A 56,225-nucleotide genomic window follows, 5' to 3' on the forward strand; every position below is an offset into this window, starting at 1 on the left:
GCTAGCGAGCGCGCGAAGCGCAGCTCTGCTAGAATCTCGGCTGGCGGGCCCCTTCGCATGGTTCGACGGTGAACCTGGTCAGGTCGGGAACGAAGCAGCCATAGTCGTTTAGGGTCAGTGCCGGAGTAAGGCTCGCCAACCGGATTCTTCAAGGCAGTAGCGTTTGCTACATTGCTTTCATAGGGGACGGGGTTATTTTCCAAGGATTCGTTCCACGGGAATAAGCCCGTCCCCTTTGCATTCCAGCCCGCTCGATCAACGGGTTCAACAATCAGGCTCTACAATCCAGCCATGACTTATCTGGTATTGGCCCGCAAGTGGCGGCCGCGATCGTTCGATACCCTGGTGGGACAGGATCACGTGGTGCGCGCGCTTACCCATGCGCTCGACACACAACGCCTGCATCACGCCTGGCTGTTCACCGGCACCCGAGGCGTCGGCAAGACCACGCTCTCGCGCATCCTGGCCAAATCGCTCAATTGCGAAACCGGCATCACCTCCAAGCCCTGTGGCGTCTGCCGCGCCTGCACCGAGATCGATTCGGGCCGCTTCGTCGACTACCTTGAGCTGGACGCCGCGTCCAACCGTGGCGTCGAGGAAATGACGCAGCTCCTGGAGCAGGCGGTCTACGCGCCGGGCGCGGGACGCTTCAAGGTCTACATGATCGACGAAGTCCACATGCTGACCGGGCACGCGTTCAACGCGATGCTCAAGACGCTGGAAGAGCCGCCGCCGCACGTCAAGTTCATCCTGGCCACCACCGATCCGCAGAAGATACCGGTGACGGTTTTGTCGCGCTGCCTGCAATTCAATCTGAAGCAGATGCCGGCCGACTCCATCGTGGGCCATCTGCAGGCCGTGCTCGGCCAGGAAGACGTGGGCTTTGAAATTCCGGCCTTGCGTTTGATCGGGCAGGCCGCGTCGGGCTCGATGCGCGACGCCTTGTCGCTGACCGACCAAGCCATTGCCTACAGCGCGGGCAACCTCACCGAGGATGCCGTGCGCGGCATGCTCGGCACCATCGACCAACGCCACCTTGTTCGCCTGCTCGATGCCCTGGCTTCGGGCGATGCGAAGGGCGTGCTGGCCGTGGCCGACGAACTCGCCATTCGCGGACTGTCGTATGCCGGTGCGCTGGCCGACCTGGCCGTGCTGCTCTCGCGCGTGGCGATCGAGCAGCGCGTGACGGGCGTCACCGCCGCCGAAGATCCGCTGGCCGCCGACATCGCCCGCCTGGCGCAGGCGCTCCATCCGGACGCCGTGCAGCTGTTCTACTCCGTCGCCGTGCATAGCCGCGGCGAACTGACGCTGGCGCCCGACGAATACGCGGGCTTCATCATGGCGTGCCTGCGCATGCTGGCGCTCAATGGCGATGCCGGCCCGCAGACCGCGCTGGAAGCACCCGCCGCGCCTGCGCGGCAGGCGGCGGAACCCGCAGCCGCCATCGCCGCGCCAGCCGCCGCTGCGACCGCGGCCGCAGCGCCTACGGGCGCGGGACAGCCTGCCGCGTCCGCGCCGGACACCGCCGTGGTCGCTCCCCCAGCGTCCGGCGCATCGGTGAACCCTGCTGAGGCCGTCAATGTTTCGGCGGGCGACGCCGCTGCCGACGGTGCTTCGGTCAACGAGGCGCCGGCATCCGCATCAGCATCCACGTCCCCATCAGCGTCCGCGACCGTTGGCGCTCCGTCGGAATCTTCCGCCGCCTCCGCTGCGCCCGCGCAACCCGCCGCCGTCGCACCGTCGCAATCGCCTGCCGCGCCCGCCTCGCAATCCGCAGACAGCAGCAGCGTCCCGCCTTGGGAAGACCTGCCGCCAGACGCCGCGCATGCAGGCGTGGGCGCAGCGACGTCCGATGCACCGACGAACAACGCGGCGCCACACGCTGTGACGACCGCCACTGCATCGACGGCCGCCGCATCGACCGCCACTGCAGCGACCCCCGCCGCATCGACCCCCGACGCCGCGACGCCACACGCACCGTCCGCCAAACCGCAGGGCTCCGCTGCCCTGGCCGTGACACCGGCCGCCGCAGCGATCGCCCCGGCATTGGAAGACGCTGACGGTCCGCCGTCCTGGGTCGACGAAGAAATCCCCTTTGAAGCCGAAGGCGGATTCATCCCCGACAGCGGCTTCACGTCCGATCCGGACGACGATTTCGAAACCCTGGCCACGTCGCCCTCGACGTCGCCCGCACCCGCTCCGTCCGCCGCCCGCCGCGATGGCCCCGCGCCCGCGCGCAAGCGTCAGTCGCGTGCGCCTCGCCTGACGGACATGGACTCGGCGTCCTGGCCCGAGCTGGCCGCGCGCCTGCCCGTGACGGGCCTGGCCTCGGAACTGGCGCGCCAGAGCGAATGGGCCGGCGTGCAGGGCGATGCCATCATCCTGCGCGTGGCCGTCAAGACGTTGGCCGAAAGCGAAAGCCGCGTGAGGCTGCAGACCGTCCTGTGCGAACATTTCGGACAGGGCATCCGGCTGGACGTGCAGGTTGGCGTCACCGGCGACGCCACGGCGTTTGCCGTGGCCCAGGCCGAAAGCGCGGCGCGCCAGCTTGCGGCCGAAAACGCCGTGGCCGACGATCCCTTTGTACAAGCGCTGTTGGCGGACTTCGGCGGCCATGTCGTCGCTGGCTCGATCCGCCACGTTGATTCAGCGGCCGCCGCCTGACGCAGCGGCCAACCTCATTCCCCTCGATCAAGGAAGCTCCCATCATGATGAAAGGACAACTCGCCGGCCTGATGCGCCAAGCGCAGCAGATGCAGGAAAACATGAAGAAGGCGCAGGATGCGCTGGCCGACATCCAGGTCGATGGCGCCTCGGGCGGCGGCCTGGTGAAGGTCACCATGACCTGCCGCCACGACGTCAAGCGCGTCGAAATCGACCCGTCGCTGCTGGCCGACGACAAGGACATGCTGGAAGACCTGGTCGCCGCCGCGTTCAACGACGCGCTGCGCAAGGCCGAAGCCACGTCCCAGGAAAAGATGGCCTCGGTGACCGCCGGCATGCCGCTGCCCCCGGGCATGAAGCTGCCGTTCTGATTGCCGTTGCCGTAGGCTGCAATGGATCCCTTACTGCCTGAACCCGAGCCGCTGGTCTCGCTGATCGAAGCGCTGCGGCGCCTGCCCGGCGTGGGCGTGCGGTCGGCCAGACGCATGGCATATCACCTGTTGCAGCATGATCCGCAAGGCGCGGACATGCTGGGGCGGGCGCTCGCCGGCGCGGTGCGGGATCTGAAGCACTGCGCGCGCTGCAACAGCTTTTCCGAAGACGAGGTCTGCGCTACCTGCTCCAATGCCAAGCGCGATCCCTCGCTGCTGTGCATCGTCGAAACGCCGGCCGACCAGAACATGATCGAGTCCAGCCACGGCTACCGTGGCCTGTACTACGTGCTCATGGGCCGGGTCGCGCCGCTGGAAGGCATCGGCCCGCGCGAACTGGATTTCGAGCGCGTGATCAAGCGCGCGACCGACGGAGTGGTGCAGGAAGTCATCCTGGCCACCAACTTCACCGCCGAAGGCGAGACCACCGCGCATTTTCTGGGCGAGGCCCTGGGCGAGCGCGGCCTGCGGGTCACGCGTCTGGCGCGTGGCGTGCCCGCCGGCAGCGAGCTTGAATACGTCGACGCCGGCACCATCGCCTGGGCTCTGATGGAGCGCAAGACCACCTGACGCTCGCGGTACCAGAACGCCCGCCGGCAACGCATCGGCCGGGCAACCAATGTGAGGAAGACAACCCATGTCAGCGCTGACCGGACTGAAAGTCCTGGAACTCGGCACGCTCATCGCCGGCCCATTCGCCGCGCGCATCTTCGGCGAATTCGGCGCCGACGTCATCAAGGTGGAGACCCCGCACGGGCCGGACGGCACGGGAGGCGGCGATCCCATCCGCAGCTGGCGCCATCTGCACGAGGGCAATTCCCTGTGGTGGACGGTGCAGGCCCGCAACAAGCAATCCATCGCGCTCAATCTGAAGGACCCGCGCGCGCAAGAGATCGCCCGCAAGCTGGCGCTGGACGCCGATGTGGTGGTCGAGAACTACCGCCCGGGCGTTCTCGAAAAGTGGGGGCTCGGCTACGAACAGCTGCGAGCCATCAATCCCGCGCTCATCATGGTTCGCCTATCCGGCTACGGCCAGACGGGACCTATGAAGGATCAGCCCGGCTTTGGCGCCATCGGCGAATCCATGGGCGGGCTGCGTTACGTGTCGGGCCACCCCGACCGCCCGCCGCTGCGGGTCGGCATCTCCATCGGCGATTCCATCGCGGCGCTGCATGGCGTGATCGGCGCGATGATGGCGCTGCGCCACCGCGACGCCACCGGCGGCCGCTGGAACGGCAAGACGGGCGACGAATGCCAGGCAGGGCAGGGCCAGATGGTTGACGTGGCGCTCTACGAAGCCGTCTTCAACATGATGGAAAGCCTGGTCCCCGAGTATGATGTGGCCGGCGTGGTGCGCGAGCGCACCGGCGGCGCGCTGCCCGGCATCGTGCCCTCCAACACCTACACCACGCGCGATGGCCAGAACATCGTCATCGCCGGCAATGGCGACGCGATCTTTCATCGCCTGATGCGGGCGATCGGCCGCGACGACCTGGCCGAGGATCCGGACCTGGTGCGCAACGATGGCCGCGCGCGGCGCGTCCAAGAGATCGACGGCGCGATCCAGCAATGGTGCGATGGACGCGGCATCGAAGCGGCGCTTGAAGCCCTGAAACGCGCCGACGTGCCGGTCGGCAAGATCTATAGCGTGGCCGACATGTTCAGCGATCCGCAGTTCCTTGCGCGCCGCATGATCGAGCAGCACCGCCTGGCCGACGGCAGTCCCGTGAAGCTGCCCGGCGTGGTGCCCAAACTCTCGGAGACGCCCGGCCAGACGCGCTGGGTGGGCCCGGAATTAGGGGAACATACCGAGGAAGTCCTGAAATCGCTGGGGTATGATTCAGCGGCTATCGACGAGCTGGCGAAGACCGGCGCTATCGGAATATCCGACAACCAGGAGACAAAGCAATGACAGTCACCCGCCGTGAACTGCTCAAGATTGCCGGCGCTGCCGGCGTCATGAGCATGGCCCCTGCCATCGTGCGCGCGCAGAAGCTTGAAAAGACCAAGGTCCAGATCGCAGTCGGCGGCAAGCCGCTGATCTATTACCTCCCGCTGACGATCGCCGAGGTGCGCGGTTACTTCAAGGACGAAGGGCTGGACGTCAGCATCGCGGACTTTGCCGGCGGCTCCAAGGCCCTGCAGGCCGTGGTGGGCGGCAGCGCCGACGTGGTCTCGGGCGCCTTCGAGCACACGCTGTCCATGCACTCGAAGGGTCAGGCCTATCGCGCCTTCGTGCTGCAAGGACGCGCGCCGATGATCGGCGTGGGCGTCTCCAAGAAGAATATTCCGGGCTACAAGGGCCCTGCCGACCTGAAGGGCAAGAAGATCGGCGTGACCGCGCCGGGCTCGTCCACCAACATGGTCGTCAGCTTCTTCCTCGCCAAGCATGGCCTGAAGGCCTCCGACGTGTCCTTCATCGGCGTGGGCGCCGGCGCGGGCGCGGTGACTGCCGTGCGCAGCGGCCAGATCGACGCCATCTCCAACACGGACCCGGTGGTCTCGATGCTGGAATTGCCCGGCGACATCCAGATCATCGTCGACACGCGTACGCTCAAGGACACGCAGGAAATCTTCGGCGGCAACATGCCCGCCGGCTGCCTGTATGCGCCGCAGACGTTCATCGACGCCAATCCCAACACCGTCCAGGCGCTGACCAACGCAATCGTGCGCGCCGACAAGTGGATTCAGAAGGCCGGCCCCGAGGAGATCGCCAAGGTCGTGCCCGAAACCTACCTGCTGGGCGACCCGGCCATCTACAAGGCCGCGCTCGGCAAGAGCATGGAAGGCCTGTCGCCCGACGGCATGATCCCCGAAGACGGCGCGGCCACCGCGCTCAAGGCGCTGGCCGCCTACCAGGCTGACTTCAACGGCTCGAAGGTCGATCCGTCGAAGGTGTGGACCAACGATTTCGCGCGCCGCGCCAACGAGAAGTATGCCAATGGCTGAAGCCGCACTGTCGCTGGAAAACATAAGTTGCACCTTTGTCTCGCGTGACGACCGGTCGCAGCGCTACACCGCGGTCAGCGACACGACCCTGGCCATCGCGCCAGGCGAGTTCGTGTCCGTGGTGGGCCCGACCGGTTGCGGCAAGTCCACGTTGCTCAACGTCAGCGCCGGCCTGTTGGCGCCGTCGTCGGGGCAGGTGAAGGTCTTTGGCCAGCCGCTGGTTGGCATCAACGAACGTGCGGGCTACATGTTCCAGGGCGAGGCGCTCTTGCCCTGGCGCAGCGCCCTCGACAACGTCATCGCCGGCCTGGAATTCGCCAACGTGCCCCGCGCCGAGGCGTTGGACCGCGGACGTGAATGGATGCGCCGCGTCGGCCTGGGCGGTTTCGAGGGCCGCTATCCGCACCAGATGTCGGGCGGCATGCGCAAGCGCGCCATGCTGGCGCAGACGCTGATCCGCGACCCCGACATCATCCTCATGGACGAACCGTTCTCGGCGCTGGACATCCAGACGCGCCAGCTCATGGAGAACGAGGTCCTGGACCTGTGGATGGCCAAGCGCAAGGCGGTGCTGTTCATCACCCATGACCTGGACGAAGCCATCGCCATGAGCGACCGCGTGATCGTGCTGTCCGCCGGTCCTGGCACCCATCCCATCGGAGAATTTGCCATCGATCTGCCACGTCCGCGCGACGTGGCCGAAGTGCGCATCGACCCGCGTTTCGTCGAACTGCACGCCGCCATCTGGGGTGTGCTGCGCGAGGAAGTGCTCAAGGGCTATGCCCAACAGAAGCGAGCCTGAGCCATGGCCAAACTGAACAAATCCGGTTCCGGCAGCCTGCGCATCTGGCAATTGCTGCTTCTCGTCATCATCCTGGCCGTCTGGCATTTTGCGTCGCGCGATCCGAAGGTTGCCTTCTTCTTCGGCGAACCGCTGAAGGTGTGGGGGCGCATCTGGGCGTGGTTCGTCACCAACGCCGACATCTACAACCACTTGGCCGTGACGCTGACCGAAACCGTGCTGGCGTTTTTCATCGGCACGATCGCGGGTCTGGCCTTCGGCTTGTGGCTGGGGCTGTCGCCGCGCGCCAGCGCAATCCTGGATCCCTACATCAAGGCGGCGAATTCAATGCCGCGCGTCATCCTGGCGCCTATTTTCGGCATGTGGTTCGGTCTGGGCATCTGGTCCAAGGTGGCGCTGGCCGTGACGCTGGTGTTCTTCATCGTGTTCTTCAACGTCTACCAGGGCGTGCGAGAAGTCAGCCCCACCTTGCTGGACAATGCCCGCATGCTGGGCGCACGCAAGCGCCAGTTGCTGCGCCATGTGTACCTGCCGTCGGCGACAAGCTGGGTGTTTTCCAGCCTGCACACCTCGGTGGGTCTGGCGTTCGTGGGCGCAGTCGTCGGCGAATACCTGGGCTCGGCAAGCGGTGTCGGCTACCTGATCCTGCAGGCCGAAGGCACGTTCGACGTGAACACCGTGTTTGCTGGCATCATCGTGCTGACGGCCTTTGCGTTGATCCTGGACACGATCGTCGGGGTCGGCGAGAAGCGCCTGATGAAGTGGCAGCCCAAGTCGGGCGAAACCGAGAAACTGTAATCCGCCGTGCGGCGCGCTGCCGGGCTCAGGCCCGCAGCGCGCCCTGACTGCGCAGCCAGCCGGTCAGGCTGTCGAAGGCGTCGCGGGCGCCTTGCAGCGCCTGTTCCTCGCGGCCCAGCGCGCCAGCCTCGCTGTCCAGGTACAGCAGAAACTCCTTCCACAACGGTCCCACCTGTTCGCCATACCCGTGCAAGTAGCGCTGAGGCAGATCGGGCGCCACCGCTTGCAGACGCTTGGCCAGGAACCGGCCGCCCAACTGCGAACCCTCGACAACGTACGCGACGCCCAGTGCATAGGCGTCCGCCGCCGCCACCTGCGGCGAGTGTTCGCAATGAACGATTGATGCGGCATCGCCCGCCGCTTTCAGGTCTTCGTGCAGCCAGACAGTCTTGCCGGCCCGCTCACCAGCACGCAGGGATGCCGGCCAGTCCAGTTGCCAGAGCCGTCGCTCCAACGGTTCCAGCCATCCCAGCAGCGCGCGCAGATAGGCCAGATAGTGGCCGCGGTCGACGTGATCTTCGGCAAGCGCCAGACCTTGGTCCAGCGTTTCGTGACGTTCGCGGGTGCCTTCGCGCAGCACCTGATGGACGGGAGAAATCATGAGGCTCGTGACGTGAAGGGTGGGTGGGGGCGGTTGAACCGGCAAAGTGACAGCGGCAGGGTTGCCGCGCCGGGGTTAGCACGGCAAATGCAGCGACCAGCAACGGTCCTGATGCTCCAGGCGCCAGCCCGCAGCGGCTGCAAGCAACTCGACTTCTTGCGGATCGAAGGCCCCGGGCTGATCCGCGGCCGGCTCGCCCTCGGGCACGCGAGCGCGCCACACGCCGGGCTCGGACGCGTCCATTTCGAGGTGGGCATCCGCGGGCACCAGCGGCAACAGGCACAACAGCCATGCCAGGACCAGATATCGCGTGCTGAACAGGGGCACGTCGGCGTGCGCCACCTGCTCGGGCCAGCGGATGCCGTGGCTCGACAGCAGCAGGTGCGAAAACATCAGCTTGCGGCAGTCGTGCAGCAGGTCGCCGCTGGAAGTCATGGCGCCGCCGTCGCTCAGCCAGCCATCCAGCTCGCGCACCATGCCTACGCTTTCGTCGAGCATGTCGGAAAGATCGCCGGCAAGCCGCTCGCAGCGCTGCTGGATGGCTTCGCCGGTGGCTCCTTCAGGCGCCTGGCGCAGCATGGCGGCAGCGAGCGACGCGCTGGACAGCGGGCCCAGGACTTCGTGGCGCAGCACGGGAAAGATCTGGCTAAGCACCTTGAGCTGCACGCCCTTCACGGCCAGCAGGCCAAGGGTGTTGGAATGAATCATGAAAGAACCGTCAATTGGCCTCGTGCAGAATGGCCAGGAGCGCGTCGGGGTCCGCGGGCTTTTCGATCCATCCGGTGAAGATGCCGTTGATGGCATCGCGTCGTTCGTGCCGTGCCAGGCCGCTCAGCGCATAGATGCGAGGCGGGTTGGCGCGTTCGCGCAGGCGCTTGGCCAGCTCGTAGCCGTCCATGTCGGGCAGCAGGATGTCCAGCAGCACGGCATCCGGCGTGAACGTGTTGACCAGCTCCAGGGCTTCGGCCCCGGTGGCGGCGCACCGCGTTTCCAGGTTGGAAAGCGCGAGGAACTCGGCTAGCAGTTCCGATCCCATTTCGTTGTCGTCCACCAGCAGGACCCGCATGGCGCGCACTTCGTTCAAGTTATGTCTCCCAGATTCAAGAGGGGGTTGTTTCGGGCATGGCGCGGGGCAGCGTGACCGTGAAGATGACGAGCCCGTCGCGGCATTGGACCGCAATGTTGCCGCCGTGGTCGCGCACGACCTGTTCGGCAATGTACAGGCCCAGCCCAAGGCCGGTTCGGTTACGCGACTGGCCCACCGATTCCGGCTTGAAGGGCGAGAACAGGTGCGCAAGCACGTCTTCGGCGATCGGCCCGCCATGATTGGTGACGCTGAGCGTAATGCCGTCGCCGGATGTTGCGGCGGTCACCAGGATGGGCTGTCGCGGCGCGCCGTGCTGGCGCGCGTTGCTCATCAGGTTGGTCACTACCTGCGCGATGCGATCGGTATCGGCCATGAGCGTCAGGCCGTCCGGCACGTCGGGTTCGATGCGCAGGCCGGGGTAGGCCTGGCGCTTTTCCTCGATCAGGCCATTCACCAATGTGGACAGGTCGCACAGCCTTTTTTCGATGCCCAGGCCCAGTCCGCCCTGCAGGCGGGACAGGTCCAGCACTTGCGAGATCAGGCGCTGCATCCGGCCGCTGGAATAGCGGATGCGCTCGCCCATGCGCGCGCCGGTATCGGTGCGCGATAGCAGCGTCGCGGCCATGGAGATGGATTGCAGGGGGTCGCGCAGGTCGTGGCCAAGCATGGCGAGCAGCGCCGAGCGAGCCCGGTCCACGTCGGCGGTGCGGCTGGTCGAAATGTGTGAGAGCTCGTCGCGCAGATTGTCCACGGCCTCAAGCTCGGTGGGCAGCCAGGACAGGCAGACGCCGCGCACGACCTCGCGCCACGCCTCGAACGAGCCGCGCGGCGTCAGCCGCGGACCTAGGGCGCCCACTGCGTACTGCTTTTCCGGTTTGCCGCCCCAGACCAGGGTTTCGATCTGTTCCTTGCGCAGCCAGATCAGCCAGCCATTGTTCATGGGGTCGAACTTGCAGGCGAGCAGGCCCGCGTACGGGACGAGGTCGGTCTGCAGTTCGGGGTAGTCGCGCGCAATGTTGGTGGTGTGCACCACGCGCTGCCCGCTGTGGTCCAGCGCGTGCAGAATGCCGGCCAGTTCACCGCGCGGGGCAATGCCGCCAAAGACGGTGACGCTGTTGCCCCAAAGGCAAAGCGCGGCGTCGTTCGGAACCAGCGCGGCAGGCGTTTCGTCGCCGCGCGACAGCGCCTGGTGCACGTTTTCCGAAGCCGACACCTGCTCGGCAAGCACGCTGACCAGCGCGGCGCTCTTGCGGGATTGCTCTGCCCGCTCATTCGCTTCGATGCCGGACACGGTGGCGGATACGACCTGCGCCATGGCTTCGCACGCCAGGCGGGCGGGGTAGGGAACGGCGCGCGGCGTGTGGTGATGGCAGGCGATCATGCCCCACAGGCGGCCGCCGATCACCAGCGACAGGCTCATCGATGCCCGCACGCCCATGTTCGCCATGTACTCCAGATGGATCGGCGACACGCTGCGCAGGACCGAAAAGCTCATGTCCAGCTCGCGCGGCGCCGGCGACGGCGCGCTCAGCACGCGCACGGGGTGGTAAGTCGCGTCGGCGATCAGCCGCAGCGTGTTCACCGTGTAAAGCCGGCGCGCTTGCGCGGGGATGTCGCCGGCCGGATAGCGGCGGCCCACCCAGTCGTCCAGATCCGCGCGGCGCTGTTCGGCCACGATCTCGCCGCTATCGTCGGGATGGAAGCGATACGCCATCACCCGGTCAAAGCCCGTGGCGCGCTGGATTTCGCGCACCATGCTGTCCAGCAGCGAGGGAATGTCGCGCTGCCGGCGCACGCGTTCGATGCTGCGGTAGATACGCTCGGGCGAGGCAATGCCGACGCAGTCGGCGCGGCGTTCGAGCTCGACAATGGTCAGCCCGTCGATGTTGCGATGGCCGATCACGTCACACATGGCGCGATCCAGCGTGATGGTCAGCGGATCAAAAATGGGGTCGGAGTTGCCCAGCCAGTTGGACAGGCAGTAGGCAAGGCCCGGCGGCAGCGCCTCGGGCTTGCAGGGCTGGTCCAGCGTCAGGCATGTGTCCAGAATCTGGGCGGCGTTTTCGCTGGCGTAGCGCAGCACGCCGTCCGCGTCGAACGCGAGCAAGGCCCCAAGCGGCTGGATGGCGCCCGGTATGTGTATCGGTTCGCTGTCGCAGTTGGCGAGAGTGAATTGGGGGTAGGATTCTGTCGGCGCATTCATTCGTGCGGGGTACCGTAGACGCGCAGGTGTGGTGCCATTATGTCAAAGATATTGTGAGAATGTGTGCATTTGCTGCCCTCTATCCCTTTGGAGTTCGCATGGCCCGCTTGCCCTACGCTGATCTGACTCATCCCGAAGCACGGCCCCTGGTGGACCGCATCGTCGCCGAACGCGGAAGCGTGCTGCACCTGTATCAGATGCTGCTGCACAGCCCGGCCGTGGCCGGCGGCTGGTTGAATTACCTGACTTCCATCCGTCAGCTCAGTTCCTTGCCGGGCGATCTGCGCGAGCTCGTGATCATGCGGGTTGCCGCGATCAACGGAGCGCCTTACGAGGCCGACCAGCATGCGCCGATCGCCCTGAAGGAAGGCGTGTCCCAGGCGCAACTCGATGCGCTGGACGCCTGGGAAGATTCCGACCTGTTCAGCCAGCGTGAACGGGCAGTGCTGGCCTACACCGACGCCATGACCCGGCAAGTCCAGGTGCCCGAGCCGGTGTTTCAGGCTGCGCGGGCGGCCATGGGATCTGAAAAGCTGATCGTCGAACTGACGGCGACGGTGGCGGCCTACAACATGGTGTCGCGCTTCCTGGAAGCGCTGCAGGTACATTCCCACGATCACCGCTAAGTGCACGGTGCGCGGCCTTAGCCGCGCGCCGCGCACTTGCCTGCCGCGTCAGCCGCGTTGGGCTTCGATCAGCGCATCCAGCTTAATGGCATCGGCCACAAACAGGCGGATTCCTTCGGACAGTTTCTCGCTGGCCATTGCATCGTCATTGAGCAGCGTGCGGAACGTTACTTCGTCCGCGCCGATGCGCGCCATGCTGCCGCTTGCATCGCCGGCGCGAAGCTGGGCGGGCGCATCGCCCTCGGTGGCGGCCAGCTTGTTCAGCAGGTCCGGACTGATTGTCAGCAGGTCGCAGCCGGACAACGCAAGAATCTGCCCCACGTTGCGAAAGCTCGCACCCATGATCTCGGTCGGGATTTCAAAGTGCTTGTAGTAGCGATAGATATTGGTGACGGACTGCACGCCCGGGTCACGCGCGCCCGTGTTGTCGTCTTCCACCCAGTTCGCGCCGGCCGATTTCTTGTACCAATCGTAGATCCGGCCGACAAAAGGCGAAATGAGCTGCACGCGCGCATCGGCGCAGGCGACCGCCTGGGGCAGCGAGAACAGCAGGGTCAGGTTGCAGCGGATGCCCTCGGACTGCAACACGCGGGCGGCCTGGATGCCTTCCCAGGTGGAGGCAATCTTGATCAGCACGCGCTCGCGCGGGATGCCGGCGGCCTCGTACAGGGCGATCAGGCCGCGGGCGCGTTCGATGGTGGCGCGGGTGTCAAACGACAGGCGGGCGTCGACCTCGGTCGACACGCGGCCCGGCACGATGTCCAGGATCGCGCGGCCGAAGGCGACCAGCAGGCGATCCATGAGTTCGGCGGTGGAGGCGCCGCGGTGTTCCCGCGCGGTCTTTTCCAGCAGCGGGCGGTAGGCGTCCTGCTGGACGGCCTTGAGAATCAGGGACGGGTTGGTGGTCGCGTCGGTGGGACGCAACGCCTTCATGGCTTCGAAATCGCCGGTGTCGGCAACAACGGTGGTGTGGTCACGCAGGGCGTCAAGTTGGCTGGGCATGGACTTATACGACTCGCAGCTGGCTAGGGTTGAAGGTGCTCCTAGCGTATCACCGACGCTACCGGGCCGCTGTCCCCCGCAAGGCCGAGGGGCACCGCCGCAGGCCGCGCAACAGCGCGGCAAAACAGCGGAAAAACCTTGTTTCGGCCTTATTTGGCGCGGTTCTCCGGGAAAAACGGCCGGTCAAGGTATAATCCGAAGGTTTGATTATCGATTCTAAAACCGGGGTTTACTGTGCTGCCGCAACTCTTTCCCGAGGGGATCAACCGCTTCCCTCCTGCAATTCTGGCTCTGGCGGACGGTACCATTTTTCGAGGCGTGTCGATCGGTGCGCCTGGCCATACCGTTGCCGAAGTGGTGTTCAACACCGCGATGACCGGGTACCAGGAAATTCTCACCGATCCCAGCTATAGCGGTCAGATCGTCACGCTGACCTATCCGCACATCGGCAATACCGGCGTCAACGCCGAAGACGTGGAATCCAACCGCGTCTACGCCGCCGGCCTGGTGGTACGCGACTGCCCCGCGCGCGTGTCGAACTTCCGTTCCACGCAATCCTTGCCCGACTACCTGACCGAGCAGGGCATCGTTGCCATTTCCGGCATCGACACCCGCAAGCTCACGCGCATCCTGCGCGAAAAGGGCGCCCAGGGCGCATGCATCTTCGTGGGTTCCGACGCCGAACGCGCCGTTGAACTCGCCCGCGGCTTTCCCGGCATGGCCGGCCAGGATCTGGCCAAGGTCGTGTCCATCAAGGAAAGCACCGGCTGGACCGAAGGCACCTGGCAGCTCGAAGGCGGGTTCACGTCGCCCGACCAGTCCAAGTTCCACGTGGTCGCCTACGACTACGGCGTCAAGAGCAACATCCTGCGTCTCCTGGCCGACCGCGGCTGCCGCATCACGCTGGTGCCGGCCCAGACCACCGCCGAAGACGTCTTCAAGCTCAATCCCGACGGCGTGTTCCTGTCCAACGGCCCCGGCGACCCCGAGCCCTGCGACTACGCCATCGACGCCACCCGCGCCTTCCTGGACAAGAAGCTGCCGGTGTTCGGCATCTGCCTGGGCCACCAGATCATGGGCCTGGCGGTGGGCGGCAAGACCGTCAAGATGAAGACGGGCCATCACGGCGCCAACCACCCGGTGCAAGACCTCGCGTCCAAGCGCGTGTTCATCACCAGCCAGAACCACGGTTTCGGTGTCGACGCAGCCAGCCTGCCCGCCAACGCGCGCGTGACGCACGTCTCGCTGTTCGACGGCACGCTGCAAGGCTTCGAGCTCACCGACCGCCCGGCCTTCTGCTTCCAGGGTCACCCCGAAGCCAGCCCGGGTCCGCACGACATCCTCGAGCTGTTCGACAAGTTCATCAGCCTGATGTCCGGCCAAAAGTAAAGACTGCATCATGCCCAAGCGTACAGACCTAAAAAGCATTCTCATCATCGGCGCCGGCCCCATCATCATCGGGCAGGCCTGCGAATTCGACTACTCCGGCGCGCAAGCTTGCAAGGCGCTCAAGGCCGAGGGCTATCGCACCATTCTGGTGAACAGCAACCCGGCCACGATCATGACGGACCCGGAAACGGCCGACGTCACCTACATCGAGCCCATCACCTGGCAAGCCGTCGAAAAAATCATCGAGCGTGAAAAGCCCGATGCGCTTCTGCCCACGATGGGTGGCCAGACCGCGCTGAACTGCGCGCTGGACCTGGCCCACCACGGCGTGCTCACGAAGCACAACGTCGAACTCATCGGCGCCAACGAGCACGCCATCGAAAAGGCCGAAGACCGCCAGAAGTTCAAGCAGGCCATGACCGACATCGGCCTGGAATCGGCCAAGTCCGGCGTCGCCCACAACATGGACGAAGCCTGGGAAGTGCAGCGCCGCATCGCGGCCGAAGTCGGTACGTCCGGCTTCCCTGCGGTCATCCGCCCCAGCTTCACGATGGGCGGTTCGGGCGGCGGTATCGCCTACAACGCCGAAGAATTCGAAACCATCTGCCGCCGCGGCCTGGAAGCCTCGCCCACTAGCGAGCTCCTGATCGAAGAGTCGCTGCTCGGCTGGAAGGAATTCGAGATGGAAGTGGTCCGCGACAAGGCGGACAACTGCATCATCGTCTGCTCCATCGAAAACCTGGATCCGATGGGCGTCCACACGGGCGACTCCATCACCGTCGCGCCGGCCCAGACGCTGACCGACAAGGAATACCAGATCATGCGTAACGCATCGATCGCGGTGTTGCGTGAAATCGGCGTGGATACCGGCGGCTCGAACGTGCAGTTCGCCGTCAATCCCAAGAACGGCCGCATGATCGTCATCGAGATGAACCCGCGTGTGTCGCGTTCGTCGGCGCTGGCGTCCAAGGCTACGGGCTTTCCCATCGCCAAGGTCGCCGCGCGCCTGGCCGTGGGCTACACGCTCGACGAGCTGCGCAACGAAATCACCGGCGGCGCCACGCCGGCTTCGTTCGAGCCCACCATCGACTACGTGGTCACCAAGGTGCCGCGTTTCGCGTTCGAAAAATTCCCCACCGCCGACGCGCGCCTGACCACCCAGATGAAGTCCGTGGGTGAAGTCATGGCCATCGGCCGCACCTTCCAGGAATCGTTCCAGAAGGCGCTGCGCGGCCTGGAAGTCGGCGTCGACGGCCTCAACCAGAAGACCACCGACCGCGAGAAGCTGCAGGTCGAGCTCGGCGAACCCGGTCCGGAACGCATCTGGTACGTGGGCGACGCCTTCGCGCAAGGCTTCACGCTGGACGAAGTGCACAACATCACGCACATCGACCCGTGGTTCCTTTCGCAAATCAAGGAAATCGTCGACATCGAGCTGGCGCTCGAGCAAAAGACGCTGGCCGACCTGGATTACGCCACGCTGTTTGAACTGAAGCGCCGCGGTTTCTCCGACCGCCGCCTCGCGTTCCTGCTGGATTCGGTTGAATCCGAAGTGCGCAAGCTGCGTCATCAGCTCAACGTGCGTCCGGTCTACAAGCGCGTCGACACCTGCGCCGCCGAATTCGCCACCCGCACCGCCTACATGTACTCCACGTACGAGGAAGAGTGCGAATCCGCGCCCACCGATCGCAAGAAGATCGTGGTGCTGGGCGGTGGCCCGAACCGTATCGGCCAGGGCATTGAATTCGACTACTGCTGCGTGCATGCCGCGCTGGCGCTGCGCGACGACGGGTACGAGACCATCATGGTCAACTGCAACCCGGAAACCGTGTCCACCGACTACGACACCTCCGACCGTCTGTACTTCGAGCCGCTGACGCTCGAAGACGTGCTGGAAATCGTCCACAAGGAAAATCCGGTCGGCATGATCGTCCAGTACGGCGGCCAGACGCCGCTGAAGCTGGCGCGCGCCCTGGAAGCCAACGGCGTGCCCATCATCGGCACCAGCCCCGAATCCATCGACGTCGCCGAAGACCGCGAGCGCTTCCAGAAGCTGCTCAACAAGCTCGGCCTGCGTCAGCCGCCCAACCGTACCGCGCGCACCGAAGGCGAGGCCCTGGCCCACGCCACCGAAATCGGCTACCCGCTGGTCGTGCGTCCCAGCTACGTGCTGGGCGGCCGCGCCATGGAAATCGTGCACGAACAGCAAGACCTCGAGCGCTACATGCGCGAGGCCGTGAAGGTCAGCAATGACTCGCCCGTGCTGCTGGACCGCTTCCTGAATAACGCCACCGAAGTCGACGTGGACTGCCTGGCCGACGGCGAAACCGTCTTCATCGGCGGCGTCATGGAACACATCGAGCAGGCCGGCGTGCACTCGGGCGACTCGGCTTGCAGCCTGCCGCCTTACTCGCTGTCGGCGGACGTCATCGCCGAGATCAAGCGCCAGACCACGATGATGGCCAAGGCCCTGAACGTCAGCGGCCTGATGAACGTGCAGTTCGCCATCCAGGGCGGCGACGTCTACGTGCTGGAAGTGAACCCGCGCGCCTCGCGCACGGTGCCTTACGTCTCCAAGGCCACCGGCCTGCAGCTTGCCAAGATCGCCGCGCGCGCCATGGCCGGCCAGACGCTCGCCGCGCAAGGCATCACGAAGGAAGTCGTGCCGCCTTACTTCTCGGTCAAGGAAGCCGTGTTCCCGTTCGTCAAGTTCCCGGGCGTGGACACCATCCTCGGCCCGGAAATGAAGTCGACCGGCGAAGTGATGGGCGTGGGCATGAGCTTCGGCGAAGCCTTCGTGAAGTCGCAGCTTGCAGCCAGCGTGCGCCTGCCGGAATCCGGTACGGTGTTCATCAGCGTCAAGAACCAGGACAAGCCCCGCGCCGTTGAAGTGGCGCGCGGCCTGCATGCCCTGGGGTTCAAGCTGGTCGCCACGCGCGGCACGGCCGCCGAGATCGAAGCCGCTGGCATTCCGGTGCAGGTGGTCAACAAGGTCACCGAAGGCCGTCCGCACATCGTCGACATGGTCAAGAACGGCGAAATCTCGCTGGTCATCAACACCGTCGAAGAACGCCGCAACGCCATCGTCGATTCGCGGACCATCCGCACCCAGGCACTGGCCGCTCGCGTGACCTTCTTCACGACCATCGCCGGCGCCCGCGCCGCGGTCGAAGGCATGCAGTATCTGCGCCAAGGCCTCGGCCTGCAGGTGTACCCGCTGCAAGAGCTTCACGCTTCCCTGCAGAAGTAAGCCGGCAGTACACAATTAGGGCACGCGAAAGCGTGCCCTAATTTTTTGCAACGCGATAACAGGCAGGTCAGCACATGGACAGAGTCTTCATCACCGGCGCCAGCAGCGGCCTTGGCCGCGCCCTGGCAGCGCAGTACGCTGCCAAGGGCGCCACGCTGGGCTTGCTGGGCCGCCGCGAGGACGCCCTGCGCGAACTGGCGGACAGCCTGCCCGGCAATCACCGATGCTACGCCGTGGACGTGCGCGACCGTCCCGCGCTGCACGCTGCGGCGCAGGACTTTATCGCGTTCTGCCAGGGCAGGGTGGACGTGGTCATCGCCAGCGCCGGCATCAGCGCCGGCACGCTGACCGACCACGGCGAGGATTTCGACGTCTTCAAGGCCATTGTCGACACCAACCTGCTGGCCACCGTGTCCACGTTCGAACCCTTCATCGCGCCGATGCGCGCGGCGGGGGCAGGGCGCCTGGTCGGCATCGCCAGCGTGGCGGGCATACGCGGCCTGCCCGGCGCGGGCGCCTACAGCGCTTCAAAATCGGCGGTGGTGACCTATTGCGAAAGCCTGCGGCTGGAACTGGCCGCGCAGGGCATCAGCGTCGTGACCATCGCGCCCGGCTACATCAAGACGGCCATGACGGCACACAATCCGTATTCGATGCCGTTCCTGATGGAAGCGGACGCCTTCGCATCGCGCGCGCACGCGGCGATCGGCAAGGGGACCAGCTATACGGTGATTCCGTGGCAAATGGGCGTTGTGGCCAAGCTGATGCGCCTGCTCCCCAATGCCGTCTACGACAAACTCGCCCGCAACGCCCCCCGCAAACCGCGCAAGACGGCATGAGGCTAGCTGCGTTGTTCTCAGGTGTCTGACACCCTACGGAAACGATCTTCGTTGTTCTCAGGTGTCTGACACCCTACGGAAACGATCTTCAACCGACGCATCTGCTCCATGGGTGTCAGACGCCTGAGAACATCTGGTGCGCGTGTCTCAATCGGGTGACTGACACCTACAGACACGGGTAGCTGGATCAAGGCACCACGTCGTCGCCCACCTCGGCGGCAATGTGCGTTACATCGCCCCAGTCCAGTACCTCCCACTTGCGGCCGTCCACGCCGACCCGGTTGATGCTGACATTGAGCAGCGCCGCGTCGCGCGGCGCGTTCAGCGGGACGCCCGACGCATGGCGCCAGATGATGTCCAGCACGCCGCCGTGGGTGAACATCAGAATGCGTTCGCCCTCGTGGCGGCTGGCAATATCGTCCACCGTGCTGATGACGCGCGACTGGAACTGGCCGAGCGATTCGCCGCCGTCCAGCGGGCGCAGCGGATCACGGCTCTTCCACGCCGCCGCGGCTTCCGGCGCCAGCACGTCGATGCGCTCATGGTCCAGGCCTTCCAGCACGCCGAAACCCCGCTCGCGGATGCCCGGCTCCACGCGCACGCGCAGGCCAAGCTGCTCGGACACGGGCAGGGCGGTCGCGTGCGCGCGTTGCAGGTCGCTGCTGTAGATCGCGTGGATCGGCGTGTGTTTGGCTTCTTCGTGCAGGCGTGCAGCCAGCAGGCTTGCCTGGTTGATGCCGAATTCGTTCAGGGGAATGTCTTGCCAGCCTTGCAGGCGCCGCTGGCGATTCCAGTCGGTTTCGCCGTGGCGGATGAACCAGATTTCAGTCATTGCAGTCTTGTTGCGGGGATTGAGCCTTATGCCTGGACCGGCGCGATGGGCGTGCGCGGCTTCCAGATGGCTTGAATGATCGAGCTTAACGCGACCAGCGCGGGCTCGCTAGCGCGTTCGTAAGGCAGCATGAAGCCCAGCACCGCGTCCACGCGTGCCTGGCCCCACACGATGAAGTCGCTGGACGCGGCGCCCGCAAGTGCGGTTTCCTCGCGTAACAGCGCGCAGCCCGCGCCGGCCCGCACTAGCGCATCCATGTTGGCCTGGTCGTCGTTCTGCATGACGATGCGCGGCGACAGTCCGTGGCGCTCGAACATATCGCGCAGCAACAGATGCGTGTGGCTGCCGGACGGACCGTCCAGCCACGGCAGTTGCGCCACCTCGCGCCAGCCCCCGCGCTTGAGCACTGCGGCATGCTCGGCGGGCATCGCAATCCGATAGCGCACACTGCGCAGCGGCTGCCACAGCACGCCGCGCGGCGCGTTGGCCGCGATGGTCAGCGCGGCGGGCAGACGGCCGGTGCTGACCTGTTCGGCCAGCGCCGCGGCGGGCTGGGTCTGGGTCTTCAGCTCAACCAGCGGCAGGCGCTGCGTGACTGCGGAGGCTAGCTCGCCCAGGCGCAGGAAATCGGGCTTTTCGCTGGGCACGCCCAGTTCGACGACGCCATGCAGGTTGCCCTGCAATTGCTGCGCCTCGGACTTGAATTGCGCACCCAGCACTAGCAGCGATTCCGCCGTGGGCAGCAGCACCTCGCCCGCCTTGGCCAGGGCCAGACGGCCGCCGTTGCGGTCGAACAGCGCCACGCCCAGGCTCTGCTCCAGCGCCTTGATCTGCGCGGTCACGGCGGGCTGCGTCAGCGACAGCGCCTCGGCCGCCTTCGTCAGGTTGCCCAGCCGGGCGACCGTGACGAAGGCACGGATCTGGTAGATTTCCATGGCCGCGAGTGTAGGTCAGGCCGCCAGCAGCCGCACCTGTGTCGGCTCCAATCCCACCGACACCGGCGCGCCCGCGGGAAACGGCGACAGGCCGGCCAGATGCGCCTGGTCGGCGGTCAGCCGCTGTTCACCCACCTGCACCTGATAGCGCGTGAACTCGCCCAGAAACTCGCTGCTTTCCACGATGCCCGGCAGCCAGACATAGCGCGCATCGCCCAGGCCGTCCGCCATCTCGATCTGCACCGTGTGGGGCCGAAAGCTCGCCGCCAGCCGCGTGGCTGCGGGCGCGTCGCCCGTCAGCGGCAGATGCAGGTCGCCCACGCCATCCACCGCCAGCGTCACGCTGCTGCTGGTGCGCTCGCGCACGTTGCCTTCCAGCACATTCATCGTGCCCACGAAATTCGCCACGAAGCGGTTCACGGGGTAGTCGAACAGCGTGCTCGGCGCACCGATCTGCTGGACCACGCCGTGGTCCAGCACCGCCATCCGGTCGGCGGTGGTCATCGCTTCTTCCTGGTCGTGCGTGACGAAGATCGTTGTGATGCCCAGGCGGCGCTGCAGGCTCAGGAGATCTTGGCGCATCTGCACCCGCAGCTTCTTGTCCAGGTTGGACAGCGGCTCGTCCAGCAGCAGCACCTGGGGTTCGATCACGATGGTGCGCGCCAGCGCCACGCGCTGCTGCTGCCCGCCCGAAAGCTGGTTGGGACGCCGCTTGGCGTATTGCGACAGCCCCACCAGATCGAGCGCGGCTTCCACCTTGGTGCGGATCTCGGCGCGGGGCAGCTTGCGCTCGACCAGGCCGAATGCCACGTTGTCCCACACCGTCATGTGCGGCCACAGCGCATAGTTCTGGAACACCATGCCGATGTTCCGATGCCAGGGCGGGGTGCCGCTGATGTCCTTGCCGTCCACCAGCAACTGCCCCGCGCTGTGCCGGTTGAATCCTGCGATCAGCCGCAGCAGGGTGGACTTGCCCGACCCCGACGGCCCGAGCAGCGCAAAGAACTCGCCCGGCTCGATGCTGATGCTGACGTCCTTGAGCACTTCAGTCTTGCCGTAGGACAGCTGGATGTTGCGGCATTCGACGCTGACTTTCTTCATGCGGATTCCCCTTCATTGCGCGCCGGTTGCTGGCGCTTCGATGCGCGGTCCACCAGCAGGTGCGATACGTATGTGCCGATGCCTACGGCAACCACCGCCAGGACGCCAAGCGCGGCGCCTGGCCCGCGGCCCGCGGCGCTCTGCATGTACAGATAGATGCCATAGCTCATGGGCGCCTGGCTGTCCTTGGTCACCAGCATGATGGTGGCCGACAGTTCCACGGCGGCGGTCACAAAGCTGGTCACGAACCCGGCCAGCATGCCGCCCGCCATCAACGGCACCACCACGCGCCGGATCGTGCTCATGCGCGTGGCGCCCAGCGACTGGGCCGCCTCTTCGAGCGACACATGGATCTGCTGTAACGCCGCCACGCACGAGCGCAGCGCGTACGGCAACCGGCGCACGGAATACGCGAGCATGATGATGATCCACGATGACGTCAGCATCGTCCCCGTGCCCGGCAGCTCGATGCCCCGGAAGGTGCGCAAAAAGCCGATGGCCAGCACGATGCCTGGAATCGCCAGCGCCGCGGACGCCAGAAAATCCAGCCACTGCCGCGCCGGCAGCCGGGTGCGCAGCATCAGGTACGCGATCGCGGTGCCCAGGATCACGTCGATGCCTGCGGCAAGGCCGCAATACAGCAGCGTGTTGGCGATCATGCCCTGCGACTCCGAGAACACGGCCGAATAGTGCGCCAGCGTGTACCCGTCCGGTAGGGGCGCATAGCTCCAGACGCTGGCCAGCGATAACAGCAGCACGCCGATATGCGGCGACAGCACCAGCAGCAGGACCAGGATGATCCATCCATAGGCCAGCACGCTTTCCATCGGACCCAGCTTGCGTTTCTGGATCGAATTGCCGCCCTTCTGCAACGTGGAATAGTCGCGCCCCTTGAGCACGCGCGCCGACAGCCACAGCGCCAGGATCGAAAAGCCCACCATAATCACGCTGATCACATAACCCAGCGGATCCTCAAGCCCCACCTGCGTGATGCGCAGGTACGCCTGCGGCGCCAGCATGTTGGTCGTGCCCAGCACCAGCGGCGTGCCCAAGTCGTCGAAAACCTTCACAAACACCAGCGACGCGCCCGCAACATAGCCGGGCAGGGCCAACGGAAAGATCACGCGCCGAAACAGCCGGAACCCGCGCGACCCCAGGTTGAACGCCGCCTCTTCCATGGCCCCGTCGATGTTGCGCAGCGCCACGACGAGGTTCATCAAAATGAACGGGAAATAGTGGATGGCTTCAACGAAGATGACGCCGTTGAGCCCTTCCATGAACGGAATCGTGAAGCCGAACCAGTCATTGAGCAGCAGGTTCACGCTGCCCGAGCGGCCAAAGATCAGCTGCATGGCCACTGCGCCCACGAAGGGCGGCATGATGAGCGGCAGCACGCCAAGCGTCTGGATCAGCAGCGCGCCGCGAAAATCGAAGCGCACCGTGAAGTACGCCAGCGGCACCGCGATCAGCGACGCCAGCAGCGCCGACCAGCCCGCTACGTACAGGCTGTTGAAGAACGCTTCCCGCATCAACGGCTGGTTGAAGAACGCGCCGAAATGACCGGTGGTGAAGCTGCCGTCGGCGTTGACGAACGCGCTGTGAAAGACCGTGCCCACCGGCACGGCCAGGAAAAGCAGCAGAAAGCCGAACACCAGCAGCGCCGCCAGGACTGGGCCGGCGGGCAGGCGCGAATGGCTCGAATGATTCATCGAGATTCCCGAATATCGTTGCCAGAAGACAGGCGCGGCCCCCGGCGGGCGGGTCAGGCCCGCCTGCCGAGTTCAGCGCATCCAGACGATCAGAGCGCGGCGGCTTGCCGTGCCAGCTTTACGGCTTCTTCGTAGTTGGCGCGCGCGCGGCCATTCCACTCGCCTTCAAGCTTCGTGATCTGCTGGTTGACGGCCGCGTCCTTCTTGTTGCCGGCAAAGATCGCCAGAAACGCGGGGTCGGCCGCCTGCTTGCTGTCGATCAGCGGCGCCCACGCCAGCTTGCGTGCCTGGTCCAGCAATTCCGACGCCTTGCCGCTCTTGGCCTTGTCGCCCAGCTTGGCCTCGGCGTCGTAGATCGCCTTGGTGGCCGCCTGCAATTCCTTCAACCGGAACGTGACGGTCTGGTCGTACAGCGACTGCACGACGTAGTAGCGCGACTGCGACAGGTCCGCGTCGAAATGGACCTTGCTGCGCTTGGCGATTTCCGCCGGGTCGGGATAGCCCGGCGGAATCTTGCCGGCCAGCGCAGAGTAGGGCAGCACCGGCAGCCGCGAGATCTTCGGCTCCAGCAGCAGCTCCTGGCCCGCCTGGCTCAGCGTGAAGGCGATGAACTTCTTGCCTTCCTCGGTGTTCTTGGCGCCCTCGATCAGCGCGATGTTCGCCGGAACGATGGCAGTCTCCGACGGATAGACGAACTCGACGGGGAACTTGGAATACTTGCTCGACAGCCCGAAGAAGTCGATGACCGGTCCGGCGCCGAACTGGCCGTTGTTCACGCCGTCCGGCACGCCGAACGAACGCTCGGTGACGGCGCTGCTGTTGCCCGACATGCGCAGCAGTGTGTTCCAGCCGTCATCCCAGCCTTCGCCTTGCAGGATGGTTTCCACGGTCAAGTGCATCGTGCCCGAGCGCGACGGCGACGTGATGCCCACGTGGCCGAACCACTTGGGCGACAGCAGATCCTTCCATTCGACGGGCGCGGGGATCTTGTGCGCCGCGATGTACCGCGTGTTGTAGATGATGCCGTAGCCCGCCAGCGCCTGGCCGAGGTACGTGCCGCCCGGGTCGTTGATGGGGTAGCTGCCGATCTTGTCCGGCACGTCCTTGTTCGCGATGTCGGCCGACTTGGCCAGCAGCTTGTCGCGTCCCAGCACTTCGAACGCATCCGGCGCGCTCGCCCAGAACACCTCGGGGCGCTGACCCGCCGGCGTCTCGCGCACGAAGGCGATGCCCGACACCGTGTTCTTGTTCAGAATTTCCAGCGTGATGCCGGGATTGGCTTTCTCGAAGGCGGTCTTGTAGGCCTGGGTCAGGTCCTTGGGGAACGACGTGATCACCGTGACGGTGCCGGCCAGGGCCGGCGCCGCGCAAACGGCCAACAGCGCTCCCGCCAGGGCTGTGCGCATAGCGTGCATGGTTTGTCTCCGTGGTTTTAGATTTGTCTGGAGACAGTACCGGCACGCCCGCCAAGCGTCCAATCAGAAATTTTGATGCGCGCCATCAGTGACGGCGCCACGTCGCTTGCCCAAATCAGGCTTGGGCCGACACGCCAGCCTGTTTGGCAGCCTGCGCCTGTTTCGCCAGGAGCTGCGAGATCTGGCCCTGGATCTGCACGGCCTGGGCATTGAGCGCCATGATCTGCTGCGCCTTCATTTCGGCCGACATGCCGCTCGCCTTCACTTTGGCGATCTGATCCATGATGCGCTTGAGCTGCTTTTGCAACTCCTTGATCTGACGGGTGTATTCGTCGTCGTTGTCGGTTTCTTCGGCGGCCTGCGCGTTACCGACCTTGGCGGCGCCCGGATTGTTCACGCGGATTTTTCCTTCCGCGCTCACCGACACGGCCTCCTGCCCCGAGGCGTTCTTCGCTTCCTTGTTGGCCTGAATCTTTTCGGCCCACATGTCGGCAAGGCTGCCGATGCGGGAGGTGCCGCTGATACTGTTGATCGCCATGACTGTACCTTTGCCTGGGATTTCGGGGTTTCCACTAGTACGGCAATCCGGCGGCAAAACTTAAACGTTGCCCCCGTTCGATGGCCCCCTTTACACTGGCGCCCGCTCGCAGTCTGAAACCCTAATCCGTACCATCCCCCGGGGAATCCATGTCCAATTCCTACTTTCCGCGCTGGCGCCTGGCCGACGACGCCGAGCCCGGCGTCATCATCGCGCCCGATGAACGGCTGTCCTGGCCCAAGAACGTGGCCATGGGCGCTCAGCACGTCGTCGCGATGTTCGGCTCGACCGTCCTCGCGCCGCTGCTCATGGGATTCGATCCCAACGTCGCCATCCTGATGTCGGGGATCGGCACGCTGATCTTCTTCCTGTTTGTGGGTGGACGCGTGCCCAGCTACCTGGGTTCCAGCTTTGCATTCATCGGCGGCGTGATCGCGGTGACCGGCTATGCCGGCGGAGGCGCCAATGCCAATATCGGCGTGGCGCTGGGCGCCATCATCGCCTGCGGCTTGGCGTACACGCTGATCGGCGTGATCGTCTGGATCGTCAATGCGCGGGCGGGCGGCGGCGCCAACTGGATCGACACGCTGATGCCGCCCGTGGTGACGGGCGCGGTCGTCGCGGTCATCGGCTTGAATCTCGCGCCCATCGCCGCCAAGGGCGCCATGGGGGCGTCGGGCTTTGACAGCGCCATGGCCATCGTCACGATCGTGTGCGTCGGCGGCATCGCCGTTTACACACGCGGCATGGTGCAGCGCCTGCTGATCCTCGTCGGACTGATCCTCGCCTGCGTCGTTTACGCCGTGCTGGCCAACGGCCTGGGCCTGGGCAAACCCATCGACTTCAGCGCCGTGTCGGCCGCCGCCTGGTTCGGCCTGCCGCACTTCGCGGCGCCGGTCTTCAAGGCCGAGGCCATGGGTCTCATCGTGCCAGTCGCCATCATCCTGGTGGCCGAAAACTTGGGACACGTGAAGGCCGTCAGCGCCATGACGGGCCGCGACCTGGACCGCTACCTGGGCCGGGCCTTCGTCGGCGACGGCGTGGCCACCATGGTGTCGGGCGCCGTCGGCGGCACGGGCGTCACCACCTACGCCGAGAACATCGGCGTGATGGCGGTCACCCGCATCTATTCCACGCTGGTGTTCGTGATCGCCGCCCTGATCGCCATCGTCCTGGGCTTTTCGCCCAAGTTCGGCGCGCTCATCCAGACGATCCCGGGACCGGTTCTGGGCGGCATGTCGGTGGTGGTGTTCGGCCTGATCGCCATTGCTGGCGCCCGCATCTGGGTGGTCAACCAGGTCGATTTCACCGACAACCGCAACCTCATCGTGGCCGCGGTCACGCTGGTGCTCGGCGCGGGCGACTTCACCATCAAGCTGGGCGACTTCACGCTGGGCGGCATCGGTACCGCCACGTTCGGCGCGATCATCCTGTACGCGCTGTTGCGCCGCACGAAGTAAACAACACGGGGTTTGGGCGGCGCAAAGATTATCGGCCAGTAGATTCCGGGCGCTAGCGCCTCCCGGAAAACCCGCAGTCCGCGCGGGCGTTGTTTGCGCCGAACTGGGCCGCCACGGCTTTTCGGCGCGAAATCGCCGGTTTTAGCGGGTTACAGCGGCGAAATGCGTCGAAAAGGGCGTTTTCTCCGGCGGCTTGCAATTCCCGTCGAGATTGACCACAATATGACTTTGATTGCCCCGGTTCCGACCCGAGCCGGGGTTTTGTTTTGGTCGCCCGCGCCGCTCGCCAGATTTTTCCAAGCATTAAATGGCAAGCCAATGGCAAGCCCATGGCAAGCGCGCTGGTCCTGCGGCCTTCACCGAGAACGCTCCTTCGGGGCGTTTTTCTACTTTTTGTTTGGGAAACGACATGTCTGCCATTCCTTTGACCGTGCGCGGGGCCGAGCGCTTGCAAGAAGAGCTCCAACGGCTGAAAACCGTCGAACGTCCTGCCGTGATCAACGCGATCGCCGAGGCTCGCGCGCAGGGTGATCTGTCGGAAAACGCCGAGTACGATGCCGCTCGCGAGCGCCAAGGTTTCATCGAGGGCCGGATTGCCGAGCTTGAGGGCACGCTTTCCAATGCCCACCTCATCGACCCGTCCTCGCTCGAGGCCGAAGGCCGCGCCGTGTTTGGCGCTACCGTCGACATCGAAGACCTGGATTCGGGCGATCGCGTCACCTACCAGATCGTCGGCGACGTCGAAGCTGATATCAAGTCCAACCTGATTTCCGTGTCCAGCCCCGTGGCTCGCGCGTTGATCGGCAAGAGCGAAGGCGATGTGGTCGAGGTCGTTGCCCCGGCTGGCGTTCGCGAGTACGAAGTCCTGGGCGTGCGTTACATCTGACGCAAGCGCCACAAGCAGTAAAAATGTCAAACCACCCTGGCCCGGACGCAACGTTCGTCTGAATTCCGCGGTACATTGCGGATCGCTATGGTGGACCGGGCGCGTAAAGCGCCCGTTTTTGTGCCTGGACTTACCTTTTTGCGGTCTTGCGGCTCGTGCCGCTGCGGGCTCCGGCGCGCAGGCTCAGCGCGCTGCCGGCGCGGCGCGGAATGCCGTGGCCGCCAGCCGTGGAGCGCTTGTTGGAAGGCCGCATGGGCTTGCCGTTCTTGTTGAGTTCGTCCTGAGGGACGTAACGCTTCTTGGCGGGTGCGGGCTCTTCGGACTCGCTGCGGCGCGGGCGTTTGGCAAGGGTCCTGCCTTCGGCGGCCAGCTTCTTGGGCGTGTAAGGCTCCGAGGCGCGGCGTTTGGCAGGCGCTTCGGGTTCCTGGGCGGCCAGCGCGGCGGGCTTGATGTTGCCGGGCAGCGGGCGGAACAGGATCAGGGTCTTGCCCAAGTGATGCACAGGCGCGCAGGATAGCGTCTCGCAGATCGTGGCGAGCATGGCGTCCCGGGCTTCACGGTCGTCGCCGCCCGCGCGAACCTTGATGAGGCCATGCGAAGTCAGCGCGAGATCGATTTCCTTCAGCACGGCGTCGGTCAACCCGTTGTCGCCAATCAGGACGACGGGGCGCAGAGGGTGAGCGGCGGACCGCAGGTCGCTGCGCTCACGAGAGGTAAGTTCTAATATAGGCATGCGTGGAATTGTACGGTAATGGCCAAGAATAAATTCTCTAAAGACTGGATTCACCAGCACATCAACGATCCCTATGTGAAGCTGGCGCAACAGAAGGGCTATCGCGCCCGCGCCGCTTTCAAGCTGATCGAGATTCTCGACACCGAAAAGCTGATGCGTCGGGGCGACCTGGTCATCGACCTGGGCTCCGCCCCGGGCAGTTGGTCACAGGTGGCGCGCGAGCGGCTCGCCGGGCCGGGCGGCATCGTGGACGGCCGCATCATCGCGCTGGACCTCCTGCCCATGGAGCCCGTCGCGGGCGTGGAATTCATCCAGGGCGACTTCCGCGAAGACGAAGTTTTGAAACAATTGGAAGACATGGTCGGATCCCGGGCGGTGGACCTTGTTATTTCCGACATGGCCCCCAACTTGTCCGGGGTGGGTATTGCCGATTCCGCGCGCATCCAGCATGTTTGCGAACTGGCGATGGAATTTTCCTGCGCCCACCTCAAGCCCAACGGGGCGCTGATCGTCAAGGCTTTCCACGGCACGGGCTTCTCGCAGATCGTGGAATCCTTCAAGAAGCGCTTCCGGCGGGTGGTCGAACGCAAACCGAAGGCCTCTCGGGACAAGTCCTCTGAAACCTTTCTGGTGGCGCGCGATCTGAAGTAACCCTTCTGTAATCATCCGGGGCAGATTGCCCTGGCCAAGAAAACCCCGGCCCGCCGAGACGACGACCAGAAAACTCAAGAATCAAATGTAATTAAATGGGCCCCACGGCTGCCAGGACGCAATTCCGTCCTACAGGTTAGAATGGGCTATTGACATACTTGTGACTGTGCCATACGCGGGTGCGCAGTCGCCGGTCGGAATCGAAAGCAGGAGATCGACCTTGAACAATTCATTTTCCAAAGTCGCTGTCTGGATGGTGATAGCCCTGGTGCTGTTCACCGTCTTCAAACAGTTCGACGGACGTGCCCAGACCCAGGACGGCGTGACCTACACGCAGTTCATGGACGACGCCAAGGCGGGACGCATCCGCAAGGTCGACGTTCAAGGCGACGTGCTGTACGTCACCCCGGACGCGGGCCGCGCCTATACGCTGACTTCGCCCGGCGATCTCTGGATGGTCTCCGATCTGCTGAAGTACGGCGTGCAAGTTTCGGGCAAGCCGCGCGAAGAGCAGTCGCTCCTGATGAGCATCTTCGTCTCGTGGTTCCCCATGCTGCTCCTGATCGGCGTATGGGTGTTCTTCATGCGTCAGATGCAGGGCGGCGGCAAAGGCGGCGCATTCAGCTTCGGCAAATCGCGCGCCCGGATGCTCGACGAGAACACCAACCAGATCACCTTCGCCGATGTCGCTGGTTGCGACGAAGCCAAGGAAGACGTTCAGGAACTGGTCGACTTTCTGCGCGACCCCAGCAAGTTCCAGAAGCTGGGCGGCCGTATCCCGCGCGGCGTGCTGATGGTGGGTTCGCCCGGTACCGGCAAGACGCTGCTGGCCAAGGCCATCGCCGGCGAAGCCAAGGTGCCGTTCTTCAGCATCTCCGGCTCGGACTTCGTTGAAATGTTTGTCGGCGTGGGCGCCGCCCGTGTCCGCGACATGTTCGAAAACGCCAAGAAGCACGCTCCCTGCATCATCTTCATCGACGAAATCGATGCGGTGGGCCGCCAGCGTGGCGCCGGCCTGGGTGGCGGCAACGACGAACGCGAGCAGACCCTGAACCAGATGCTGGTTGAAATGGACGGCTTCGAATCCGGCCAGGGCGTCATCGTGATCGCCGCGACCAACCGTCCCGACGTGCTCGATCCGGCGCTGCTGCGTCCGGGCCGTTTCGACCGCCAGGTTGTGGTGCCGCTGCCCGATATCCGTGGCCGCGAGCAGATCCTGAAGGTCCATATGCGCAAGGTTCCGCTGTCGCCCAACGTCGACGCGACCATCCTGGCGCGCGGCTGCCCGGGGTTCTCCGGCGCCGACCTGGCCAACCTGGTCAACGAAGCTGCGCTGTTCGCCGCCCGCCGCAATGGCCGCACGGTGGATATGTCCGACTTTGAAAAGGCCAAGGACAAGATCATCATGGGCGCCGAGCGCCGCTCCATCGTGATGCCCGAAGAGGAACGCAAGAACACCGCGTACCACGAATCCGGCCACGCGATCGTCGCGCGCATGCTGCCCAAGACGGACCCGGTCCACAAGGTCACCATCATCCCGCGCGGCCGTGCGCTTGGCGTGACGATGCAGCTTCCGGAAACCGACCGCTACAGCATGGACAAGGGCCGTCTGCTGTCCACGATCGCCGTGTTGTTTGGCGGCCGTATCGCGGAAGAGATCTTCATGGACCAGATGACGACTGGCGCTTCGAACGACTTCGAACGCGCCACCGCCATCGCCCGCGACATCGTCACGCGCTACGGCATGACCGACGAACTGGGTCCCATGGTCTACGCCGAGAACGAAGGCGAAGTCTTCCTGGGCCGCAGCGTCACGAAGACCACGCACATGTCCGAAGCCACCATGCAGAAGGTGGACACCGAGATCCGCCGCATCATCGACGAGCAGTACGGCGTCGCGCGCAAGATCCTGGAAGACAACCGTGACAAGGTCGAAGTCATGACCTCGGCGCTGCTCGAATGGGAAACCATCGACTCCGACCAGATTAACGACATCATTGAGGGCCGCCCCCCGCGTCCCCCGAAGACGCCGCAAGGCCCGTCGGACACGTCCGATACGCCGCCGACCGGCCTGGCTGCAGGCGGTAGCACGGCAGCTGCGGTCTGAGGTTCTTCGTTCTGGTTTATGGCAAATAACTTCCTTTGCGGGCGCTTCGAGTTTGATCTCGAGCGCCCGCTTGTCATGGGCATCGTCAATGTCACGCCGGACTCTTTTTCCGACGGCGGCGAGCACGACGATACTGATTCCGCCGTGGCGCACGCGCGCCGGCTGATCGAGGAAGGCGCCCAGATCCTGGACCTGGGCGGCGAATCGACCCGTCCTGGCGCCGATCCCGTTTCCGTCGCTGACGAGCTCGACCGGCTACTGCCGGTGGTGGAGGCGCTCCGCGACTGCGGCGTGCCGCTATCCATCGACACGTTCAAGCCTGAGGTCATGCGGGCCACGCTGGACGCTGGCGCGGACATGATCAACGACATCTACGGCTTCAGGCAGCCGGGCGCGATTGAGGCGGTATCGCAATCGCGCTGCGGCCTGTGCGTCATGCACATGAAAGGCGAGCCTCGCACCATGCAGGCGGCGCCGCCCGAGTACACCGACCTGATCGGTGAAATCGGACTGTTCCTGGGGGCTCGTGCGCAAAAGCTGCGCGCGGCCTGGATCGATCCTCGACGCATCGTGCTGGACCCCGGTTTCGGGTTTGGCAAGACGGCCGACCAGAATTTTCAACTGCTGCGCCGGCTGTCCAGCCTGCGCAGTACCGGTTATCCATTGCTGATCGGCCTGTCGCGCAAAAACATGATCGGCCAGGCCACCGGCCGGCCGGTTGGCGACCGGCTGCCCGGCAGCATTGCCGCTGCGCTTGCCTGCGTCGCGCGTGGCGCCTCCATCGTGCGCGTGCACGATGTTGCGGCCACGGTGGATGCGCTTAAGGTATGGCAGGCGGCTGAACAAGGAGCAATCAGTTCATGATTCGACGCAAATATTTCGGTACCGATGGCGTACGCGGTGAAGTGGGCGGTCCGGTGATCAACGCCGAATTCGCGCTGCGCCTGGGTTACGCGGCTGGCCGCGTGCTGGCACGCGAGCACGCGGTGCGCGGTGCAACGCGCCCGCAGGTCGTTATCGGCAAGGACACCCGGATTTCCGGCTACATGCTGGAATCCGCGCTGGAAGCGGGCCTGTCGGCCGCCGGCATCGACGTGCTGCTGGCCGGCCCGATCCCCACGCCGGCGGTGGCCTACCTGACCCGCGCGCTGCGCCTGGTCGCCGGCATCGTCATCAGTGCGTCGCACAATCCCTATCAGGACAACGGCATCAAGTTCTTCTCGGCGCAGGGCATGAAGCTGCCCGACGAAATCGAGGCCGATATCGAGGCCGCGCTGGACGAGCCCCTGGGCTGCGTCAGCTCGGAAGGACTGGGGCGCGCGCGCCGCATGGGCGACGCCCAGGGCCGCTACATCGAGTTCTGCAAGAGCACGTTCCCCAACGATCTGGACCTGAACGGCATGACGATCGTGGTCGACGCCGCGCACGGCGCCGCCTACAACATCGCCCCGCACGTCTTCCGTGAACTGGGCGCCGAGGTCCACGCGATCGGCGTGAACCCCGACGGCTTCAACATCAACAAGGGCGTGGGCGCGCTGCACCCCGAGCTGCTGGCCAAGGAAGTCAAGACGCGCGGCGCCCAGCTTGGCATTGCGCTGGACGGCGACGCCGACCGACTGCAGATGGTGGACGGCGATGGCCGCATCTACAACGGCGACGAACTCATGTACGCCATCGTGCGCGAGCGCATGCAGCGCGGCAAGGTCGAGGGCGTGGTGGGCACGCTGATGACCAACTTTGGCTTCGAGCGCGAAATGAAGCGCCTGGGCGTGGGCTTTGACCGCGCCAACGTCGGCGACCGCTACGTGCTGGAACAGATGCAGTCGCGCGGATGGCTGTACGGCGGCGAAAGCTCGGGCCACCTGCTGTGCCTGGACTGCCATTCCACCGGCGACGGCATCGTGGCCGCGCTCCAGGTCCTGACGGCCCTGCGTCGCAATTCCGCCACGCTCGGCGACTGGGTCAGCGACCTGCGCATGTATCCGCAGAAGATGATCAACGTGCCGTTGACGCCGGGCCTGGACTGGAAAACCCATGCCGGCCTGACCGCGGCGCGCCAGGCAGTCGAAGCGGAACTGGACGGCCGGGGCCGGATTCTGATCCGCGCGTCGGGTACCGAGCCCAAGCTGCGCCTGATGGTTGAGGCCGAAGATGAGGCGCTGGCGACCAATTCTGCAGAGAAGCTTGCGGCAAGCCTGGGGTAAACCCTGAGTTTCGATTTAATATGTGGCCACGCGTCGAAATTCGTCGCGTGGCCTTTGTTTGTTTGCGTTTTCTGTGCCGGCCTAAACTTCATAGTCACGTAACATATTGGTCAAGTCATTGACACAGAGGGTGTCCACACTGGCTGGACTCTCTAGGAGCTTCGCGCAATGCTGGAATTAGCACGCATCAACCCGAGCCGCAGTACCGCCGAACCCTGGGCGGGCGCTTCCCCGAAGGTCCTGGCGGTCGGCCTCGCGCGCACCGCCGAAGAAATTGAGCAGATTCAGCGTCTGCGCTATGACGTCTTCACTGAAGACATGGGTGCCGTCTTCCCCGACGCGCAAGATGGCATCGAGCAGGATCGCTTCGATCCATTCTGTGAGCACCTGATGGTCCGCGAACTCGACACGGACCGAGTCGTCGGCACGTATCGGATTCTGACCCCCGAAAAGGCTCGGGAAGCCGGCGGCTACTACTCGCAATCGGAATTTGACCTGTCGGGCCTGGGCGCCATCCGCGACGAAGTCGTCGAGGTCGGCCGCTCCTGCACCCATGCCGACTACCGCGGCGGCGCGGTCATCATGCTGCTGTGGTCCGGCCTGGCCGAATACCTGCGCCGCGGCGGTTACGAATACGTGCTCGGCTGCGCCAGCGTGAGCCTGCGCGATGACGGCGTCACCGCCGCTGAAGTCTGGCGCACGGTTGCCAAGCAGATGCCCCAGGGCAACGAGCCGCGAGTCACGCCGCTGCACCGCTACCCGGTCGAAAAACTCAACAGCACGCTGCCGGCGCGCGTGCCGCCGCTGATCAAGGGCTACCTGAAGCTGGGCGCCAAGGTGTGCGGCGAGCCAGCATGGGATCCGGATTTCAACGCTGCCGACTTCCCGGTCCTCTTGAAGATGGAGCGCATGGACGAGCGCTACCGTCGCCATTTCGGGCTGGATCAGCCGGCCATCGTCGCCACCCAGCGCTAGACGCCATCCATCATGCGCCGCCTGTTCCGCCGAATGACAATCAGACTGATACGGCGGGCAACCCGGCCGCTGCGCATGGAGCTCAGGCGGCTCGATCGCGAAACCGATCTGTCGCCATTCTGATCAGCCGGGGCGGCCGTGCCGCCCCGTGCGCTGTTTTCAGAACTCCAGCAGTTCGAACGAAAACCCGACCTTGTTCCACTCGGCTTCTTCCGCACGCAGCGTGAAGTCGCTGAGCGGGTGTTCGGCCAGCCATTCGCGGTTGACGCGCACCACGATGGAATTGTCGCGGACCGAGACGGTCAGCGGCAGGGGCTCGATCTCGCCGCGGCGGCGGAACAACAGCACCGCCAGGCGCAGCGCCAGGATCGCCTTCCATTGCGGACGCGTGCGCACCAGCGGTTCCACCTTGGCCAGCTTGCCCTGGTGTCCCAGCACCAGCAAGGCCAGCAGTTGCTGGTCCGCGCGCGAAAAGCCGGGCATGTCGGCGTTTTCCAGCACGTAGGCTGAGTGCTTGTGGTACGCGTTGTGGGCAATCGACAGACCCACTTCGTGCAGATCGGCCGCCCAGCCCAGCGCGGGCCGAAGCTCGGCGCGCTCCTGGCCTTCGGGGAACAAGGCGTCGAACAGGCTGAGGGCGGCGTGGCGCACGCGGCGTGCCTGATTCACGTCCACGTGATAGCGCTTGACGAACTGACGGACCGATTCGTCACGCTTGTCGTGCTCGTCGTCGCGGCCCAGCAGGTCGTACAGCACGCCAAGGCGCAGCGCACCGTCGCCGGTGTGCATGACGTCGATGCCCAGCTCGTCGAACAGCGCGCTCATGATGGCCAGTCCGCCCGGCAGCACGTCGGCGCGTTCGATCTTGATGCCGGGAAGCTCGGACGGAATGACGCGACCCGAGCGGATGAGACGGTCCTTCAGCTTGGTCAGACCCGAGCGCGTGATGCCGCGGTCGGAATAGCCGCCTTCGGTCAGGATGGCGAAAAGCGCCTTGGCGGTGCCGGAGGAGCCATAGGCTTCCTTCCAGCCCATCTTGCGGTACTGCTTGGCGATGACTTCGATTTCGCGGCGGGCGGCCAGCTCGGCCTGTTTCATCTGGTGCGCATCCACCACGCCGTCCGAGAAGAACTGGCGGCTGTAGCTGACGCAGCCCATGTACAGCGAGGACATCAGGCCCGGTTCGTGGCCCTTGCCGATGATGACTTCGGTGGAGCCGCCGCCGATGTCGATGACCAGGCGCTTGTTGGGCGAGGGGGGCAGGGTGTGGGCCACGCCCGTGAAGATCAGCCGGGCCTCTTCACGGCCCGCAATGACTTCGATGGGAAAGCCCAATGCGGCTTCGGCCCGGGGCAGGAAATCTTTCGTGTTGCGGGCGACACGGAACGTATTGGTGGCAACCGCACGGACGCGATTGGGGTGGAAACTGCGCAGGCGTTCGCCGAAGCGTTCCAGGACGGCAATGGCGCGGTCGATGGCGTCGTCGCCAAGGCGTTTTTCGGCGTCCAGACCGGCGGCGAGCCGGACGGTTTCCTTGAGGCGGTCGATCTGGTAGATCTGGGGCGTACCGTCCTGCTGAACGATGCGTCCGATGGAGAGGCGAAAGCTGTTGGACCCGAGGTCCACCGCGGCCAGAAGTTGATCCATGCGGCTCGTAATATTGGCTGTGAGGTGGACCGATTATAAGGACCCCATGTGACAACGCCGCCGGATACGGGTTTTTGCTTACGGAACAGGGGCTTGGAAGCCATTGTCCGGTGCGCCATATGTCCCGCATTTGACGTACCCTTAGCGATTGGGCGCTGTCATAGAACCGTCACCTGTTTGCAGTAAAACTTCACGCTCTCTTTTCGTATGGAATCCGGTATGCCCACACGTCCGCCAGGCGAGCCTCTGCTCATGAATCGCGAATTGTCGCTGCTCAAGTTCAACGAACGTGTGCTGGCGATGGCGGAGAACCCCAAGACACCGCTGCTGGAAAGGCTGCGCTATGTGTGCATCGTCAGTTCCAACCTGGACGAGTTCTTCGAGATCCGGATCTCCAGTCTGAAAGAGCAGCAGCGCCAGTCGCCCAACCTGGTCGGCCCGGATGGCATGACGCCGGACGAGGCATTCGAATGCGTCCAGCAGGCGGTGCACGCACTGGTGTACCGCCAGTACAACCTGCTTAACGACGAGATCCTGCCGGCCATGCACAAGGAGGGCATCGCGCTGCATCACGCTTCCGAATGGAATGCGGAGCAGCAGGAATGGGCGCGCGACGTCTTCCACCGTGACGTGATGCCGCTGTTGACGCCCATTGGGCTGGACCCGGCGCATCCGTTTCCGCGGGTCTACAACAAGAGCCTGAACTTCATCGTGTCGCTGGCCGGCGCCGACGCCTTTGGCCGTCAGGCGTCCATCGCCATCGTCCAGGCGCCCCGCGCCTTGCCGCGTCTGATCAAGATGCCGCAGGAGCTGTCGGGGCAGCCCGAGGGCTACATCCTCCTCACCTCGCTCCTGCGCGCCTTCGTGGGCGAGCTGTTCCCGGGCCTGGAGATGCTGGGCTGCTATCAGTGGCGGGTGACCCGCAACAGCGACCTCTTCGTCGACGAAGAAGAAGTCACCAACCTGCGCCACGCCCTGCAGGGCGAGCTGTCGCAACGCAACTTCGGCGCGGCCGTCCGGCTTGAGATCGACAAGCTGACCCCCGTCGAACTGGAAACCTTCCTGCAGCGCGAGTTTTCGCTCAAGGCCGACGACACCTACCGCGTTCCCGGCCCGGTGAACCTGTCGCGCCTCATGCAGTTGTGCAACTCCGCGGCGCGCCCGGACCTGCTGTTTCCTGACTACCGTGCGCCCGTGCCCGCACCGTTTGACCGCGTTGGCGACAAGCCCGCGGAACTCTTCGAGGCGGTGGCCGAGTGCGACCGCCTCCTGCACCATCCCTACCAGTCGTTCCAGCCGGTCATCGACTTCCTGACCGCGGCTGCGCTGGATCCCGACGTGATGGCCATCAAGCAGACCATCTATCGCACCGGCGAGGACTCCGAGCTGATGAAGATCCTGCTGCTGGCGGCGCGCGCCGGCAAGGAGGTGACGGTGGTGGTGGAATTGATGGCGCGCTTTGACGAGCAGACCAATATCAACTGGGCCTCCAAGCTGGAAGAGGTGGGGGCACACGTCGTGTACGGCGTGGTGGCGCACAAGACGCACGCCAAGATGGCGGTCGTGCTGCGCCGCGAAAAGGGCCGTCTGCGCCGCTATGCCCACTTGGGCACCGGCAACTATCATCCGCGCACGGCGCGCCTGTATACGGACTTCGGGTTGCTGACCGCCGATCCCAAATTGTGCGAGGACATGGACAAGGTGTTCGCGCAGCTGACCGGCCTGGGCGCGCGCCGTACGCTCAAGTCGCTGATGCAATCGCCGTTCACGCTGCACGAGGGCATGGTGTCCCTGATTCGCGCCGAGGCACGCGCCGCCAAGGCGGGCAAGCGCTCGCGCATCATGGCCAAGATGAATTCGCTCTTGGAAGAGCAGATCATCGCCGAGCTCTACAAGGCCAGCCAGGCGGGCGTGAAGATCGATCTGATCGTGCGGGGCGTCTGCGCCTTGCGCGCCGGCGTGCCGGGGCTGTCTGAAAACATCCGCGTGCGTTCCATCGTGGGCCGCTTCCTGGAGCATTCCCGCGTCTTCTATTTCTACGCAGACGGCGAAGAGACGGTGTACCTGTCGTCCGCCGACTGGATGGACCGCAACTTCTTTCGCCGCGTCGAGATCGCCTTCCCGATCTATGACAAGACGCTCAAGAAGCGCGTCATCGACGAAGCCTTCACCTATGCGCTGCGCGACAACCAGCTTGCCTGGCAGCAACAGCCCAGCGGCGACTATGCGCGCGTCAAGAGCCGCCGCGAGCCCTATAACGTGCATCAGTTCCTGATGCAGAAGCTGGGCGTGTGAACGATCACTGTTGAAATGGGGGTTCGTCCCCCAAATTCTGCTTCTGTCCCACGGCCGCCCGGCAACCGCCCGGCGGCCGTCGTTTTTATGCCGCATCGAGCATCTGCATGAACAGTTTGTGACTGTCATGGTCTTGTCACGTTACCTACCTAAGATGCGAAGGTCGCTGAAAGACAGGCAGCTAAAAAGCCTGCCAAGACTCCTTTAACGAGCACAGAAGGAACCCAGATGTTCAAACGTGTCTTCAAGCAAGTTTCCGTGGGCGTCGCGCTGAGCGCCGCTGTTTTTGCCGTCCAGGCCGCCAACGTCACCGGCGCCGGCGCATCGTTCCCGTACCCGATCTACGCCAAGTGGGCGTCCGATTACAAGGCCGCGACCAACAACGCGGTCAACTACCAGTCCATCGGTTCGGGCGGCGGTCAGCAGCAGATCATTGCAAAGACGGTCGACTTCGGCGCCTCGGATGACCCGATGAAGGCTGCCGACCTGGAAAAGCACGGCTTGCTGCAGTTCCCCGCCGTGATCGGCGGCACTGTCGCCGTCGTTAACGTCGACGGCGTCGAGCCGGGCAAGCTGAAGCTGTCGGGCAAGCTCCTGGCCGACATCTTCCTGGGCAAGGTCAAGAAGTGGGACGACGCCGCCATCAAGGCGCTGAACCCCGACGTCAAGCTGCCCTCGGCCGACATCATCGTCGTGCACCGTTCGGACGGCTCGGGCACCACCTTCGGCTGGACGAACTACCTGTCCAAGGTGTCGCCGGAGTGGAAGTCGCAAGTCGGTGAAGGCAAGGCCGTCAAGTGGCCCACCGGTCAAGGCGGCAAGGGCAACGAAGGCGTCGCCGCCTACGTTGGCCAGCTGAAGAACTCGATCGGCTACGTCGAATACGCCTACGCCAAGCAGAACAAGCTGGCCTGGACGCAACTGCAGAACAAGGACGGCAAGTTCGTCCAGCCCGAGCAAAAGGCTTTCGCTGCCGCTGCCGCCAACGCCGACTGGAAGAGCGCGCCGGGCATGGGCGTGGTCCTGACCGACGAGCCGGGCGCCGATTCGTGGCCCGTCACCGCCGCCACCTTCATCCTGATCCACAAGTCGCAAGACAAGCCGGTTCAGGGCAAGGCTGTGCTGGACTTCTTCGACTGGGCCTTCAAGAACGGCGCCAAGTCGGCTGAAGCCATGGACTACGTGCCGCTGCCGGAAGCCGTGACCAAGGAAATCCGCGCCGCCTGGGGCGAAGTGAAGTCCGCTGACGGCCAGGCTGTCTGGAAGTAAATCAGTACCGTGCGGCCCCGACGCCTGAAGGCGGGCGGGGCCGCCGCTTGTAAATTGACCTCTCTGCTGTTCCCCCAGGTTACCTAAGGAAAGTCCATCCATGAGCGCGGTAATGGATAATAGTGTGCCGCTTCCGCCCAGCGTGGCGGATTCCGTGACTACCGGCACGCCTTCGCCTATGAAGCAAACAAAAAACGCGCTGATGGATGCGCTGTTCAAGAATCTGACCCGCCTGTTCGCCTTCCTGGTGTTCATTCTTCTGGCGGCGATTCTCATCTCCCTCATCTACGGCAGCCGCGAATCGCTGGCCAAGTATGGCCTGTCGTTCCTCTGGCTCAATGACTGGGACCCGGTCAATTCCAACTACGGCGCCGTCGTGCCAATCATCGGTACGTTGCTGACCTCCGCGATCGCGCTGATCATCGCCGTGCCGGTCTCCTTCGGCATCGCCATCTTCCTGACCGAACTGTCGCCCACCTGGCTGCGCCGCCCGCTGGGCACCGCCATCGAAATGCTGGCGGCCATCCCGTCCATCATCTACGGCATGTGGGGCCTGTTCGTCTTCGTGCCGGTGTTCCAGCAGTACGTGCAGCCCTTCATGATCGCGACGCTGGGCAGTGTGCCCATCATCGGCGGCCTGTTCGCAGGCCCGCCGTTCGGCATCGGCATCTTCACCGCCGGCCTGATCCTCTCCATCATGATCATCCCGTTCATCGCGGCCGTGATGCGCGACGTGTTCGAGCTGGTCCCCGCGATGCTCAAGGAATCGGCCTACGGTCTGGGCAGCACGACCTGGGAAGTGATGTGGCGCGTGGTGCTGCCCTTCACCAAGTCGGGCGTCATCGGCGGCATCATGCTCGGCCTGGGCCGTGCCCTGGGCGAGACGATGGCGGTGACCTTCGTCATCGGCAATGCGTTCAAGTGGTCCGGTTCCCTGTTCTCGCCCGGCAACTCCATCGCCTCGGCGCTCGCCAACGAATTCAACGAGGCGGGCGGCATCCAGAAGGCGGCGTTGCTGGAATTGGGCCTGATCCTGTTCCTGATCACGACCATCGTGCTGGCCCTGGCCAAGACGCTGCTGGTCCGCCTGTCTGCCGGCGAAGGCAAGAAGACCTGACGCCCGGAGCACAAGGAAAAAATCATGGCTGAATCCGTACTCAACATGCAGAACGGCATCTATCGCCGGCGCCGCGTGGTCAATCGCATCATGCTCGCTGTGTCGATGACGACGCTGGTCTTCGGCCTGTTCTGGCTGTTCTGGATCATTCTCACGTTGCTGATGAAGGGCGCGCCCGCGCTGTCGTACACGCTCTTCACCGAAATCACGCCGCCGCCGGGCCAGGCGGGCGGCTTGCTCAACGCCATTCTCGGCAGCGTGATGATGGCGGGCGTCGGCACGCTGATCGGCACGCCGGTCGGCATCCTGGCCGGCACCTATCTGGCTGAATACGGCCAGCGCGGCTGGCTGGCGCCGGCAACGCGCTTCCTGAACGACGTGCTGCTGTCGGCCCCGTCCATCATCATCGGCCTGTTCATCTATGCCGTGTATGTGGCGCAGGTCGGGCATTACTCGGGTTGGGCCGGCGCCATCGCGCTGTCCATCCTGGTGATTCCCGTCGTGGTCCGCACCACCGACAACATGCTGCTGCTGGTGCCCAACAGCCTGCGCGAGGCGACCGCCGCGCTGGGCTGCCCGAAGTGGCGCATGATCACGCTGGTCTGCTATCGCGCCGCCAAATCCGGCATCATCACCGGCGTGCTGCTTGCGATCGCCCGCATCTCTGGCGAAACCGCGCCGCTGCTGTTCACCGCGCTGTCGAATCAGTTCATGTCGCTGAACATGAACGGCCCGATGGCCAACCTGCCGGTCGTCATCTACCAATACGCCGCCAGCCCCTTCAAGGACTGGAACAACCTGGCCTGGGCCGGCGCCACGCTGATCACGCTGCTGGTGTTGGGCATCAACATCATCGCCCGCAACCTGTTCCGCAAGTAAAGATCGCTTTGCCGGCGCGCTGGCCGCGCCGACAGCCAAGGGAAACCCAATGGAAAACACCGCTACCGCAGTCAAGAACAAGCTCGAGGTCAAGGACCTGAACTTCTACTACGGCAAGTTCCACGCGATTCGCAACGTGAACATGTCGATCCAGGAGAAGAAGGTCACCGCCTTCATCGGCCCGTCGGGCTGCGGCAAATCGACGCTGCTGCGCACGTTCAACCGCATGTTCGAGCTGTATCCCGGCCAGCGCGCCGAGGGCGAAATCCTGTTGGACGGCGAAAACCTGCTGACGGCCAAGACCGACATCTCGCTGATCCGCGCCAAGATCGGCATGGTCTTCCAGAAGCCCACGCCGTTCCCCATGAGCATCTACGACAACATCGCCTTCGGCGTGCGTCTGTTCGAACGCCTGTCCAAGGGCGAGATGGACGAGCGCGTGGAATGGGCGCTGAGCAAGGCTGCGCTGTGGAACGAAGTGAAAGACAAGCTGCACCAGAGCGGCAACAGCCTGTCCGGCGGCCAGCAACAGCGTCTGTGCATCGCCCGCGGCGTGGCGATCAAGCCGGAAGTGCTGCTGCTGGACGAGCCATGCTCGGCGCTGGATCCCATCTCCACCGCCAAGATCGAAGAGCTGATCGCTGAACTGAAGAACGACTACACCGTCGTGATCGTGACGCACAACATGCAGCAGGCCGCGCGTTGCTCGGACTACACGGCGTATATGTACCTGGGCGAGCTCATGGAATTTGGTCAGACCGACCAGATCTTCGTGAAGCCTTCGCGTAAGGAAACCGAGGACTACATCACGGGCCGTTTCGGCTGAACGTGGCGGGTTTTGTGGTGCAGGAAGCGGCGTGCCTTTGTGGCGCGCCGTTTTTCATTACATGGAATGCAGGGCGGGCATTTTGTTACGTCGCCGAATGGGTGACCTCGGCCGCGTGGGGTCGCTTTCTGGTATAGTTGCCACCCTTCGGGGCGTAGCGCAGCCTGGTAGCGCATCTGCTTTGGGAGCAGAGGGTCGTGAGTTCGAATCCCACCGCCCCGACCAATTAAATCAAGGGTTTACGCTTTAGCGGCGTAAACCCTTGATTGCTTTCAGAGCCTTATAAGTGCACTTGTTGGAACCCGTCAACGCGGTTTACGAGTCGGATCTGTTCTGATAACGCGCACTTGCCTGCAGACTTCGCAGGAGCAGCTGCGCAGCAATACTTAATGATTGCGCATTTCTCACGCAGATTACGAACAGTCGCTTGGCCCAGGCATTGGTGAGCGGTATGACCTTCAGATTCAAGGCCTGTTGTATGGCGCTTGTCTCTTCGAGCGGCACAATAGCCAAAGCGAGATTGGCAGCAACGATACGGCACGCCGCGTCTACAGTTGAAACCTGAAGACGGTACCGCATGTGCTTTCCGGCGGCAGCCGCGGCGCTTTGTTGCGTGGCCTTCATGATGCTACGCGCCATGATGTCGACGTGTTCGTGGTCGATCGTCTCCTCGAAGGCCACGGAATGTCGAGCGGCCAGTGGATGCGCGGGGTGGACGACTACCGCCAAATGATCCCTGTGGTAGTCGAAGGTAGTCAAGCCGCGAAGGTCCACGGCATTCCAACACACACCGATGTCCGCGCGCCCTTCCTCAACGCCGCGAACCACCTCCCATATTTCCCGTTCCTCGAAGCTCACGCGAACGTCTCGGTACTTGCGCGCAAATTCGCTAACGTCTTCCGGAAGAAACTGCGCCACGGCCGATTTGCTGCCGAACACGCGCACATGTCCTTGGACACCTTCAGAAAAGGCGCCAAGTTCAGCCGTCATCCGATCCATCAACGCCAGGGACTCACGTGCGTAACGCAGGAGGGTTTCCCCGGCCACCGTTACGGACACGCCGCGCCGGTTTCTATCCAGGAGTCGGACGCCCGCTTGACTCTCCATGTGCGCGATGCGCTTGCTCACCGCCGAGGGCACAATCGACTCACGCTTTGCCGCGGCGGCGATGTTGCGCTCTTCACAAACAGCGATAAACAAGCGAAGGGACGTCAGTTCAAAAGCTTGCATGATGCGGAGCCCATGAAAACGATCGGAGGAGGACGGCTTTGCGTCGCAGCCATCTCCATCTGGAACGACAGTGGCGAAAAAATACCACTTTAAAGGAGGGCAGGAAATACGCATCCTAGCGCTGCGTCGATCCTACGACGCAGCGCAGGTGATAACAGGAAGGAGACAAAATCATGAAAAAAATGCTGTCCCTGTTAATTGCGGTCACGGCGGGTTGGACCTCTGCGGCAACCGCAGAGACATTTCCGACAAGGCCCGTAACGCTGGTAGTTCCGTTCGCGCCTGGGGGGCCGACGGATTCCGTTGCGCGAATCACGGCAGATGCCTTGAGAAAAGTCCTGAAGACCTCGGTGCTGGTGGAGAACGCCGCCGGTGCGGGCGGCACGATCGGGACGCAACGTGTGGTCCGTGCGCAACCGGACGGGTACACGGTGCTGCTGCATCACTTGGGGTTGGCAACCTCGCTGGCGCTGTATCGCAATCTCCCTTTCGACCCCAGAAAGGACCTTTTGCCCGTCGGGGTCGTATCCGATGCCAGCATGACCATCATGGCTCGCCCCAACTATGAGCCGAACACGTTGGCGGAGGTGGTTGCCGATGCCAAGGCGCGCAAGCAGGCATTGACCTTTGCGCATTCGGGATTGGGCGCCGCGTCTCAGCTTTGCGGGATGCTGTTTCAGGCGGCGATCCAGACGCAGCTCACCAATGTTCCATACCGCGGTGGCGGCCCGGTCATTCAGGCGCTGCTCGGCAACCAGGTGGACTTGGGATGCGAACAGGCCACGACGTCCGCGCCATTGGTTCAGGCAAAGCGGCTGAAGCCCTATGCCGTGACGAGTTCGCGCCGTCTGCCTGCTTTGCCCGATGTTCCCACGGCGGCTGAAGCCGGTCTGGATAAGTTTGAGATCAGCGTATGGCACGGCCTTTATGTGCCCGCCGGAACACCGCCGGACGTGGTGCAGACGCTCTCGCGTGCGCTTGAGGTTGCCCTCAAGGATCCGGAGCTCGTGAAGCGATTCAACGACATCAGTACCGATGCGACCCCAGGGAAAGCGAACCCGAAGGCGTTGCAGACCACGCTGCACAGCGAAATAGAGCGTTGGTCACCTCTGATCAAAGCCGCAGGCCAGTATGCCGATTAGGCGGGTCTCATCGGTTTCCGCTCGACCACCTCTACAGGAAACGATCCATGCGCATCGTCAATATTCTCGAACGCACCGCTCCCATCGCGTCGCCGATTGCGAACGCCTTCATCGATTTCTCGAAAATGACGCTCAGCCTGGTGGCGGTCGTCACGGACGTCATACGTGACGGCAAACCGGTGATCGGCTACGGCTTTAACTCCAATGGCCGATACGGTCAGGGCGGATTGATTCGGGAGCGCTTCGCGCCGCGCATATTGAACGCCAATCCCGACAGTCTTCTGAACGAGCATGGCTCCAACCTTGATCCGTCCAAGGTGTGGGACGTGATGTTCACCAACGAAAAGCCCGGCGGTCACGGTGAACGTTCGGTCGCCATGGGAACCATCGACATGGCGGTGTGGGACGCAACAGCGAAGATCGCGAACCAGCCGCTTTTCCGCCTGCTCGCGCAGCGTCACGGCTTGAAGGCGGATCCTCGCGTATTCGTCTACGCGGCCGGCGGCTATTACTACCCCGGGAAAGGCCTCGAAGGGCTTGCCGACGAGATGAAGGGGTATCTAGACCGCGGCTACACCGTCGTGAAGATGAAGATCGGCGGCGCCCCTCTCTCGGAAGACATCAAACGAATCGAGAAAGTACTAAGGCTATTGCCGTCCGGTTGCAGCTTGGCGGTAGACGCAAATGGCCGGTTCGGCCTTGATACGGCCATCGAGTACGCGCGAGCGCTGCGGCAATACGACCTCTTCTGGTACGAAGAGGCTGGCGATCCGTTGGATTACGAACTGCAGGCGCGCCTTGCTGAACACTATCCCAAGCCCATGGCGACCGGAGAAAACCTCTTTTCCATGCAGGACGCGCGCAATCTGATCCGTTATGGCGGCATGCGGCCAGATCGGGATTGGCTGCAGTTCGATTGCGCGCTCAGTTACGGACTCGTTGAATACCTTCGAACGCTCGAAATGCTGAAATCGTCCGGCTGGTCGTGGAACCGTTGCATTCCCCATGGCGGTCACCAGATGTCGCTCAACATCGCGGCGGGTTTGGGCCTCGGAGGAAACGAGTCATATCCTGATCTGTTTCAGCCCTACGGCGGATTCCCCGACGGCGTGCGGGTAGAGCAGGGCTATATCACCATGCCGGATCTGGTGGGTATTGGATTTGAGGGGAAGGGCGACTTGATCTCGGAAATGAGGAGCCTCGCATCATGACGAACGTCAGTGCAAAATGGGATCCGAACACGCTACGGCAGTCTGCCAGTCAGATGCTCGTGGCAACTGGTCTGGAGATTGCAAAAGCCGCGATAGTGGCCGACCTGCTGGTCGAGGCCGATATGATGGGCCACGATACACACGGCCTGGCGTTATTGCCTCGGTATCTCGACGAACTTACCCAGGGAGTGATGACGACACGCGGATCTCCGGACGTCTTGAGCGATACCGGCGCCTGCGTGACTTGGAACGGCAGACGGCTGCCCGGTGTCTGGCTTGTGTCTCAGGCGCTGGATCAGGCTATCGAGCGGGCTGCGTCGATGGGATGCGTCACTACTGTGATAGGGAACAGCCATCACATCGGTTGTCTGGCCGTATATATGACGCGCGCCACCGACCGCGGCATGCTCGCAACGCTCGCTTGCTCTGACCCCTCTCAAGCGAGCGTCGCCCCGTACGGGGGCACGAAGGGGGTTTTCACGCCCAACCCCATGGCGATGGGATTTCCGACGCGACACGATCCGGTGCTGATTGACACGAGTGCGTCTATAACTACCAACAACATGGCGGCCCGTCTTGCGCGCGAAGGCCGGCGATATGCCTCGCCGGTCCTCTTGACGGCCGACGGCGATGCAACCGACGACCCTGCTGCCCTGAAACTGGGTGGCACGTTGCTACCCGCCGGAGGGTTGGATCATGGCCAAAAGGGTTACGGCTGGGCGCTGATGGTCGAAGCCTTGACGCAAGGCCTTTCAGGCTTTGGGCGGGCGGATGACCCCGGAGGCTGGGGCGCCTGCGTGTTTCTGCAGGTCATCGATCCGTCTGCGTTCGGTGGCCAGGAGGCTTTTGTCCGGCAAACCGACGAGCTGGTGCGCCGGTGCCGGGAAAGTCCTCCCCGGCCCGGGGTTCCCCGCGTTCGCCTTCCTGGCGAAGGAGGATTGTCCCGAAAGAAGGAGGCCGAACTCTCCGGATTGGCGCTCTCGTCGGCGATCGAGAGATCGCTTGAGGAATGGGCTGACAAGCTGCAAGTGCGGCTTGACAGGCCCTGACACGGAAACCCTGAGTCCAGTGAGTCCAACGATGACGCCATCCGCAGATAGGGAAGCGCTGACGAACGCACTTCTCGCAGCACGGCGTGAGCACAGATTGATCGATGCGCATGCTTTTGAAGGAGTTCTGAAAAACGCTGGCGCGGCATATGAGATAAATGCTGGTGTGACGTGTCTCGAGGCAGCAGCTAGCGGCTGGCTGGTGGCGGCTTTACCGCTTCGTCCGTTATCCAGAAGACCTGCCGCATCCCATCTTCCTCGCGCTCGGTGACCGCCACGGGCTTGAGCCGTCCTGCGCGGCACGGTCCTCCCACGCAGAGCCCGGTGTCGGGCTCGTAGACCGCGCCATGCCGTGCGCACATGATCTGGTTACCCGCGCGGGTGAAGAAACTGCCCTCCCAGTCCAGTTCAACGCCGACGTGCGCGCACCGATTCACGTAGCCGTAGACGTGGCCCTGAAAGCGAACGAAGAATACGCTGGTCGGCCCATTTCGGTCCTCGGCCTGAACTTTTACGCCGATACCGCCCTCTACAAGATCGCTCCCACGGCAGACGAGGATTTCATTCCTTTCATTCATGATTTCGCCCCTCAGGATTCTTCATCCGCGACAGCGGCTCGCGGATCGTTCGATATGGCGCGACCCTTCATGTCCGCGACGCTGTCGGCGCCAGAGAGCGCCACTGCTCGGCTGAGCTCTGATCTAAGGATGTCCAGCGCGTGGCGCACGCCCACTTCGCCGGCGCTCGCCAGGCCGAAGAGCGTCGCTCGCCCTAGTTGCACACCATCTGCGCCCATGGCGAGCGCTTTGGCTATGTCCGTGCCGGTGCGAAATCCGCTGTCCACGAGGGTCGTCATTCGGCCCTGCAGCCGCTTGGATATCTTGGCGAGTGCCGTGATCGTGGCTTCCGCGGCATCCAGTTGACGGCCGCCATGGTTGGAGACCACGATGCCGTCCACACCCGCGCTTTCGGCACGCTCGGCATCCTGCACATCCAGGATCCCCTTGAGCACGAGCTTTTTCTTCCATACGGATCGCAGCCAGTCCAGATCTTGCCATGTGAATGCGCTGCTCAGCTGCTGCTGCATCACTTCGGAAATCGTGCCGCCGCTGGCCGACGATCCCAGCGCCTCAGCAAACACCCGGAGGGTCGGCGAACCTCCCCGTGTCATCTGAATCGCCCAACCTGGCCGTCGGGCGCAATCCAACATATTTCCCGGCGTCCAACGGAACGGCAGTGTGAACCCGTTGCGGATGTCGCGATTGCGGCGGCCCGCAACCGCCGTATCCACGGTGAGTTGCAGAACGCTGAATCCATGCGCGTCGATACGCTGGAGAAACGACTCGACCAACGCGCGATCTTTCAGCATGTAGAGCTGGAACCAGCGGTTCTGCGTCGAAATGCGAGAAATGTCGGCTAGCGTCTGGCATGCTGCGGTGCTCATGACGAATGGAATCCCGGCCGCCGCGGCCGCTCTTGCGAGACACTCGTCCCCGCGCAGCCAGTAAGCGCCGTTCAGACCGGTGGGACCGATGATCATTGGCATGCTGCTGCGCTCGCCCAGCAATGAGGTCTCGAGCGACACATTGCTGACATCCGTCAGCACCTGCTGTCGCAACGCGCAATCCCGAAGCGCTTCTCGGTTGCGCGCCGCGCAATGGCCTTCGCCCGCATCTCCATCGATATAGTCGAAGACCATGCGTGGAAGGCGCCGCTTGGCAATCGAACGCAAGTCATCGATGCTGGCCGCGCGTTTGAGCGCCCGAGGAAGTTGCAACGCTGCAGTCACGTCATTCAGCCTTGAGCTCGCCGGACTGCACCAGCTCGGCGGACAATGCCGACTCCTGCTGTATGACCGCTTCAAAATCCGCCGCGCTGCCGCCGCGAGACAGCGTGCCTTGCGCAACCAGCGCGTCGCGTACGGACTTGTCTTTCAGGATCTCGTTAATTGTCGAATTCAGCTTTGCCACGACCTCGGGTGGCGTACCCGCCGGTGCAAGGATGCCGAGCCAGGTGAGGTGGCTGAAGGGCTTACCAAGCACCTCCGACACCGTCGGCGTATTTGGTAGTGCCGGCCAACGGGTGTCCGACGTCACAGCAAGGGCTCGAACCTTCCCGGATTGGATCAGCGGCAGAGCCGCTGACAGCGTTGAGGACACCATCGGAATCTGACCCCCCACGGCGTCGGCCAGGGACGGCCCGGATCCACGATAAGGCGCATGCACCAGTTTTATCTCCGCTGCGCGCTGAAAGAGCTCGGCGGCAACGTGGCTCGGCAGGCCGAATCCGGGGCTGCCGAACGCGATGGCGTTCGGCTGGGCCTTGGCTTGCGCGATCAGTTCTTGCAAGGTTGCAAAGGGGGCATTGTTAGCGGCGACAAGCACGGAAGGGCCGCGAGTCGCTTCAACGACTGCGACGAAATCAGCCAACGCATAAGGCGCCTTCTTGAAGAGGTGCACATTGAGCGGATGGTTGTTGCCGGTCAGCAGGAGGGTGTAGCCATCGGGCGATGCGCTGCGCACGACCTCCGTGGCGATGTTGCCGCCGCCTCCGCCCCGGTTCTCGACCACCACCGACTGCTTCAGGGCGCGTCCCATCTTTTCACCGATCAGTCGTGCCACGAAGTCGCCGCCGCCGCCCGGGGCGGACGGCACGACGACACGGATGCTGCGTTGGGGATAATCGTCCGCGGCCGCCGCGCTGGTCCCGATAACACAGGTCGACAACACCATGCTGGCGAGGGATGCGTGAACGAAGCGGGAAAGTCGAAGTTGCATTGTTGTCTCCATTTTTGTTTCTTTGCGCCCGCCACAGATCGGCGTGTGCGCGCGATTGCCGAGTCCGGTCTTCGCCGGATACTCAGATTGAACTCACAACTTTGCCGCCGGCAAGGGAGTCAATGTCGGAATTCGAATACCCCAATTCAGCCAGCACTTCGCGGGTATGTTCTCCATAGCGCGGAGCACCTCGCCGCGTGACGCCGCTGCCGTCCGAGAACTTGATCGGGCAGCCCAATGCCTGAATGGTGCCAGCCACGGGATGATCGACTTCCACGACCATTTCGCGCGCTTGCGTCTGGGGGTCGGCCAGCACTTGCGCCATGGTGCGAACAGGGCCGGCTGGCACGCCTTCACGTTCGAATTCCGGCATCCAGTCGTCCGTGCCCCGAGTGCGAAGAATCTCCGACATGACGGAAACCAGTTCGGCGCGATTGGCCATGCGGGCGCCGTTGGTCCGGAAGCGTTCATCCGTGATCATCCACGCGGCGTCCAGCACACGCGCCGTACCTTCCCACGTCGCTTGGCTGATGGCTCCGACATTGATCCATCCATCCCGAGTCGGAAACGCTTGATAGGGGGCAGCAACGGGATGCGCAGAACCCATCGGTCCGGCGGATACCCCGGTCGCCAGAGCGAGCGCGGCGGGCCAGTAAGTATGTACAACGGACGCTTCGAGCAGCGACGTGTCGACGAATTGTCCTCGTCCCGTCTTGAGCCGGCGAATGTAGGCGGCCAGAATGCCGGTCGCCGCCAGAATGCCGGCCGTGACATCGCCGACCGGGATGCCAAGCTTCACGGGCGGTCGCCCCGGCGCTTCGCCAGTCATGCTCATCAGCCCAGACATACCCTGCGAGATCAGATCGTATCCGGCGCGCTTGGCGTAGGGGCCGTTGGAACCGAAACCGGTGATCTTGCAATAGATCAACGCCGGGTTTTCTTCACGCAATGATTCGTATCCGAGGCCCAGCTTCTCCATCGTTCCCGGGCGATAGTTCTCAAGGACGACGTCGGCGGTGGCGATCAGTCGGCGCACGACTTCCACGCCTTGAGGATCCTTGAGGTCGACGGCGATTCCGCGCTTGTTCCGATTGATGATCATGAACGATGCGGACTCGCCCTGGATCTCAGGCGGCGTTGTGCGGCGGGTGTCATCGCCGCCCGGCAGCCTCTCGACCTTGATGACGTCAGCGCCCATGTCGGCCAGCAGCAATCCGCCGACCGGGCCGGCCATGACATGTGCAATCTCGATGACTTTAAGGCCGGCCAACGGGCCGCCAGCTTCGTCTTTCATTTCAGTTCGCATCGTGAATCACTTTCCCTGGTAAACCGGCCGCTGCTTGGCCAGAAAGGCTTGAAAGCCATGGTGATAGTCTTCGGTGTCGAAGCAGTCGTAGCCCTCTTCGAGCTCGGTCGCGTCCAGCGGTGTGCCTTGTCGCAGTCGTTGAACGAATTTCTTGTGCCAGCGCGCGGACAAAGGCGCACCAGCCAGAATCTGACCGACGACGTCGGCGAGCGCAGTGTCGAACTCGGTGTCCTTCACGATCTGCTGCACGATGCCAAGCGCTCTGGCCTCTTCGGCGCCGATGATGTTGCCGAGCAGCAAAAGGCGCAGCGCACCGTCCTCGCCCGCCACGCGCACAAGCCCTTCCAACTCCGGATATGCAAGAACGGCGCCAAGTCGGGCGATCGGCACGCCAAAACGGCTATCGGCATCGCACATCCGGACGTCGCAGAACGCGGCTAGTTCCAGGCCGCCTCCGACACACGCGCCGCGAATGGCTGCTACCGTCGGAACGGGAAAGTCGCGTACTCCATGCATGGCACGATGGCCATGGCGCGCGAAAGCTATCGCTTGCGCTTTGGTGGCACGGATGGATTCGAACTCCTCGATATCCGCCCCGCTGCCGAATGCTTCAGTACCAGCGCCGCGCAGGACCAGACAGCGCAGGCTTTCCTCCCTTGCCAATGACTCCAGCGCATCGCCCATCGCGATCCACATGGCCTGGCTCATGGCGTTCTTTTTGCCGGGGTTGTCGATGATGATCGTCGCGACATGACCCTCGCGCTGCACGTGAATGGCGCCGCTCATAGCGTCTCCTGTTTATGGTTTTGTGTAGTCTAGGAGAGGCGCTGCTGCGACAAAAAATACATTTTTGAACTGGGGGCATATAGAATCGTTATGGCTTGAACGCCCCCTGTGCCATAAGAGTTCGCCCCATGGAAGCCCGTGTCCTGAAGTATTTTGTCGGCATTGTGGACGCCGGCAGTTTGTCGCGTGCTGCGCGGTCTCTGCATGTCGCGCAACCCGCCCTTACCCTGCACATGAACAAGCTGGAAGAGCAGCTCGGCGTCCAACTGTTGCTGCGGGATGTTCGAGGCGCCACTCCCACTGAAGCGGGCAAAGCCGTCTACCGGCATGCGAAGCATGTCCTGCGCCAACTGGATGCCACGCCCGAGATTGCGAGTCAGGCAGCCATCGGCCCCTCAGGTCCTGTCGTGGTGGGGTTGCCGTGGACGGTTTCGTCGGTAATTGGTCTGGATTTGCTACGGGCGGTATTGGCCTCGCTCCCGGCGGTCAGGTTGCAGATTGTGGAAGGGCCGAGTTCCATGCTGGGTCCGCTTGTCGCTCAGGGGCAGCTGGACATGGCAGTGGTGTTCGACAACACGAACGACCGCGCTCTGGATCTGACTCCCCTCCTGCTCGAACCGCTGTGGCTGGTGGGCGCCCGGGGCACGCTGAAGCGTCGCCGCAGCGTGTCTATCGAGGAAACCTGCGCTTATGAGCTGTTGCTCTTGAGAAGGCCAAACGGGATTCGCGAGATGCTGGAAACGTCCTGGCTCAAGCTGAATGCCAAGCCGCGGGTGCTAGCCGAAATTGATTCACCCGGCCTGCTGATGCAGGCCATCGAGAGTCGGATGGGATTCTCGATTTTGCCCTCCGCGTCGTTGCCAGGAGCGGATGCGTCGAGGCGCTTTGATCGCGCCCATCTGCAAGGCGATTCCCTGGCTCGCACTGGCTATCTCGCGGTAAGCCGATATCACAGCCCCTCGGCGGCAGCTCTGGAAACTCTCAGACTGTTGACTGCAAGCGTTCGGACATCAATCAATAGTGGCGTCTGGGCCTGTGAACTACTCGAGACGCCCTGAGCGCGGCCTTCGGGCCGATTTTAGTTTCAGGATCGATCCGGCGTCGTGCGATGTCCGCAGGCAAAGGTACAGGAAGTCTGTCAGGGATCCCCCCACAATGCCACGGCCAAGCACAAAGAGCGCGTGATACACAAGGTTACTTCGCCTGCTGCTGCCAAGGGTGCCCGCATGGTAAATATCGCCGGGGAGGGCGGCTTGGCGTATCGCCAGGCTCATTTTTCTTTTAAGGAGCTGACCATGAATACTGTTCACAAGATGAATGCTGTTCAAGTGCCCTTGAAAAGACTTTCTGCGATCGTGTGCCTGGCCGGACTGGCATGGGCTTCAGGCTCTGCCCACGCAGCCGACACGAGCAGTACGACGCAATCGCAGCATCAGCAGGATGTCGCGACGTGCAAGAGCGGCACCTCCGGCCAACCGCTGGAAACGTGCTTGCGCGAAGCCGCGGCGGCCCGTCAGGAGCGCGAACGTCAAAACCTGAGTGCGGAAAGCCCCGAGCAATTGCGGCAGAACGAGCTGGCTCGCTGCAACCGCCTGCCCGAATCACAGCGTGCAACCTGCGTGTCCAAGATGACCTCGCCCACGAATGTGCAGGGCAGCGTGCAGGGCGGAGGGGTAATGCGCAAGAAAGAGATCCAGGTGCCCGCCACGCCGGCGAATCCGGCTCCGGCCCGCTGAACGGTCCGTTTCAGAACGCACAAATGTAGTGATTCGCAGCCACGCGGTAAATGCTCGCGTGGCTGCTCTCGTCCGTTGCGCGGTACTGCCTAGAACCGCTGGTCTTTGTCGAACGGCACCTCGGAATCGCTCGGACGTTCGAACGTCGGCGCTTCACCGTTCAAGTCGGCAACATGAATCTGCGCGAGTCGGGTCGCCTCGGCAATAGCGCCATGGGCGGAATGAAAATGTTCGTCGATGGCAATGCGTTCGGACGGCACGCCGGCTATCGGTGAGATCAGTGTGTAGCCGATGCGCCATTCATCGCCGTCTTGCTCCGGCTTCGTGATCTGAAAGTCCCACTTGGCTGTTTGCATGATTCCTCCAGTCGATCGGTTCATCCTACTGCACTCGATGCGCCCTTGAAAGGTGTGACGGTTCCGTGCGGTCATCACCCTGGTGCAAGCCATGACAGCAAGCAGGCAGGCATAAGAGTTGCTGCTTGGCTACGCGCATCTTTGCAGAGTCACCGCTATGGCCAAACCGAAGCTCGACGTCCGATCCGGACAGTATGCCGGCAAGCTGCCCCGCGACACATTCCGTCTGCGCTTCATGCGCCGCTTCTACGACCCGGGATTCAAGGCAGAGGCCGAAGCACTGGCGCGGCTCGAATCCATCGCCTGGGATGCCTATGCGAACGGACGCAAGGCGCCCCACACCGTCAAAGCGGGATCAGGTTATGCCGATCCCGATTACGACCTGTCGGTGGAATGGAAGGAAGCGCATGATCGTCTGGCGCGCGCGGCGTTGATGCAGCGCGACCCGGATACGCGCTCGCGCGTCCTGGTGATCAACGGCGCGGCGCGCAATGACGGGACCTGTCCAGGCGAAGTCGCAAAGACGTGGCGGCTGTCTGAAATCGTGCGCGATGAACTGGAGTCGGCAGGTGTGCAGGCGGACATGCTGGACCTCAGCCGGTTGACGTCGGAATACCAATACCTTATCCATCCCTGCAAAGGCTGCGTATCCACGGCGATGCCGCTCTGCCATTGGCCCTGTAGCTGTTATCCCAACCATTCGCTCGCGCAGGACAACGATGCGATGAACGACATCTACGAGCAGTGGGTATCGGCGCACGGCGTGATCCTGCTGGCGCCCACGTATTGGTATCAGTCGCCCAGCGTGCTGAAGCTGATGATCGACCGGCTGGTCTGCGCGGATGGGGGCAACCCCGATCCGACGACGACCTCGGGCAAGGACGCGATGAAGGCCAAGCAGATCGAGATGGACGGGTGGCCGTTTCCGAAGCACCTGGCGGGCCGCGCTTATGGCGTCATGGTCCATGGCGACGTGGCGGGGATCGAGGGGCAGCGGCGCGCGCTGTGCGATTGGCTGGAATGGATGGGGCTGGTGGATGCGGGGGCGTCGTCGAAGCTGGATCGCTACATTGGCTACTACAAGCCTTATGCCACGAGTCACGCGGATCTGGATGAGGACACGGCGGTGCAGGAAGAGGTGCGCAATGTGGCGAAGGCGATGGTCATGTGCCTGCCGCGCCTGCGGGCGGGGGAGTGGCCCGCCGTGGAGCAGGGGTTGCCGTCGCCGCGGCCGAAATAGCCGAACGATCAATTCCCCGTTGTCGGCAGCAACTGCATCCCCGTGCGGCGCGCAAACTCTTCATAGCTGATCGGCGCGCCTGCCTTTGTGCTCGCGCTGTTCGCCTGCCAATGCACCCACGAGCGCCCCGTGGATGCATCAAACACGACCTTGAACAGGTGGCTGGGCACGGCAACGCCGGACCCGATCTCCTTGGGCTTGTCGCCATAAAACGGCCCGGTGAACACATACACGTCGCCCGACGCGCGCATCACGTATTTGCGCGTGTCCTGCTCGATCTGGCTCCACGGGCCGCCGTTGTGGCGCTGGTCCTGCGGCACCATGTTGGCCAGTGAAAAGCTTTGCGCCATGGCCTCATGGGTGGACATGTCACCCGCGGGCGCCATGTGGCCGCGCGAATAGCCCGAACCCTTGTAGTCCGCCAGTTCGGCGCGTTCGGCGCGAGGCACGCGCGCCTCGGCGTAGAACTTGTCGGCCCGCTCCATGCCCTGTGCCTGCGTCAGGATCTTGCGGTTCAGGCGCTCGGCCACGAATACGGGCGTCTTGGTCTGGCCGTTGTGCAGGATGGCGAAGTTTGAAAAGCACAACTCGCGCAACGCCTGGCTGGCGGGCACGACGGGCGGGCGTTGCTGCGGGAAGAATTGCGGGCAGTCGGAAAAGCGCGTGTGCGCCATGCCGCCGGCGGGCGCGGCTGCGGGCGCAAACTTTTCCTGGGTTGGCCAGCCGACGCGCGCAAGAATGTCGTCGACGGAGAAGTGCGCGCGCCACTGGGGGTTCAGCGCATAGGTGGCTGCGCCGAACGCGGCCAGCGACGTCAGCGTGAACGTACGCAGGAATCGGTAGATGCGGCCGGGGCTGGCGGCCCGGCTTTTGCTGGCCGGGGCTTTCTTTCTGGGTGCTGATTTCTTCGCGCGGGTCATGCTGCCTGTTTGTTGCGGGCCGGCGCCACTTCGCGCTCGGCAACTGGCGGCATTGTAGATGACCGCAACATGACAGGCGCTGGGCCGGTAACGCCGGCGCTGTCCACCGCCCGAGCGGCGGCGGGCAGAGTATTCTTATGCTCGTTCGAAATTCAAAAACACGACAGCCGCACCTGCCGGCTGACAGGACTGGGGAAGTTCAATGAGATCGTCCGTGCTTTTCGTGGCCGCCCTTGTGACGGGCTGCGCTGC

Annotated in this window: 51 protein-coding genes, 1 tRNA gene and 1 other RNA gene (1 of these 53 running past the window's edge); 32 read left to right on the forward strand and 21 right to left on the reverse strand. The window is 63.9% G+C overall.

Annotated features, from left to right (window positions below):
* Positions 1 to 42 precede the first annotated feature (42 nt).
* From ffs to AC6LJW_RS12075, 8 genes are all read left to right on the forward strand, one after another.
* An RNA gene (ffs, locus tag AC6LJW_RS12040) (signal recognition particle sRNA small type) lies at positions 43 to 140 on the forward strand.
* A 151-nt stretch (positions 141 to 291) separates the two neighbouring features.
* Positions 292 to 2,664: a DNA polymerase III subunit gamma/tau gene (dnaX, locus tag AC6LJW_RS12045; protein ID WP_498087430.1), complete on the forward strand. Its 2,373-nt coding sequence runs from the start codon at positions 292 to 294 to the stop codon at positions 2,662 to 2,664.
* A 44-nt stretch (positions 2,665 to 2,708) separates the two neighbouring features.
* Entirely contained in the window at positions 2,709 to 3,035 is a 327-nt protein-coding gene (locus tag AC6LJW_RS12050; RefSeq protein WP_056570788.1) for a YbaB/EbfC family nucleoid-associated protein, read from the forward strand.
* A gap of 21 nt (positions 3,036 to 3,056) precedes the next feature.
* Positions 3,057 to 3,665, forward strand: coding sequence for a recombination mediator RecR (recR, locus tag AC6LJW_RS12055; protein WP_056570786.1), 609 nt, complete (start codon positions 3,057 to 3,059; stop codon positions 3,663 to 3,665).
* Between the two features lie 67 nt (positions 3,666 to 3,732).
* Positions 3,733 to 5,007, forward strand: a complete 1,275-nt coding sequence (locus AC6LJW_RS12060; protein ID WP_056570784.1) for a CaiB/BaiF CoA transferase family protein — start codon at positions 3,733 to 3,735, stop codon at positions 5,005 to 5,007.
* Positions 5,004 to 6,044 (forward strand): ABC transporter substrate-binding protein, encoded by a 1,041-nt coding sequence (locus tag AC6LJW_RS12065; RefSeq protein ID WP_056570782.1) that lies wholly within the window; start codon positions 5,004 to 5,006, stop codon positions 6,042 to 6,044. The genes AC6LJW_RS12060 and AC6LJW_RS12065 overlap by 4 nt, the downstream gene beginning before the upstream one ends.
* Entirely contained in the window at positions 6,037 to 6,846 is an 810-nt protein-coding gene (locus AC6LJW_RS12070; protein ID WP_056570777.1) for an ABC transporter ATP-binding protein, read from the forward strand. The genes AC6LJW_RS12065 and AC6LJW_RS12070 overlap by 8 nt, the downstream gene beginning before the upstream one ends.
* Before the next feature lie 3 nt (positions 6,847 to 6,849).
* Positions 6,850 to 7,644, forward strand: a complete 795-nt coding sequence (locus AC6LJW_RS12075) for an ABC transporter permease (protein ID WP_056570775.1) — start codon at positions 6,850 to 6,852, stop codon at positions 7,642 to 7,644.
* 25 nt (positions 7,645 to 7,669) lie between these two features.
* Here the strand turns inward: AC6LJW_RS12075 and AC6LJW_RS12080 are convergent, their stop codons facing one another.
* The 4 genes from AC6LJW_RS12080 to AC6LJW_RS12095 all read right to left on the reverse strand — a co-directional run bounded on the left by AC6LJW_RS12080 (position 7,670) and on the right by AC6LJW_RS12095 (position 11,535).
* Positions 7,670 to 8,245, reverse strand: a complete 576-nt coding sequence (locus tag AC6LJW_RS12080; RefSeq protein ID WP_498087431.1) for a biliverdin-producing heme oxygenase — start codon at positions 8,243 to 8,245, stop codon at positions 7,670 to 7,672.
* Between the two features lie 75 nt (positions 8,246 to 8,320).
* Entirely contained in the window at positions 8,321 to 8,953 is a 633-nt protein-coding gene (locus AC6LJW_RS12085) for a hypothetical protein (RefSeq protein ID WP_498087432.1), read from the reverse strand.
* A 10-nt stretch (positions 8,954 to 8,963) separates the two neighbouring features.
* A complete protein-coding gene (locus AC6LJW_RS12090; RefSeq protein WP_234015920.1) occupies positions 8,964 to 9,320 on the reverse strand; it encodes a response regulator in 357 nt (118 codons plus the stop codon).
* A 25-nt stretch (positions 9,321 to 9,345) separates the two neighbouring features.
* Positions 9,346 to 11,535: an ATP-binding protein gene (locus AC6LJW_RS12095; protein WP_427987040.1), complete on the reverse strand. Its 2,190-nt coding sequence runs from the start codon at positions 11,533 to 11,535 to the stop codon at positions 9,346 to 9,348.
* 98 nt (positions 11,536 to 11,633) lie between these two features.
* Between AC6LJW_RS12095 and AC6LJW_RS12100 the strand changes: the two genes are divergently transcribed.
* Complete coding sequence (locus AC6LJW_RS12100; protein ID WP_056570764.1) at positions 11,634 to 12,161, forward strand: carboxymuconolactone decarboxylase family protein; 528 nt, start codon at positions 11,634 to 11,636, stop codon at positions 12,159 to 12,161.
* 48 nt (positions 12,162 to 12,209) lie between these two features.
* Here the strand turns inward: AC6LJW_RS12100 and tal are convergent, their stop codons facing one another.
* The gene (gene tal, locus AC6LJW_RS12105) at positions 12,210 to 13,163 is read right to left on the reverse strand and encodes a transaldolase (RefSeq protein ID WP_056570761.1); all 954 of its coding nucleotides are present in this window, start codon (positions 13,161 to 13,163) and stop codon (positions 12,210 to 12,212) included.
* Positions 13,164 to 13,397: 234 nt separating this feature from the next.
* On the opposite strand from tal, the gene carA reads away from it, so the two are divergent.
* The 3 genes from carA (at position 13,398) to AC6LJW_RS12120 (ending at position 18,641) form a co-directional block, all read left to right on the forward strand.
* Positions 13,398 to 14,552 carry a glutamine-hydrolyzing carbamoyl-phosphate synthase small subunit gene (carA, locus tag AC6LJW_RS12110; protein WP_056570759.1) on the forward strand — a complete coding sequence of 385 codons (1,155 nt, stop codon included), beginning with the start codon at positions 13,398 to 13,400 and terminating at the stop codon, positions 14,550 to 14,552.
* A gap of 10 nt (positions 14,553 to 14,562) precedes the next feature.
* Positions 14,563 to 17,802, forward strand: a complete 3,240-nt coding sequence (gene carB, locus AC6LJW_RS12115; protein WP_498087433.1) for a carbamoyl-phosphate synthase large subunit — start codon at positions 14,563 to 14,565, stop codon at positions 17,800 to 17,802.
* A 74-nt stretch (positions 17,803 to 17,876) separates the two neighbouring features.
* Positions 17,877 to 18,641: an SDR family oxidoreductase gene (locus AC6LJW_RS12120; protein WP_105240135.1), complete on the forward strand. Its 765-nt coding sequence runs from the start codon at positions 17,877 to 17,879 to the stop codon at positions 18,639 to 18,641.
* A 187-nt stretch (positions 18,642 to 18,828) separates the two neighbouring features.
* Here the strand turns inward: AC6LJW_RS12120 and AC6LJW_RS12125 are convergent, their stop codons facing one another.
* From AC6LJW_RS12125 to AC6LJW_RS12150, 6 genes are all read right to left on the reverse strand, one after another.
* Positions 18,829 to 19,473, reverse strand: a complete 645-nt coding sequence (locus AC6LJW_RS12125) for a histidine phosphatase family protein (RefSeq protein ID WP_056570753.1) — start codon at positions 19,471 to 19,473, stop codon at positions 18,829 to 18,831.
* Between the two features lie 26 nt (positions 19,474 to 19,499).
* Positions 19,500 to 20,408, reverse strand: coding sequence for a LysR family transcriptional regulator (locus tag AC6LJW_RS12130; protein ID WP_498087434.1), 909 nt, complete (start codon positions 20,406 to 20,408; stop codon positions 19,500 to 19,502).
* A 15-nt stretch (positions 20,409 to 20,423) separates the two neighbouring features.
* Positions 20,424 to 21,509, reverse strand: a complete 1,086-nt coding sequence (locus AC6LJW_RS12135; protein WP_056570750.1) for an ABC transporter ATP-binding protein — start codon at positions 21,507 to 21,509, stop codon at positions 20,424 to 20,426.
* Positions 21,506 to 23,218: an ABC transporter permease gene (locus AC6LJW_RS12140; protein ID WP_056570748.1), complete on the reverse strand. Its 1,713-nt coding sequence runs from the start codon at positions 23,216 to 23,218 to the stop codon at positions 21,506 to 21,508. Before AC6LJW_RS12140 ends, AC6LJW_RS12135 begins: the two co-directional genes overlap by 4 nt.
* 89 nt (positions 23,219 to 23,307) lie before the next feature.
* On the reverse strand, positions 23,308 to 24,633 hold the full coding sequence (locus AC6LJW_RS12145) for an ABC transporter substrate-binding protein (protein WP_498087435.1): 1,326 nt from the start codon (positions 24,631 to 24,633) through the stop codon (positions 23,308 to 23,310).
* A gap of 115 nt (positions 24,634 to 24,748) precedes the next feature.
* Entirely contained in the window at positions 24,749 to 25,171 is a 423-nt protein-coding gene (locus tag AC6LJW_RS12150; protein WP_056570744.1) for a FlxA-like family protein, read from the reverse strand.
* 149 nt (positions 25,172 to 25,320) lie between these two features.
* Between AC6LJW_RS12150 and AC6LJW_RS12155 the strand changes: the two genes are divergently transcribed.
* Together AC6LJW_RS12155 and greA are read left to right on the forward strand one after the other, a co-directional pair.
* Entirely contained in the window at positions 25,321 to 26,631 is a 1,311-nt protein-coding gene (locus AC6LJW_RS12155) for a solute carrier family 23 protein (protein WP_498087436.1), read from the forward strand.
* A 409-nt stretch (positions 26,632 to 27,040) separates the two neighbouring features.
* On the forward strand, positions 27,041 to 27,517 hold the full coding sequence (gene greA / locus AC6LJW_RS12160) for a transcription elongation factor GreA (protein WP_056570741.1): 477 nt from the start codon (positions 27,041 to 27,043) through the stop codon (positions 27,515 to 27,517).
* 130 nt (positions 27,518 to 27,647) lie between these two features.
* Here the strand turns inward: greA and AC6LJW_RS12165 are convergent, their stop codons facing one another.
* Positions 27,648 to 28,250 carry a YhbY family RNA-binding protein gene (locus AC6LJW_RS12165; protein WP_056570739.1) on the reverse strand — a complete coding sequence of 201 codons (603 nt, stop codon included), beginning with the start codon at positions 28,248 to 28,250 and terminating at the stop codon, positions 27,648 to 27,650.
* An 18-nt stretch (positions 28,251 to 28,268) separates the two neighbouring features.
* Between AC6LJW_RS12165 and AC6LJW_RS12170 the strand changes: the two genes are divergently transcribed.
* From AC6LJW_RS12170 to AC6LJW_RS12190, 5 genes are all read left to right on the forward strand, one after another.
* Entirely contained in the window at positions 28,269 to 28,901 is a 633-nt protein-coding gene (locus tag AC6LJW_RS12170) for an RlmE family RNA methyltransferase (RefSeq protein WP_056570736.1), read from the forward strand.
* 220 nt (positions 28,902 to 29,121) lie between these two features.
* Positions 29,122 to 31,008, forward strand: a complete 1,887-nt coding sequence (gene ftsH, locus AC6LJW_RS12175; protein WP_056570734.1) for an ATP-dependent zinc metalloprotease FtsH — start codon at positions 29,122 to 29,124, stop codon at positions 31,006 to 31,008.
* Positions 31,009 to 31,026: 18 nt separating this feature from the next.
* The gene (folP, locus tag AC6LJW_RS12180) at positions 31,027 to 31,872 is read left to right on the forward strand and encodes a dihydropteroate synthase (protein ID WP_056570732.1); all 846 of its coding nucleotides are present in this window, start codon (positions 31,027 to 31,029) and stop codon (positions 31,870 to 31,872) included.
* On the forward strand, positions 31,869 to 33,212 hold the full coding sequence (glmM, locus tag AC6LJW_RS12185) for a phosphoglucosamine mutase (protein ID WP_498087437.1): 1,344 nt from the start codon (positions 31,869 to 31,871) through the stop codon (positions 33,210 to 33,212). Before folP ends, glmM begins: the two co-directional genes overlap by 4 nt.
* 168 nt (positions 33,213 to 33,380) lie before the next feature.
* Positions 33,381 to 34,187, forward strand: coding sequence for a GNAT family N-acetyltransferase (locus AC6LJW_RS12190; RefSeq protein ID WP_056570728.1), 807 nt, complete (start codon positions 33,381 to 33,383; stop codon positions 34,185 to 34,187).
* A 159-nt stretch (positions 34,188 to 34,346) separates the two neighbouring features.
* Here the strand turns inward: AC6LJW_RS12190 and ppx are convergent, their stop codons facing one another.
* Positions 34,347 to 35,834: an exopolyphosphatase gene (gene ppx / locus AC6LJW_RS12195; protein WP_056570725.1), complete on the reverse strand. Its 1,488-nt coding sequence runs from the start codon at positions 35,832 to 35,834 to the stop codon at positions 34,347 to 34,349.
* Between the two features lie 219 nt (positions 35,835 to 36,053).
* Between ppx and ppk1 the strand changes: the two genes are divergently transcribed.
* The 6 genes from ppk1 to AC6LJW_RS12225 all read left to right on the forward strand — a co-directional run bounded on the left by ppk1 (position 36,054) and on the right by AC6LJW_RS12225 (position 42,445).
* Positions 36,054 to 38,129 carry a polyphosphate kinase 1 gene (ppk1, locus tag AC6LJW_RS12200; RefSeq protein WP_056570722.1) on the forward strand — a complete coding sequence of 692 codons (2,076 nt, stop codon included), beginning with the start codon at positions 36,054 to 36,056 and terminating at the stop codon, positions 38,127 to 38,129.
* Between the two features lie 228 nt (positions 38,130 to 38,357).
* Positions 38,358 to 39,398, forward strand: a complete 1,041-nt coding sequence (pstS, locus tag AC6LJW_RS12205; RefSeq protein WP_056570720.1) for a phosphate ABC transporter substrate-binding protein PstS — start codon at positions 38,358 to 38,360, stop codon at positions 39,396 to 39,398.
* A gap of 100 nt (positions 39,399 to 39,498) precedes the next feature.
* Positions 39,499 to 40,515, forward strand: coding sequence for a phosphate ABC transporter permease subunit PstC (gene pstC, locus AC6LJW_RS12210; protein WP_056570719.1), 1,017 nt, complete (start codon positions 39,499 to 39,501; stop codon positions 40,513 to 40,515).
* A gap of 24 nt (positions 40,516 to 40,539) precedes the next feature.
* Positions 40,540 to 41,394 carry a phosphate ABC transporter permease PstA gene (gene pstA / locus AC6LJW_RS12215; protein ID WP_082579045.1) on the forward strand — a complete coding sequence of 285 codons (855 nt, stop codon included), beginning with the start codon at positions 40,540 to 40,542 and terminating at the stop codon, positions 41,392 to 41,394.
* Positions 41,395 to 41,443: 49 nt separating this feature from the next.
* Positions 41,444 to 42,220 (forward strand): phosphate ABC transporter ATP-binding protein PstB, encoded by a 777-nt coding sequence (pstB, locus tag AC6LJW_RS12220; protein ID WP_056570717.1) that lies wholly within the window; start codon positions 41,444 to 41,446, stop codon positions 42,218 to 42,220.
* A gap of 148 nt (positions 42,221 to 42,368) precedes the next feature.
* Positions 42,369 to 42,445: transfer RNA gene (locus AC6LJW_RS12225), tRNA-Pro, on the forward strand.
* Between the two features lie 90 nt (positions 42,446 to 42,535).
* Here the strand turns inward: AC6LJW_RS12225 and AC6LJW_RS12230 are convergent.
* Positions 42,536 to 43,450 carry a LysR family transcriptional regulator gene (locus AC6LJW_RS12230; protein ID WP_498087438.1) on the reverse strand — a complete coding sequence of 305 codons (915 nt, stop codon included), beginning with the start codon at positions 43,448 to 43,450 and terminating at the stop codon, positions 42,536 to 42,538.
* A gap of 173 nt (positions 43,451 to 43,623) precedes the next feature.
* Between AC6LJW_RS12230 and AC6LJW_RS12235 the strand changes: the two genes are divergently transcribed.
* The 3 genes from AC6LJW_RS12235 to AC6LJW_RS12245 are packed head-to-tail and all read left to right on the forward strand — an operon-like array spanning position 43,624 to position 46,852.
* The gene (locus AC6LJW_RS12235; protein ID WP_498087439.1) at positions 43,624 to 44,592 is read left to right on the forward strand and encodes a Bug family tripartite tricarboxylate transporter substrate binding protein; all 969 of its coding nucleotides are present in this window, start codon (positions 43,624 to 43,626) and stop codon (positions 44,590 to 44,592) included.
* Between the two features lie 47 nt (positions 44,593 to 44,639).
* A complete protein-coding gene (locus tag AC6LJW_RS12240; RefSeq protein WP_498087440.1) occupies positions 44,640 to 45,803 on the forward strand; it encodes a mandelate racemase/muconate lactonizing enzyme family protein in 1,164 nt (387 codons plus the stop codon).
* Complete coding sequence (locus tag AC6LJW_RS12245) at positions 45,800 to 46,852, forward strand: Ldh family oxidoreductase (RefSeq protein WP_498087441.1); 1,053 nt, start codon at positions 45,800 to 45,802, stop codon at positions 46,850 to 46,852. Before AC6LJW_RS12240 ends, AC6LJW_RS12245 begins: the two co-directional genes overlap by 4 nt.
* A gap of 188 nt (positions 46,853 to 47,040) precedes the next feature.
* On the opposite strand, the gene AC6LJW_RS12250 is transcribed toward AC6LJW_RS12245, so the two are convergent.
* The 5 genes from AC6LJW_RS12250 to AC6LJW_RS12270 form a co-directional block, all read right to left on the reverse strand.
* The gene (locus tag AC6LJW_RS12250; RefSeq protein WP_498087442.1) at positions 47,041 to 47,430 is read right to left on the reverse strand and encodes a Rieske (2Fe-2S) protein; all 390 of its coding nucleotides are present in this window, start codon (positions 47,428 to 47,430) and stop codon (positions 47,041 to 47,043) included.
* Positions 47,431 to 47,441: 11 nt separating this feature from the next.
* Positions 47,442 to 48,641 (reverse strand): alpha-hydroxy acid oxidase, encoded by a 1,200-nt coding sequence (locus tag AC6LJW_RS12255; protein WP_498087443.1) that lies wholly within the window; start codon positions 48,639 to 48,641, stop codon positions 47,442 to 47,444.
* Position 48,642: 1 nt separating this feature from the next.
* Positions 48,643 to 49,629: a tripartite tricarboxylate transporter substrate binding protein gene (locus AC6LJW_RS12260; RefSeq protein WP_498087444.1), complete on the reverse strand. Its 987-nt coding sequence runs from the start codon at positions 49,627 to 49,629 to the stop codon at positions 48,643 to 48,645.
* A gap of 82 nt (positions 49,630 to 49,711) precedes the next feature.
* Positions 49,712 to 50,923 (reverse strand): CaiB/BaiF CoA transferase family protein, encoded by a 1,212-nt coding sequence (locus tag AC6LJW_RS12265; RefSeq protein WP_498087445.1) that lies wholly within the window; start codon positions 50,921 to 50,923, stop codon positions 49,712 to 49,714.
* A gap of 18 nt (positions 50,924 to 50,941) precedes the next feature.
* Positions 50,942 to 51,721, reverse strand: a complete 780-nt coding sequence (locus tag AC6LJW_RS12270) for an enoyl-CoA hydratase/isomerase family protein (protein WP_498087446.1) — start codon at positions 51,719 to 51,721, stop codon at positions 50,942 to 50,944.
* Between the two features lie 128 nt (positions 51,722 to 51,849).
* Between AC6LJW_RS12270 and AC6LJW_RS12275 the strand changes: the two genes are divergently transcribed.
* Both AC6LJW_RS12275 and AC6LJW_RS12280 read left to right on the forward strand, forming a co-directional pair.
* Positions 51,850 to 52,779: a LysR substrate-binding domain-containing protein gene (locus AC6LJW_RS12275; RefSeq protein WP_498087447.1), complete on the forward strand. Its 930-nt coding sequence runs from the start codon at positions 51,850 to 51,852 to the stop codon at positions 52,777 to 52,779.
* A 168-nt stretch (positions 52,780 to 52,947) separates the two neighbouring features.
* Positions 52,948 to 53,457, forward strand: coding sequence for a hypothetical protein (locus AC6LJW_RS12280; RefSeq protein ID WP_498087448.1), 510 nt, complete (start codon positions 52,948 to 52,950; stop codon positions 53,455 to 53,457).
* 89 nt (positions 53,458 to 53,546) lie between these two features.
* On the opposite strand, the gene AC6LJW_RS12285 is transcribed toward AC6LJW_RS12280, so the two are convergent.
* Positions 53,547 to 53,813 (reverse strand): hypothetical protein, encoded by a 267-nt coding sequence (locus tag AC6LJW_RS12285; RefSeq protein WP_056570708.1) that lies wholly within the window; start codon positions 53,811 to 53,813, stop codon positions 53,547 to 53,549.
* Positions 53,814 to 53,970: 157 nt separating this feature from the next.
* Between AC6LJW_RS12285 and AC6LJW_RS12290 the strand changes: the two genes are divergently transcribed.
* Positions 53,971 to 55,053, forward strand: a complete 1,083-nt coding sequence (locus AC6LJW_RS12290; RefSeq protein WP_498087449.1) for a flavodoxin family protein — start codon at positions 53,971 to 53,973, stop codon at positions 55,051 to 55,053.
* An 8-nt stretch (positions 55,054 to 55,061) separates the two neighbouring features.
* Here the strand turns inward: AC6LJW_RS12290 and AC6LJW_RS12295 are convergent, their stop codons facing one another.
* A complete protein-coding gene (locus AC6LJW_RS12295; protein WP_082579044.1) occupies positions 55,062 to 55,973 on the reverse strand; it encodes a DNA/RNA non-specific endonuclease in 912 nt (303 codons plus the stop codon).
* Positions 55,974 to 56,175: 202 nt separating this feature from the next.
* On the opposite strand from AC6LJW_RS12295, the gene AC6LJW_RS12300 reads away from it, so the two are divergent.
* A protein-coding gene (locus tag AC6LJW_RS12300) for a hypothetical protein (protein WP_498087450.1) crosses the window boundary here: on the forward strand, positions 56,176 to 56,225 show its beginning. The gene runs 280 nt beyond the window's last position; 50 of the gene's 330 nt are visible here — the first part of the coding sequence; its start codon is at positions 56,176 to 56,178; its stop codon lies off the right edge, out of view.

The sequence above is a fragment of the Achromobacter sp. 1012554356 genome, from assembly GCF_059760815.1.

Excerpts from the sequence above, each read along its gene's own strand:
- dnaX (WP_498087430.1), top strand. The coding sequence starts at position 292 with ATGACTTATCTGGTATTGGCCCGCAAGTGGCGGCCGCGATCGTTCGAT.
- AC6LJW_RS12120 (WP_105240135.1), top strand. The coding sequence starts at position 17,877 with ATGGACAGAGTCTTCATCACCGGCGCCAGCAGCGGCCTTGGCCGCGCC.
- pstB (WP_056570717.1), top strand. The coding sequence starts at position 41,444 with ATGGAAAACACCGCTACCGCAGTCAAGAACAAGCTCGAGGTCAAGGAC.
- AC6LJW_RS12235 (WP_498087439.1), top strand. The coding sequence starts at position 43,624 with ATGAAAAAAATGCTGTCCCTGTTAATTGCGGTCACGGCGGGTTGGACC.
- AC6LJW_RS12095 (WP_427987040.1), bottom strand. The coding sequence starts at position 11,535 with ATGAATGCGCCGACAGAATCCTACCCCCAATTCACTCTCGCCAACTGC.
- AC6LJW_RS12240 (WP_498087440.1), top strand. The coding sequence starts at position 44,640 with ATGCGCATCGTCAATATTCTCGAACGCACCGCTCCCATCGCGTCGCCG.
- AC6LJW_RS12065 (WP_056570782.1), top strand. The coding sequence starts at position 5,004 with ATGACAGTCACCCGCCGTGAACTGCTCAAGATTGCCGGCGCTGCCGGC.
- tal (WP_056570761.1), bottom strand. The coding sequence starts at position 13,163 with ATGCCCAGCCAACTTGACGCCCTGCGTGACCACACCACCGTTGTTGCC.
- AC6LJW_RS12245 (WP_498087441.1), top strand. The coding sequence starts at position 45,800 with ATGACGAACGTCAGTGCAAAATGGGATCCGAACACGCTACGGCAGTCT.
- AC6LJW_RS12130 (WP_498087434.1), bottom strand. The coding sequence starts at position 20,408 with ATGGAAATCTACCAGATCCGTGCCTTCGTCACGGTCGCCCGGCTGGGC.
- AC6LJW_RS12100 (WP_056570764.1), top strand. The coding sequence starts at position 11,634 with ATGGCCCGCTTGCCCTACGCTGATCTGACTCATCCCGAAGCACGGCCC.
- ppk1 (WP_056570722.1), top strand. The coding sequence starts at position 36,054 with ATGCCCACACGTCCGCCAGGCGAGCCTCTGCTCATGAATCGCGAATTG.
- pstA (WP_082579045.1), top strand. The coding sequence starts at position 40,540 with ATGGCTGAATCCGTACTCAACATGCAGAACGGCATCTATCGCCGGCGC.
- carB (WP_498087433.1), top strand. The coding sequence starts at position 14,563 with ATGCCCAAGCGTACAGACCTAAAAAGCATTCTCATCATCGGCGCCGGC.
- AC6LJW_RS12060 (WP_056570784.1), top strand. The coding sequence starts at position 3,733 with ATGTCAGCGCTGACCGGACTGAAAGTCCTGGAACTCGGCACGCTCATC.
- AC6LJW_RS12250 (WP_498087442.1), bottom strand. The coding sequence starts at position 47,430 with ATGAATGAAAGGAATGAAATCCTCGTCTGCCGTGGGAGCGATCTTGTA.
- greA (WP_056570741.1), top strand. The coding sequence starts at position 27,041 with ATGTCTGCCATTCCTTTGACCGTGCGCGGGGCCGAGCGCTTGCAAGAA.
- AC6LJW_RS12270 (WP_498087446.1), bottom strand. The coding sequence starts at position 51,721 with ATGAGCGGCGCCATTCACGTGCAGCGCGAGGGTCATGTCGCGACGATC.
- recR (WP_056570786.1), top strand. The coding sequence starts at position 3,057 with ATGGATCCCTTACTGCCTGAACCCGAGCCGCTGGTCTCGCTGATCGAA.
- AC6LJW_RS12050 (WP_056570788.1), top strand. The coding sequence starts at position 2,709 with ATGATGAAAGGACAACTCGCCGGCCTGATGCGCCAAGCGCAGCAGATG.
- AC6LJW_RS12075 (WP_056570775.1), top strand. The coding sequence starts at position 6,850 with ATGGCCAAACTGAACAAATCCGGTTCCGGCAGCCTGCGCATCTGGCAA.
- pstS (WP_056570720.1), top strand. The coding sequence starts at position 38,358 with ATGTTCAAACGTGTCTTCAAGCAAGTTTCCGTGGGCGTCGCGCTGAGC.
- AC6LJW_RS12145 (WP_498087435.1), bottom strand. The coding sequence starts at position 24,633 with ATGCACGCTATGCGCACAGCCCTGGCGGGAGCGCTGTTGGCCGTTTGC.
- AC6LJW_RS12280 (WP_498087448.1), top strand. The coding sequence starts at position 52,948 with ATGGTAAATATCGCCGGGGAGGGCGGCTTGGCGTATCGCCAGGCTCAT.
- AC6LJW_RS12070 (WP_056570777.1), top strand. The coding sequence starts at position 6,037 with ATGGCTGAAGCCGCACTGTCGCTGGAAAACATAAGTTGCACCTTTGTC.
- AC6LJW_RS12080 (WP_498087431.1), bottom strand. The coding sequence starts at position 8,245 with ATGATTTCTCCCGTCCATCAGGTGCTGCGCGAAGGCACCCGCGAACGT.
- AC6LJW_RS12260 (WP_498087444.1), bottom strand. The coding sequence starts at position 49,629 with ATGCAACTTCGACTTTCCCGCTTCGTTCACGCATCCCTCGCCAGCATG.
- AC6LJW_RS12295 (WP_082579044.1), bottom strand. The coding sequence starts at position 55,973 with ATGACCCGCGCGAAGAAATCAGCACCCAGAAAGAAAGCCCCGGCCAGC.
- AC6LJW_RS12190 (WP_056570728.1), top strand. The coding sequence starts at position 33,381 with ATGCTGGAATTAGCACGCATCAACCCGAGCCGCAGTACCGCCGAACCC.
- AC6LJW_RS12140 (WP_056570748.1), bottom strand. The coding sequence starts at position 23,218 with ATGAATCATTCGAGCCATTCGCGCCTGCCCGCCGGCCCAGTCCTGGCG.
- ppx (WP_056570725.1), bottom strand. The coding sequence starts at position 35,834 with ATGGATCAACTTCTGGCCGCGGTGGACCTCGGGTCCAACAGCTTTCGC.
- AC6LJW_RS12165 (WP_056570739.1), bottom strand. The coding sequence starts at position 28,250 with ATGCCTATATTAGAACTTACCTCTCGTGAGCGCAGCGACCTGCGGTCC.
- AC6LJW_RS12230 (WP_498087438.1), bottom strand. The coding sequence starts at position 43,450 with ATGCAAGCTTTTGAACTGACGTCCCTTCGCTTGTTTATCGCTGTTTGT.
- AC6LJW_RS12125 (WP_056570753.1), bottom strand. The coding sequence starts at position 19,473 with ATGACTGAAATCTGGTTCATCCGCCACGGCGAAACCGACTGGAATCGC.
- glmM (WP_498087437.1), top strand. The coding sequence starts at position 31,869 with ATGATTCGACGCAAATATTTCGGTACCGATGGCGTACGCGGTGAAGTG.
- AC6LJW_RS12170 (WP_056570736.1), top strand. The coding sequence starts at position 28,269 with ATGGCCAAGAATAAATTCTCTAAAGACTGGATTCACCAGCACATCAAC.
- AC6LJW_RS12150 (WP_056570744.1), bottom strand. The coding sequence starts at position 25,171 with ATGGCGATCAACAGTATCAGCGGCACCTCCCGCATCGGCAGCCTTGCC.
- AC6LJW_RS12265 (WP_498087445.1), bottom strand. The coding sequence starts at position 50,923 with ATGAAAGACGAAGCTGGCGGCCCGTTGGCCGGCCTTAAAGTCATCGAG.
- AC6LJW_RS12085 (WP_498087432.1), bottom strand. The coding sequence starts at position 8,953 with ATGATTCATTCCAACACCCTTGGCCTGCTGGCCGTGAAGGGCGTGCAG.
- AC6LJW_RS12135 (WP_056570750.1), bottom strand. The coding sequence starts at position 21,509 with ATGAAGAAAGTCAGCGTCGAATGCCGCAACATCCAGCTGTCCTACGGC.
- AC6LJW_RS12155 (WP_498087436.1), top strand. The coding sequence starts at position 25,321 with ATGTCCAATTCCTACTTTCCGCGCTGGCGCCTGGCCGACGACGCCGAG.
- AC6LJW_RS12290 (WP_498087449.1), top strand. The coding sequence starts at position 53,971 with ATGGCCAAACCGAAGCTCGACGTCCGATCCGGACAGTATGCCGGCAAG.
- folP (WP_056570732.1), top strand. The coding sequence starts at position 31,027 with ATGGCAAATAACTTCCTTTGCGGGCGCTTCGAGTTTGATCTCGAGCGC.
- pstC (WP_056570719.1), top strand. The coding sequence starts at position 39,499 with ATGAGCGCGGTAATGGATAATAGTGTGCCGCTTCCGCCCAGCGTGGCG.
- AC6LJW_RS12285 (WP_056570708.1), bottom strand. The coding sequence starts at position 53,813 with ATGCAAACAGCCAAGTGGGACTTTCAGATCACGAAGCCGGAGCAAGAC.
- AC6LJW_RS12275 (WP_498087447.1), top strand. The coding sequence starts at position 51,850 with ATGGAAGCCCGTGTCCTGAAGTATTTTGTCGGCATTGTGGACGCCGGC.